A 57,671-nucleotide genomic window follows, 5' to 3' on the forward strand; every position below is an offset into this window, starting at 1 on the left:
GCACCGCCGCACGCCAAGGGCGGCTGATACAGCTATGTCGCTGTCGTTAGTCGCTGCGCTGCTGGTCATGTGATCTGCGGCGTTGCTGCAATGGGGCCCCTTGCCCGCCCACCATTGCGGCGGGGGCACCGCAAGGCGGAGCAACTGGCGGACGACTTTTTTGGATGGATCAGCCATGGAGCGGTCGATCTGGTACTTGGCTGCAAGCCCTTGCCCGCCCACCGTCGCGGAACACGCCGCAAGTACGTCCTTGTAGGCTCTTACGCGGCTTCCCGACGTTAGGACTTCCTAAGTCCATCTGGTGATCCCGGCCACACCTATAGCGCGGTCATCATCACGCAACGCAAGCGCGGCAGTCTTCCCAGACCCCCTCCCCCGCTGTGGATTTCAATGGATTCGATGTCCTCCTTGCGCGTGCGCCATCCTGCCACGCTCGCGTTATTGCTGGTTCCGCTCACCCTGCCCGCATACGCACAGCAGGTTCCCGACGGCGCAACCCCCGACCCGGCCGCAACCGTACCGGCCAGCGCTGACGAGCAAGTATCGACGCTGGATCAGGTGCAGGTGGTCGGCCAAGCGATGACCTATTCCAAGACCAACGTCAGCAAGGAAATGCTGGACCGCCAGTTCGTGCTCGGCAGCGTCAACGATGCGCTCAACGAACTGCCCGGCGTGGTGGTCACCGAAGCCGATGCCTTCGGCTCGTCGGATTGGGGCACGCAGATCAGCATGCGCGGCTTCGTCAGCAATCGCGATACGCAGCAGATCGGCACCACCATCGACGGCGTGCCCAATGGTGGCTCTGCGTACGGCGGTGGCTCCAAGGCCAACCGCTTCATCGACATGCCGGATCTGGAAACGGTGGAAGTGAGCCAGGGCACCGCCGACATCGCCTCGCGCTCCAACGAAGCCCTGGGCGGCACCTTGAATTACCTCACCAGCGAACCGCTGGAAACGCAGCGTGTGCGCATGATCGGCGGCATTGGCGATAACCAGGCGCGCAAATACTACGCGCGCTACGACACCGGCCTGATCGGCGGCAGCACACGCGCCTGGGTCAGCGGCTCGTCGGCACGCAACGACGACTGGATCGACGGCAGCGGCCACACCAGCCGCGATCACCTGGCCGGCAAGTTCGTCAGCGTGTTGAATCAGTGGACGCTCAGCGGCTACGCCTCTTACGACGATGCCGACGAATCCGAATACGCCAGCGTGACCCCGGAGCAATTCGCGCGCGCCCCCGAGCACGACCTGTTGACCGGCACGCTCACCGGCATTCCGTACCTGGACCAGAACTACCGCTCCGGCTCGCGTGCGCTGCGCAAGAACACCTTTGGCTACCTGCGCGGCGCCTTCGATGGCGGCAACGGCTTCAAGACCACGCTGACCGGCTATGCCCACCGCATGCAGGGGCGCGGCGACTGGATTCCGCCGTATCTGGTGGATGTCAGCAACGATGGCGCCGGCATGGCGGAATCCGAGGCGCGTGGCGGCAATACCGTGTATGGCGGCAGCGATCTGGGCAAGCTGTATTACCTCACCCCCGGCGGCGCAGCTGCCACCATGCTGGCCGGTTGTGCCGGCAGCGATGCGGTACCGGCCGAATCCAATCCGGCCTGCTATCCGGCCGGTTCGGTGCCGGTGCAGTCGTATCGACATAGCCACTACGACAATCACCGCGCCGGCGCGATCGCCGATGTGGAATGGCGGACCGATCTCGGCGCCATCGACAACACCGCGCGTGCCGGTGCCTGGCTGGAGCGCGTTGAGCGCAGCGTCACCCGCGACTGGCACCGCCTGCTCAACGTCGGCACCAACATCAGCTTCGATCATCAGCCGTATTGGGTGCAGTTCAAGGACAACTACCAGACCGACGAGCAGATGTATTACCTGGAAGACGTGATGCGCTATGGCGCATTCGCCTGGCGCGTGGGCGTCAAGCAATTCTTCGTCGACCAGACCCGCGACCGCCGCATCGGCGATGCGCAGCACGTGCAATCGGATTCGCATTCGGACCCGTTGCTGTCGGCCGGCCTGACCTGGACGACACCGGTGCAGGGCCTGGAAGCCTTTGCCGGCTACTCGCAAAACTTCGCCGCGATTCCGTCCGGCGTGCTGGGCGAAACCGACCCGGTCGCGCTGAGCCGGGTGAAACCGGAAACCGCCGACAACATCGAACTCGGCCTGCGTGTCAGCCGCTGGCCGTTGACCGGCAGCGTCACGCTGTACGACATCCGCTTCGACAACCGCATCGTGTATGTGCCGGCCAACTTCGTCACCGGTATCGATTACCTGGGCGAAACCGATGGCGTGTACGAAAACTTCGGCGGCGTGCATGCGCGCGGCGTGGAAGCAGCGCTGGGCTACGGCTGGGACAACGGCTGGCGCATCAATGGCGCCTACACCTACAACAAGGCCGATTACCTGGGCAGCGGCGACGCCGCACGCGATACCGCGCTGGAAATCACCCCCGGCGCGCAGGTGATCGGCCAACCGCGCAACACCCTGGTGGTGTCGGCGGACTGGCGCGGCCAGGCGTGGCGCTTCGGTATGTCCGGACGCTATCTGGGCAAGCGCTACCTGGATGCCTCCAACCGCGCCGCACTCGATGGCGTGACAACCTTCGATGCGAACCTCGGGGTGGAACTATCGCAGCTGTCGTCGCAGCTCAAGGGCCTGCAGCTGGCGCTCAACGTCAGCAACCTCACCGACAAACGCTATCTGGAGGGCGTGGACGGCAGCGACAGCGCCTTTATCGCCGCGCCGCGCACGGTCGGGCTGACGTTGACGCTGGATCTCTAGCGTCGGCGGCGCATTGCCGACCTGCGGGATGGCCATTGCGACATGCGTGCGAGCGGATCGGGCTGAAGACACGCCACCCGATCCGCTCCCTGCATCGCCTGCCACGCAGGTGCAAACGGACAGGGTCGGCGGTGTTGCAAGCACGCAAGAGAACTCACGCGCTGACGCGTCGGGTACGCTCGACGCGCTCAGCGCTGACCGGATGGGAGCGCCAACCAGGTGACACGATGATCGACCTTCCCCGCCGCCGCGTTCTGCAGACCGGGCTTGCCGGTGCCGCCGCCGCGTTGCTGCCCTCCAGCATCGCGCGGGCCGCCGCCATCGCGCCGGACCGCCGCAGCGGCACGCTGGAGGATCTTCAGCATGTGGTGATTCTGATGCAGGAAAACCGCGCGTTCGATCATTACTTCGGCGCGCTGCCCGGGGTGCGCGGGTTCGGCGACCGTTTCCCGATTCCTGCGCCGCCGTTACCGGGCGCACCGGCGCGCACGGTGTGGCTGCAACCCAGCGAGGACGGCCGCCAGTGGCTGACGCCGTTTGCGCTGGATACGGCAGCGCAATTCGGCTTCATGCGCGTGCAAGGCCGCCGCATAGTTGGGTGGATGCGCAACGCGCCTGGGATCACGGCCGGCTCGGCCACTGGGCCGCCGCCAAGCACAACCATGCGCTGGGCTATTACCGGCGCGCGGATATCCCGTTCCAGTACGCGCTCGCCGACGCCTTCACCATCTGCGATGCGTACCACGCCGCGATCCAGACCGGCACCAATTCCAATCGCGTGTTCCTGTGGACCGGCGGCAACGATCCGCAGGCGCGCGCAGGCGGCCCGGTGATCGGCAATTCGCACGACAACTTTGCGGAACTGGGCGGTTTTGCCGAGCCGTATCACTGGGGCACCTACGTCCAAGCGCTGCAGCACGCCGGTGTGTCCTGGCAGATCTATCAGGACATGGCAGACAACTTCACCGACAACCCATTGGCCGGCTTTGCGGCATTTCGACAGGCGTACAGCGCCGCGCCCGGACATGATCCGCAACTTCGCGCGCGTGGCGTGAGCACGCGCGGTCTTGCGCTGCTGCGCGAGGACGTGCTGGGCGGGCGCCTGCCTGCGGTGAGCTACATCATTGCCGATGCGGCCGGCAGCGAGCATCCGGATCCGTCCAGCCCCGCCCAGGGCGCGGCCTACACCGCACGCGTGCTGGATGCGCTCACAGCCGATCCGGCGGTGTGGAGTCGCACCGCCTTGCTGGTGATGTTCGACGAGAACGACGGCTTCTTCGACCATATGCCCCCGCCCGCACCGCCGTCGCCGGATGCACGCGCAACTGGCGGATTTGCCGGCGCATCGACGGTTGCCACCGACGACGACTATCACCGCCACCCGGCCCCGGGCGAACAGAAAGTGGATCTTCCCGAACTGCGCGGGCGGCCCTATGGGCTTGGCCCGCGCGTGCCGATGTATGTGGTCTCGCCATGGAGCCGCGGCGGCTGGGTGGATTCGCAGGTGTACGACCACACCTCGGTACTGCGTCTGCTCGAACGCCGCTTCGGCGTGCCTGCGCCGGAGATCACGCCCTGGCGGCGTGCAGTGTGCGGCGACTTGACCAACGCCTTCGATTTCCGCCAGACCGATGCGCGCCCCTTCGCCGCGGCGCTGCCCGATGTCGGCGCAACCGCAGCGCGCGCAGCAGCCTTGCGCGAGCATGCACTGCCGCCGTTGCCGGCCACGTTGCAGCCGCCCGAGCAACCGTTCGGCGTGCGCCGCTCGCGCGGGCTGCCGTATCGTCCCAGCGTGGAGCTGACCTACCTGCCCGAGCGCGGCGAAGTGAACCTCCGCATGGCCAACGCGGGCGCAGCGGCGGTGCTGCATGTCTACGACCGCTTCGATCTGGCCGCAATTCCGCGCCGCTATACGGTGGGAAATGACGCCACCGTGGACGGCACGTGGACCACCTACGACGGCCGCTACGATCTGTGGCTGCCCGGTCCCAACGGCTTCCATCGTCACTATCGGGGCGATGTGGGTGCACCGCTGCTGGTGGCCGAGATCGCGCGGGATCCGAACGATTGCACCTGCATGCTGCTATCGCTACGTCACGGCGGCAGCACTGCCGTGCAGCTTGAGCTGCAGCCAGGTGCATATGCAGCCGCACAGCCGCGCGAGCGCCTGCGCCTTGCACCCGGCATCACCGAGCAGCGGCGCTGGAAGGCGGCAGCAACCGGCGGCTGGTACGACCTATGGGTGCACCACGACGGCGCGGCCCAGCGTCTGGCCGGGCGCATCGAAACCGGCGCAGACAGCGTCAGCGACCCGGCCATGGGTGGGCCGGCGCGATTGCAGCAAGAGTTGCCTATCTTGATAGGCGCACTCGATTAAGAGCGGCTTACACAACGACTGCGCTCTCCGCCACGCGTGCGCGGTCGACGCCAGGTGCCGCATGTCCCACGCGTACACGGCGGTTCCGAGCGCAACGTTCACATCCGCCGGACGACTACTCGCTACGTTTTGGCAGCCGCTCCAAGCCTTTGCGGCTCTGCATGCGCTGAGCGTGCAGATGGCTGCGCGATCGGCGGGCTTGCGCACGGTTGCACTCAGCGCGCGCCAGGCGCGTCCGGCAGGGCAACCATCGCTGACCAGGTTTCCACCAGCGGCGGCCCATGTGCGATCGGCAGCGTGGCCGCGCGCAGGCCGAACGCAGCAGATCTCCGTCCCTTCCAGAACCATGGTCAGGACTTGATCGCCACCGCCGGGGAACACCTGCACCGCCGCACCGGTGTTGCGACCCTTGGGCGCATAGACCGTCATCGTCGGGCGACTGACATCGCTTACCTTGGCCCATGGGAAGCGCCCCTCGCCGATGCCCACCGATTCGGGCTTCGGATGGCGCACCGCATCAGGCACCGCTTGCGACCAGAGCGGCATTTCTCACTGACCAGAGGCTGGTGGCCAGGCACGCGCTGGTGCGAGTCCATGCACAAGCAGCGCAACCGCCGCACACCGATGACATAGCCTGATTTGTACTGTGAACTTCGAAAAAGCTGAGAGGAAACAGCAAGCACGTCGTGGATTCACACGCGAATGGAACGTGGAAAACAGTCGGCGGTTGCACTCAACCCAGGATGCTCTTGCGAACCGCCACTGCCACCGCCTTCAACGCCGCATCGCGTGCAGCGTCGTCGACCTTGGCGCCGTTCAAGTACGTGGTCAGCAGCATTGGCGCCCTGCCCTTGGGTGGCCAGAGGATGGCGATGTCGTTACGGGTATCGGTGCCGTTGCTGCCGGTCTTGTCGCCGATCTTCCAGCCGGCCGTGAGCCCCGCACGCAGGCAATCGTCGCCGGTGCGGTTGTCGATCATCCAGTCGGTCAGCTGCTTGCGCGAGGCTGGCTGCAGCGCGTCGCCAAGCAGCAGCGTGCGCAGCGTGGCGGCCATTGCCGCAGGCGTGGTGGTGTCGCGGGGGTCGCCGGCGACAAACCGGTTCATCTGCGGCTCGTAGCGGTCGGTGCGGGTCTGGGCATCGCCGATGCCGCGCAGGAATGCAGTCACGCCGGCCGGGTCGCCGACCAACGGGAACAACAGATTGGCGGCCGGGTTGTCGCTGTAAATCATCGTGGCCCGGCACAGTTCGCCGACACTCAGCGAACCGCCGACATGGCGTTCGGTCACCGGGGCATGCTCGAGCATGTCGGAAGCGTGGATCTCGACCTGCTGTGCCAGCGTCAGCTTGCCCTGGTCCACCTGCTGCAGCACCGCGGCAGCCAATACAAATTTGAAGGTGCTGCACATCGGAAAGCGCTCGTGCTCGCGCTGCCCGAGGCGCTTGCCGGTGGCGCTGTCGAGCAGGCAGATGCCCAGGCGGCCGCCGGTGCCATGTTCGATCTGCGCCCACTGTGCCCGCAGCATGTCGTCCACGTTCACCGCAGGGGTGAGCGCCCATGCGGGTCTGGACGCTGCAAGCAGCACGCCCGCGCCGGTTGCGTGCAGGAACTGTCGCCGATTCAACATGCGGTTGCCTCCTTGAGAGAGCCCGCAGTATCGATGCGCACGAGGCAGCCGACCATCGCGATGTTTCGATCTCAGGCATGAATTGAACTAATCTCTGCCCATGCCCCGCCCCCGCCTGCCGCTCAATGCCCTGCGCGCGTTCGAAGCCGCCGCGCGCCATCAGAATCTGACCCGTGCGGCCAACGAGCTGTGCGTCAGCCAGGCCGCGCTGAGTCACCAGATCAAGGCGCTGGAGCAGCAGTTGGGCGCCAGCCTGTTCCACCGCCTGCCGCGCGGGGTGGCACTGACCGACGAAGGCGCCGCACTGGCTCCGGTGCTCGGCGAGGCCTTCGACCGCATCGCCGCCACCCTGGAACGCTTTGCCGAGGGCCGTTACCGCGAGGTGCTCAGCGTGGGCGTGGTGGGCACCTTCGCCACTGGCTGGCTATTGCCGCGGCTGGCGGCGTTCCATGCGGCGCATGCGGATATCGAGCTGCGCCTGTCCACCCACAACAACCGCGTCGACCTGGCCGGAGAAGGCCTGGATCTGGCCATCCGCTTCGGCGATGGCGATTGGCAGGGCCAGGTTGCCGAAGCCGTGATGGAAGCGCCCTTTGCGCCGGCGTGTGCGCCGGCAATGGCGCGCGGCTTGCGCGTGCCGGAGGATCTGGCGCGCGTGCCGTTACTGCGCTCGTATCGTCTGGATGAGTGGCCGCAGTGGTTCCGCGCGGCGCGTGTGACGGAGGTGCCCGCGCGCGGCACCATGTTCGATTCGTCGCTCACCCTGGCCAGCGCAGCGGCAGCCGGCGGCGGCGTGGCGTTGTTGCCGCTGCCGATGTTTCGCCAGGACCTGGATGCCGGACGCCTGGTCTGCCCGTTCCCGATCGCCATCGATGCCGGGCGCTACTGGCTGACGCGGCTACGGTCGCGGCCGCAAAGCGACGCCGGGCGCCGGTTGCGCGATTGGCTACTGGCAGAACAGCACATCAGCAGCTGAGCAGCACTGCCGCGCTTAGGGCGCTTTGGACGTCTTTCCCACCTGCACGGCCAACTGACGAAACGCCTCGTACTGCGCCCTGTCGGCGAACCAATGCGGGCAGAACAGCTCGAACAGCCGGTCGTTGTGGTACAGCAGCAGCACCCGCTCGTTTTCGCGGATGCGCATGTAATCGGACCAGGGGCGACGCAGATGGCCGTCCGCCCAGGTGATTTCCAGTCCGTTCTCGTCCCATGCATAGGTGTAGGTATGCCGCAGCGAGGCCTGCTGCGCGTGCAGGCGTTTGATCCGCCGTGGCAGGCCCCACACGTGCAACAGCGCCAGGCCGATCAACCCGCCGCCACCGCTGCCGATCAGCACCGGGCCGATGATCTCGCTCGCGTCACTCAGTTGCAGCACCACCACCCCGACCAGCAGCAGAACAGCCAGAAACACGATCACACGTTTGGACCAATGACGCGCACGCAAGCGCTGTGCGGCCAGATGGTCTTCCAGGCTGATGGTGGCGGTGATCATGGGCAACCTCCTTGCTGGGCTCCAGGCGCAGCGTAACCCAGCGGTTTTTGTCGTGACTAACGACAGGTAGCGCAATCGGCAGGCGGGTACGAACCGTGCGCAGAACCGCAACGTAAGCGTGTTACCTGCCGCACCGAGCACCGGCCGCAGCCACCCGTTGGCTGCGCAGTCGTGTTGTCAGCCGCTCTTACGCACCGTCGATCAATTCCATCCACGCCGTCTCGGCTTCAGCCAGCTGCTGCGCGGTTGCTTCGCGGTCGCGTCCGAGCACGGCCATCTTCTCGCTGTCGGCGTAGTTGCCGGGATTGGCCAGCTCGCGATCCAGCGCAGCAAGCGCCGCTTCCAGCTCGCCGACGCGCTTTTCGGCGCTGGCCAGCTTGTGCGGGTTGACGGCCTTTTTCGGCGGCAGCGGCTTGGTCGGCGGTGGCGGGGTCGGCGCCACTTCGGCCATCTTCTGCTTGGTGCCCTGCGCAGCCGGGCGACTACGCAACCAGGCCGCATATTCGTCCAGGTCGCCGGCGAACGGCTCGACCACGCCATCGGCCACGCGCCAGAAACTGTCGCAGACCAGGCCGATCAGATGGCGATCGTGGGAGACCATCACGATGGCCCCCTCGAAATCGCTCAGCGCCTCGGCCAGCGCTTCACGCATTTCCAGGTCCAAGTGGTTGGTCGGTTCGTCGAGCAACAGCACGTTCGGCTGCTGCCAGGCGATCAACGCCAGCGCCAGACGCGCGCGCTCGCCGCCGGAGAAGCCATCCACCACTTCGAAGGCGCGGTCGCCGGCAAAATTCCATTTACCCAAAAAGTCGCGGAACGCCTGATTGGCGCCATCCGGCGACAGCTCGCGGAAGTGGTCCATCGGCGACTGGCCTTCGTGCAGCGATTCCACCGTGTGCTGGGCGAAGTAACCGATGCGCAAATCCGGATGTGCGCTGCGCTCGCCTGCCAGCGGTGCCAGTTCGCCCACCAAGGTCTTGACCAGGGTGGACTTACCCGCGCCATTGGGCCCCAACAACCCGATCCGATCACCCGCTTCCAGGCCGAAACCGACATCGTGCAGGATGACCGTGGCGGCGTCACCCCCATCCGCCCTTCGGGCACCTTCCCCCGCACGCGGGGGAAGGGTTGCGGGCGCGGGATAGCCGGCTTCCACGTGATTGAGCCGGATCAGCGAAAACGGCAGCCGATTGGGCTGCGCGAACTGGATGCGAAACTCGCGCTCGGCGCGCACCGCCTCGGTGCCGGCCATCTTGGCCAGGCGCTTCATGCGGCTCTGCGCCTGGGTCGCCTTGCTGGCCTGCGCCTTGAAGCGGTCGATGAAGCTCTGCAGATGCGCGCGCTCGGCCTGTTCCTTGTCATGCGCGATCTGCTGCTGCCGCAAATGTTCGATGCGCTGGCGTTCGAAATCGGTGTAGCCACCGACATACAGCTTGGCGGTGCCACCATGCAGGTGCAGGGTGTGGGTGGCCACGTTGTCGAGAAATTCGCGGTCATGCGAAATCAGCAGCAGCGTGCCCGGGTACTTGAGCAGCCACTGCTCCAGCCACAGCACCGCATCCATGTCCAAGTGGTTGGTTGGTTCGTCGAGCAGCAGCAGGTCGCTGGGCATCATCAGCGCGCGCGCCAGATTCAGCCGCACGCGCCAGCCGCCGGAGAACGACGACACCGCGCGATGGTGCGTGTCTGCCGGAAATCCCAGACCGTGCAGCAACTTGCCGGCGCGCGCTTCGGCGTCGTAGGCGCCGATCTCGGCCATCTTCTGGTGTGCGTTGGCCACCGCCTCCCAGTCTTCGCGCGCAGTGGCTGCGGCTTCTTCCTGCAGCACCGCGGAGACCTCGATGTCCCCACCCAGTACGAACGACAGCGCCGGGTCGGGCAAGGACGGGGTTTCCTGCGAAACGCTGGCCGTGCGCACCTTGCCGGGCAGATCGACATCGCCCTTGTCGGCCTCCAGCTCGCCCTTCACCGCAGCGAACAGGCTCGACTTGCCGGTGCCGTTACGGCCGACCACACCGACGCGGTAGCCGGCGTGCATGGTCAGGTCGACGTTGGAGAGCAGCAGACGCTCGCCGCGTCGCATGGAGAAGTTACGCAGGGAAATCATTGATGGACAGTCCGATAGAACGAAAAGGAATGAGCAGATGAGCAGCATTCCTGCGACGCCATTCTAGCGTTAACGAATAATTAGCGCCTTCAGCGTGGCCGCCATCTTCTTCGCCCTCCCGCGACCGCCGCCTGCCTAGCCTTGCCTGGTCCTGCCTGGACCCACGTTTTTTGGAGTTGTCATGAACACCCCCGTTTCCGCGCTTGCGACCGCCGTGGTCGCTGCACTGCTTGCCTCCCCCGCCCTGGCCCAGACCGCCGCGCCGGCGACTGCCCCGGCCAACACCCTGGATACGGTCATCGTCACCGGCACCCGCGTGTCGGACCGCACCGTGGCCGAGTCGCAGTCGCCGATCGACATCATCAGCGCCGAATCGCTGCAGGCCACCGGCACCCCGGAACTGGCCACCGCGCTGGCGCGCGCCTTGCCCTCGTTGAACTTCCCGCGCCCGGCGCTGAGCGATGGCACCAGCGCGATCCGTCCCGCGCAGCTGCGCGGCCTGTCGCCCGATCAGGTGCTGGTGCTGGTCAATGGCAAGCGCCGCCACACCTCCTCGCTGCTCAACCTCAACGGCACCATCGGTCGCGGCGCGGCGGCGGTGGATCTGAACACCATCCCGGTCGCGGCCATCGCACGGGTGGAAGTGCTGCGCGACGGCGCCTCGGCGCAATACGGCTCCGACGCCATTGCCGGTGTGGTCAACATCGTGCTCAAGGGCGCAGAAAAGGGCGGCAGCCTGCAAGCCGGCTTCGGCCAGTATTCGGCGGGCGACGGCAACAACTACGAGCTCTCCGGCGACACCGGCGTGGCCTACGGCGGCGACCGCGGCTGGCTGCACGTCGCCGCCCAGCTCAACCAGCAGGATCCCACCGACCGCGCGCGCGCCTATGCCGGCGCGCCCAGCGTCTCGCAGCCGGCAGTCGGCCGGAAGGCGTTCAAGATTGGCGACCCGGAGGTCAATGCGCAGGCGGTCTCGGCCAATACCGAATTCGCCTTCACCGACAGCATCACCGGCTATGCGTTTGCCACCGCCAGTAACCGCGACATCACCTCGTTCGCGTTTTTTCGCGCGCCGGGCAGCACCACGCAGAACATCTTGTCGATCTATCCGCAGGGCTTCCTGCCGGAGATCCAGACCTACGCCAAGGATCGCTCGCTGGTGGCCGGCGTGCGCGGCTCCACCGCCAGCGGTTGGGACTGGGACGCCAGCTACAACTACGGCTACAACCGCATCGATTTCCATACCCGCAATACGCTCAACGTCAGCCTGGGCCCGACCTCGCCCACCTCGTTCTACGACGGCGCGCTGGAAACCACGCAGAACATCGTCAACCTGGACGTCAAGCGCGGTTTCGACTGGGGCCTGGCCTATCCGGTGACGGTGGCCTTCGGCGCCGAGTACCGCAACGAAAAGTGGAACCAGTCGCCGGGCGAAGCGGGCTCGTATTTCCAGGCCGGCACGCTGGCCGGTGGCGCGCAAGGGTTCGGCGGCTTCGCTCCGAGCGTGTCGGGCCAGTACGCGCGCGACAGCTACGCGCTGTATGCGGATCTGGAAGCCGACTTCACCGACACGTTCTCTGCCGGCCTGGCCGGGCGTTACGAGGACTACAGCGATTTCGGCAGCCAGGCCTCGGGCAAATTTTCCGCGCGCTATGCGTTCACCGACAAGATCGCGTTGCGCGGCACGGTGTCGTCGGGCTTCCGCGCGCCATCGCTGGCGCAGCAATATTTCCAGTCCACCAGCACCACGTTCCTGGCCGGCAACCCGAACCCATTCGAGATCCGCACCTTCCCCGCCGACAGCAACGTAGCGCGCGCGCTCGGCGCCGAACCGCTGGATGCGGAAACCTCGCTGTCCTACAGCCTGGGCCTGGTGCTGCAGCCGACCGATGCGCTCTACCTCACCGTGGATGCGTACCAGATCGATGTGGACGACCGCATTGTGCTGTCGTCCAACCTCACCGGCACCGGCGTGCGCAGCCTGCTGGAATCGCAGGGCATCTTCGGCATCAACGGCGGGCGTTACTTCACTAATGCAGTGGACACGCGCACGCGCGGCGTGGACGTGGTGGGCAGCTACCGCTGGCAGCTGGCCGCCAGCAGCGTGGACCTGACCGCCGGCTATAACTACTCGGAAACCGAGGTGCGCAGCGTGGCCGCCAACCCGGCAGCGTTGTCGGCCAACGGGCTGAGCCTGGAGCGCATCGACCGCACCGAGCGGGGCCGCATCGAAGAAGGCTTCCCGCGCGACAAGTTCCTGATCAACGGCAGCTGGAACCTGGAGCACTGGACGCTGGCCCTCGGGGCCACGCGCTACGGCAAGTACAGCACCCGCCCGGCAGACGCGAGCAACGACCAGACCTTCGGTGCCAAGTGGGTGGTGGATGCATCGGCCAGCTACAAGGTCGACCGTTGGACGCTGACGCTGGGCGCAGACAATGTGCTGGATGAATATCCGGACGAAAACAACTTCGCCAATTCCACCAGCGGGCAATTCCCCTACAGCAACCTGTCGCCGTTCGGCTTCAACGGTGCGTATGTGTATGGGCGCATCAACTACCGCTGGTAAGCGCTGCGCTTGAGCAGCCGGTGTCGTCCTCGTGATCGTGAGGCGGGCGATGCGATCGGCCAGCTCGCGATCAGCACGGGACATCCGCAGCCTGCGCCGTGATCGAGAACGCGGCGTCGATGCACGCATGGCATGTCGCATTGCATCTTCGACATCGAGAGTCGACCACACGCCCCGGCCAGCCCGGGGCGTGTGCGTATCGGCCAGGCGTTACCTACGGCCTCTTTGGAGCGGCAAACAAACTCACTGCCAGCGCCAGGCGGACGCGGCCGGTGCTCGGTGCAGCCTCGACCATGCGTGCACCGCGGTTGGTGTGCGCCGTCTGCGCGCTGCGCTTTGGCAGCCGCTCTGCGCACCGCATCGCTGCGAGGTGAAGAACAGCCGGCAGCTGCGGTGGTATCAACGGTGCTTCCGTCATTGCCGGAGCACGCTCCATGCAAACATCGCAGCTGTCGCGCGGACGCTTGATCGACCATCTGCACCTGGTGGTGCAGGACCTACCGGCCAGCCGGCGCTTCTACCAGGCCGTGCTGGACGTTCTCGGCATTCCGGTCGGTGGCGAAGGCGACGGCTTCTTCTGGGCCGACGAACTGTTCGTCTCCGACCGCGCCACGGTGGCACAAGGTGTGCTGACCGGCCGCCACCACCTGGCGTTTCAGGCACGCGATGTGGCGATGGTGCAGGCCTTCCATCAGGCTGCGCTCGTCCATGGGGGTCGCGACAATGGTGCGCCCGGCCTGCGCCCCTATCACCGGCACTACTACGCCGCGTTCGTGCTCGATCCGGACGGCAACAACATCGAAGCGGTCTTCCATGGTGTTGCGCAACGCAGTGCAGATGCGGTGCACATCACATTCTGATGCACAAGTTTCATAACTGGTATTGCCGTCCACTATGGTGCAAGCGAGCGCCCGCCGCAGCAGGTCTGGTGCAGGCGTCGCATCACTTTGGTGCACGATGACAACGTTGCCAGTAGCACGGCAGAGATGACAGTCGCTTGCGCAACGTAACCAAAATTTGACATGCGGTTACACGTGGTTAATGGTTGAGAACGCACCGCAGCTGCCGCGATGGACGCGGCCCGGGAGGGGGCCCCTGCGATGCATCCGTTCCCCACTCGGAGTTGTTACCGCATGAATTGCAAGACCAGTCCACTCGCAGTCGCCGTTGTTCTTGCACTGTCGTTTTCCGCTTCAACCGCGTCTGCACAGTCGCAGGCGCCGGCCCAGAAAACACTGGACACCCTGATCGTGACCGGCACGCGCGTGGCCGATCGCACGGTCGCCGAATCGGCATCGCCGATCGACATCATCTCGCCGCAGGCACTGGAATCGACCGGCACCACCGAGTTGGCGACCGCGCTCTCACGCGCGATTCCCTCGCTCAATTTTCCGCGCCCGGCCATCTCCGACGGCTCTGACGCGGTACGCCCGGCACAGCTGCGTGGCCTGTCGCCCGACCAGGTGCTGGTGCTGGTCAACGGCAAGCGCTATCACAGCACGGCGTTGATCAATCTCAACGATACGCAAGGGCGTGGCTCTTCGCCTGCAGACCTCAACACCATTCCGATCGCCGCGGTGGAGCGCATCGAAGTGCTGCGCGATGGCGCGTCTGCGCAATACGGCTCGGACGCCATCGCCGGCGTGATCAATGTCGTGCTCAAAGGCAGCGGCGAAGGCGGCAGCATCAATGGTCGCTATGGCAAGTACAGTGCTGGCGACGGCGAGCAGTATCAATTGTCCGGCGATGCCGGTTTCAGCTTCGCCGGCACCGGCAAGGTGCACCTGGCCGCACAGGCCGGGCACTCGGATCAGACCAACCGCGCATTGCCCTTCCAGGGCCGTGTGGAGCAACGTTACGGCGACCCCGACATCGACCAGGGCGCGCTTTCGTTCAACGGCGAATACAGCCCCACCGATTACCTCACCTTCTATTCGTTCGGCATGGTCAGCCGGCGCGAAGTATTGTCCAACGGCTATTTCCGTTTTTCCGGCGACAATCGCAACCGCCCGGAAATCTATCCGGACGGCTTCCTCCCGCAGATCTACAACGTCAGCAAAGACGTCTCGTGGGTAGGCGGTTTGAAGACCTCCACCGAAGGTGGCCTGAACATCGATCTGAGCTACAACTATGGCCAGAACAATCTCACCTTCGATGTGCGCAACAGCTTGAACAACAGCCTCGGCGTGACGAGCCCGACCGACTTCCACGCCGGTACGCTGGAAGTGACGCAGAACGTGCTCAATGCCGATTTCACCAAGACGCTGGATTGGGGCCTGGCCTATCCGGTGACGCTGGCCTTCGGTGCCGAATGGCGCGGCGAGAAGTTCAACCAGTCGCCCGGCGATGCGGCCTCCTCGGCCAACGGCGGTATTCCCTCGGCCAACGGATCGTTGATTCCCGGCGCGCAGGTGTTCCCGGGCTTCAAGCTCTCCGACGCCGGTTACTACAACCGCAACAGTCATTCGGTCTACGCCGATCTGGAAGCGGATCTGACCGAAAAATTGTCGGCCGGGCTGGCCGGGCGCTACGAGAAGTACAGCGACTTCGGCGACACCGCCACCGGCAAGCTGTCGCTGCGCTATGCCTTTACCGACAAGGTGGCGGTGCGTGCGACTGCGTCCACCGGCTTCCGCGCGCCGTCGCTGCAGCAGCAGAACTTCCAGTCGATCGCCACCCAGTTCCTCAACGTGGCCCAGCCCAACGGCACGGTGACCGCGATTCCGTTCGAGATCGGCACCTTCCGTACCGATAACCCTGCCGCGATCGCGCTCGGTGCCGAACCGCTCAAGGCCGAAGAGTCCAAGAATTACGGCCTGGGCGTGGTGTTGCAGCCGGTGGAGAATCTGTACATCACGGTGGATGCATATCGCATCGATATCGACGACCGCATCGTGCTGTCTGAAAACCTCACCTCCAATGCGGTCCGCAACTACCTGCAGGCCAATGGCTTCCCGGGCATCGGTGGCGGGCGCTACTTCACCAATGCGGTAGACACCAAGACGCAAGGCGTCGATGCGGTGGGCACCTATCGCTGGAACCTGGATGGCGGCAGCGTGGAGCTGACCTCCGGCTACAACTACAACAAGACCGAAATCAAACGCATCGCCGACAACCCGGCAGCGCTGATGGCGATCGACCCGAGTGCGGTGCGCATCGGCCGCGCCGAAATCGGCCGTATCACCGAAGGCACGCCGCTCGACAAGTTCTTCCTCGGCGGTACCTGGTCGCCGGGCAACTGGTCGTTCACCGGCACCGCCACGCGCTGGGGCGAGTTCAGCACGTTCGGCACCAACGCCGGCAGCGACCAGACCTACGCGGCCAAGTGGACGCTGGATCTGGCCGCGTCCTACAAGTTGGGCGCGTGGAACTTCACCGTTGGTGGCGACAACGTGCTCAACGAGTATCCAGACCGCCAGCAAGCCGGTTTGGGCACACGCACCTACCTGCCCTACAGCAGCGCATCGCCGTTCGGTTTCAACGGCGCGCTGGTCTATGCAAACGTGAATTACAAGTGGTAACTCCCTAGTGCCGGTCGGCCACGACCGGCAATTGAGTCGCGCGGCACTGCACGTCCGACGTGTCGCCGACGTCACCGTCCCTGGCCAGCCTCGCACACGTGAGGTGGCCAGGTTAGACGCTCTCCGCTGCACGCTGCACCGCTTCAGCAAGGACGCGCGCAGCAAAGTGCGCAAGGCGCCACACCGCGCGTTGCCGATTGCTGCCCTCTTCGCGCGCACTGCTCCGTACTGCGGAAGCAAGCGGCGCGCAGGCATGGCCGATTACCCGTACGCAGTTGCATTCCCCCGGTATTGACGGTGCTTCGTCGCTACGTCCATCACTCCTTTTGAGCCTTGACTCCCATGCACAACTCCAACGCACTCTCGCTGGCGATTTCAGTCGCACTCACCGTCTGCTCCTTCGCTGCCAGTGCGCAGTCGCAATCGACCCAGCCGCAGAAAACCCTCGACACCCTGATCGTCACCGGTACGCGCGTCAGCGACCGGACGGTGGCCGAATCCGAATCGCCGATCGACATCATCTCCGAGGAGTCGTTGCAGGCCACCGGCGCCACCGATGTCGCCACCGCGCTCGGCAAGCTGTTGCCGTCGCTGAACTTTCCGCGCCCGGCCATCGCCGACGGCAACGACGCCGCCCGTCCGGCCACGCTGCGTGGGCTGTCGCCGGACAACGTGCTGGTCCTGGTCGACGGCAAGCGGTATCACACCTCCTCGCTGGTGAACTACAACCCCTATGTCGGCCGCGGCTCGGCACCGGCCGATCTCAACTCGTTGCCGATGTCGGCGATCGCCCGCATCGAGGTGCTGCGCGACGGCGCGTCGGCGCAATACGGGTCCGATGCGATCGCCGGCGTGGTCAACATCGTGCTCAAGCACGGCGCCGCTGCCGGCAGCAACAGCATTTCGGTCAATGGCGGCATCATGGACAAGGGCGACGGCGCACAGAACGGTATCGACGGCTCGGTCGGCCTGCCGTTCGGCGCCACCAGCGGCGATAGCGCGCCTGGCTGGGTGCGGCTGTCGTGGAATTACCAGAATTCGATGGACACCAATCGCAGCGAGAACACCAATCGCGCTACCACGCTTGCCGGCGCCGCCAATCCCAGCGGCGTGCCCTACCAGCGTCATGGCGATCCGGATGCCAGGTTCTACCAGGGCCTGGTCGCGTTCGGCTATAACTTCACGCCCAGCGTCGAACTGTATGGCCATCTGAGCGTCAGCCGCCGCGAAGTGACCTCCAACGGCTACTACCGTGCCTACGACAACAGTGACCGCAATGTGCAGGCGGTGTATCCCAATGGCTTCCTGCCGCAGATCTACAACCCGATCAACGACCGCTCGGCGGTGCTCGGCGTCAAGGGCACCACGGAAAGCGATTGGCATTGGGACGTGTCTGCCACCTACGGCAAGAACGACATGACCTTCAACATCCTCAACAGCATCAACACCAATCTGTACTGGAGCACGGGCAGTTCGCCGACGAACTTCAATTCCGGCGGTTTCGAAACCGAACAAGGCACGCTCAACGCCGACTTCAACAAGTCCTTCGACTGGGGTCTGGCCTATCCGGTCAATCTGGCCTTCGGTGTCGAACACCGCCAGGACCGCTACGAGATCGTCGCCGGCTCGCCGGCGTCGTATTTCTTCGACCCCGACACCATCAACCCGGAGACCGGAAGCCCCTACCCCGGCGGTGCGCAGGTGTTCTCCGGCCTGGAACCCTCGGTGGCCGGCAAGTTCGGCCGCCACAGCAACGCGGCATACGCAGCGCTGGAAGCGGACCTGACCGACAAGCTGTCCGGCGGTATCGCCGGACGTTACGAGAACTACAGCGACGCAGGTTCCACCCGCTCGGGCAAGCTGTCGGCCCGCTATGCGTTCACCGATACGTTCTCCATGCGCGCAACGATTTCCAACGGCTTTCGTGCGCCTTCGCTGGCGCAACAGAACTACGCCTCGGTGGTGACCTTGCCGCAGGACGGTCAGCTGATCCAGGTCGGCACGTATCGCACCTCCGACCCGATCGCCGTGCAACTGGGCGCGCGTCCGCTGAGCCCGGAAAAGTCCACCAACTACGGGATCGGCAGCGTCTGGCAGCCGACCACCAACTTCACCTCGACGCTGGACGTGTACCAGATCCGCATCTGGGACCAGATCCTGTATTCGGACCAGATCCAGCTCGCCCAGCCGATCGGCCAGGTCGGTGCAGTGCAGTTCTTCGTCAACGGCGCTACCAGCCGCACGCGCGGCGTCGACTGGGTCAACAGCTATCGGGCCGATCTCGGTGCCGGCGGTAGCCTCGACCTGAGCGCCAGCGCCAACTACAATAAGACCAAGATCCTGGAGCTGTCCAATCCGAACTTCGGACGCGCCAGCCAGGGCTTGTTGACCGAATCCACGCCACGCACCAAGTACATGCTGGCAGCGGACTGGACCTTGGACGGCTTCTCGCTCAATGGCAATGCCACCCGCTACGGCGCGATCAAGCGCATCAGCGATCCGGCCGACGGCAGCCAGGACCAGACCTACTCGGCGCGCTGGATCCTCAATCTGGCGGCCAACTACACCTGGCAGGCGCTGACCTTCACCGTGGGTGCCGACAATGTCACCAACCAGTATCCGACCAAGGCACAGCTGACCACCGGCTACGATGATCGCGCCAGCGGCCTGCAGTACTCCTCGTTGTCGCCGTTCGGCTTCAACGGTCGCTACTGGTACGGCCGGGTGACCTACCGCTTCTGATCGGCCGGCTCGCGCGAACCTGCCGATCCGCACATGCGTGAACGCAGACACCGCCGAGTGATCGGCGGTGTTTGTCGTTGTGGGCATCTCGATTCGGGTGCCGCGGCCGTGCCTCATCTGCCACGGCGATTGCCGGCGCGGTGATTGCCGCTGCGATTCCATCCCGGCACGTCACGTCGCTGCACCGCCTGGCCGCAGCTCACCAGGAGGCCAGCAGCGCGTCGACACCGCGCAGGTTGGCGCGGTCGTTCCAGCTCAGCGTGTCCAGCTGCTCCAGCCGAAGCGCCGGCAGACGCGCAAGCAGGCAGGCCAGCGCGGCTTCCACTTCGATCAGGGCCAGCCGGTTGCCCAGGCAGTGGTGGATGCCGCCACCGAGCGACAGCGCGCGGCCCTGCTGGCGGCGGATATCCAGCACCTGCGGGTCGGTGAACTGCAGCGTGTCGTGATTGGCCGCGCCCAGCATCAGATACAGCATGGTGCCCCGGGGAACCGCCACGCCCTCGATCTCGAAATCCTGCAAGGCGGTGCGCGTGGCCATCTGCACCGAGCTGTCGTAGCGCATGCATTCGAGCACTGCATTGGGCAGCAGGCCCGGGGTTTCCTGCAGCAGGCGCAATTGCTGCGGATGCCGATGCAGCGCGACCAGCGCATTGCAGATCATGTTGGAGGTGGTTTCGTGACCGGCAAAGAACAGCAGGATCACGTTGGAGACGATCTCCTCCTCGCTCAGGCGGCGGCCGTTATCCTCGGCCTGGATGAAGCGCGCGATCAGATCATCGCCACCAGCGCTGCGACGTTGCGCGATCACGCCGTGGAAATATGTTGCCAGCTGGTCGTACGCAACGCTGGTGGCCTGCAGTTCTTCCGCCGTCATCATCGGATCGAAGACTTTCGCCAGCGCGCTGGTCGCGTGACTCAGCGCGGTGACATCGGCTGCAGCGATATCCAGCATCCGGCAGATGATGGCGATCGGCAGCGGGAACGCGAACTCGGTCAGCAGATCGCAGTGGCCGTTGGCCTGGAAAGCGTCGATCAACCCGGCGGCGATATCGCTGGCTACCTCACGCATGGACTCCATCTGCCGCGCACCGAAGGCCTGCGTCATCAGTCCGCGCAACTGCGTGTGCAGCGGCGGATTGAGCAGCAGGAACATGCGGCTCATGCCCTGGAACAGCGGCAGGTGCACCGCCGCCTCGCCGTAGCGCAGACGAACGCTCTGCAGATAGTCGCGGCCGACCCGTCGGTCGCTGAGCAGGCGATCGACCACGGCGTAGCGGCCGGACATCAGCCGCCCGTCCGCCACCTGCACCAGTGGGCCTTCTTCGCGCAGGCGTGCGTAGGTCGGATAGGGATCGTGGCGGAACTGGGGTGTTGCCAAATCGCTGAGAAGCATGGCCTGGCTCATGTGGCATCACCGCCGAAATGGGGGCGATGCATGCGTGCACCTGCCGAAGGACGCAGGTGCTCTACGGGATGCCCGGATTATCTGCACGCGTCGCTCCCCGGCCTTGCGCAAGCGCGAAGCGGTGTCGTCAATGTTGAGTCGGCGTGCCGGACTTGCGCCGTGCGTCTCGGCTCGCAGACGTAGGCATGGGCCACGGCGGTTTACGCGCGGCGCCTGATGCATGTCTCTGTTTGCGCGCATGCGCCACGTGTCGCATCGCGTTAATCATGCGCTGTGTACTATGGGCATCCGGCCAACCGGACCTGTCTTGCGGTCCAGTTCCCCCTGCCGGACTCCAGCCATGACCACGCAATGCCCGCAGGCGACGCCCGGCGCAGTGCCGTTGGCTGGTCGACTTCGACGATCTCCCGGACACTCTCACAACGGATTGGAATGCATCACGACACCAGCCTCATCGACATCATCGCCGTCGGCCTCGCGGTCGCCTTCATTCTTGGCACGCTCGCGCAGAAGGTGAAGCTCTCGCCGCTGGTCGGCTATCTGCTGGCCGGCGTGTGCGTGGGGCCGTTTACGCCGGGATTCGTGGCCGACCAGACCATCGCCAACCAGCTGTCCGAACTGGGTGTGATGTTGCTGATGTTCGGCGTGGGGCTGCATTTTTCGCTCGACGATTTGATGGAAGTGAAGTGGATCGCGGTGCCCGGCGCATTGGCGCAAATCGTGGTGGCCACTTTGCTCGGCTGGGCGCTGGCGTGGAGCATGGGCTGGTCGCTGATTCACGGCTTGGTGTTCGGCCTGGCGTTGTCGGTGGCCAGTACGGTGGTGCTGTTGCGCGCCCTGGAAGAACGCCGTTTGCTGGACACCCAGCGCGGCCGCATCGCGGTGGGCTGGCTGATCGTCGAAGACCTGGTGATGGTGCTGGCATTGGTGTTGCTTCCGGCGCTGGCGGATGTGCTCGGTACCGGCGCACCAGCGGCGGCGCACGATGCGCAATCGCCCTCGCTGCTGGCCGCGCTGGGCGTGACCTTGCTCAAGATGGTGGCGTTCGTCGCGGCGATGCTGGTCATCGGCCGGCGCGTGATTCCCTGGTCGTTGGAAAAAGTGGCGGCAACCGGCTCGCGCGAACTGTTCACCCTGGCCGTGCTCGGCATCGCGCTGGGCGTGGCATTCGTGTCGGCCACGTTGTTTGGCGTGTCGTTCGCGCTCGGCGCGTTCTTCGCCGGCATGCTGCTCAAGGAATCGGAACTCAGCCATAAGGCCGCCAACGATTCGCTGCCACTGCGCGATGCATTTGCGGTGTTGTTCTTCGTATCGGTGGGCATGTTGTTCGACCCGATGATCCTGATCGCGCACCCGTGGCAGGTCCTGGCGACCTTCCTGACCATCACCGTGGGCAAGTCGCTGGCGGCATTTCTGATCGTGCGCGCGTTCGGCCACCCCACCGGCACGGCGCTCACCATTTCCACCAGCCTGGCGCAGATTGGCGAGTTTTCCTTCATCCTGGCCGGCCTGGGCGTGCAACTGGCGATCCTGCCGGAAACCGGCCGCGACCTGATCCTGGCCGGCGCGCTGCTGTCGATCGTGGCCAACCCGTTCCTGTTCTCGTGGCTGGACCGCTGGCAGGCCAAGCAGGCGCAGGACGCGCCCGCCGCCGTGGAACCGGAACTGCCGCCCGGCCCAGCGTTGCCGGCCGATGGGCATGCCATCGTGATCGGCTACGGCCGCGTCGGAAGTTCGCTGGCGCAATTGCTGCGCAGCCGTGGCGTGCCGGTGCTGGTGATCGACGACAACGGCGACCACGTCGCCAAGGCGCATGCGGCCGGTATTCCCGGCATCCGGGGCAGCGCGGCAGCGGACCGCGTGCTGGCCGAGGCGCGCCCGGAGCACGCCAAGATCGCGATCCTGGCCATTCCGCAGCCGCTGGAAGCCGGCGAAGCACTGGCCAAGCTGCGCGTCATCAACCCCTCGCTGACACTGCTGGCGCGCGCCCACAGCGACGCCGAGGTCAAGCATCTGCTCGAACATGGCGCCGACGGCGCGGTACTGGCCGAGCGCGAACTGGCTTATTCGCTGGCCGAAATGGTCATGTCCACCCCGCCGTACCGCGCATTGAACGTGCCGGCGTCGTGATGCCGGTGACCGTCCACGCCACCACCGCCCGGTGGCAAGACGCATACGCATGCCGCTCTACGCATTTCAGGGTGATTTTCCCCGGATCGTAGCCGCATCGTGGTTGTCACGGGCGATGCAACCGAGTTGCCGCCGACCTCAGCGTGGCTTGACGAACCGATACTGGCGACGATCGCCATAGGCCGCGCCCTTGGTGTCCACATTGGCGCATAACTGCCCGCCACACAACGTCACGTCCGCAGCGTTGTAGGCGCGCAGCAACTCCGCACGCAACTGAGTGTCGCGGATCTGCTGGCGGTACTGGCCCAACAACCATCCACCACCGCCCAGCAACAGCAGCAAGCTTCCCAGGACAACCGCAGCGCCTTTCCATAGCAGCAGGCGCTGCCCACGTTCGATACGCTTGAGTTGATCAGCCAGCGACTGCGCGCCCTCGCCGATCAAACCGCCGGCTTGCTGTAGCCGCTTCTCGAAGCCGGCGACGGGTTGGTCCATTCCCTGCTGGATGCTTCGAATCAAGGTGTCGGGCACGCGCTGCAGTGTCTGCTCGGCCGAACGGGTGACCACGGTTGGCAGCGACTGGGCCACTTGCTCCAACTGCTGCGCAAGCCGGCGTTGCAGTTGTTCCAATTCGGCGCAGCGACGCTCGAACTGCTCCATCAAGGCAGCGGCCTTGCTGACCAGCTCCATCGGGTCTTGTGTGTGCATCGTGCGTCCTGCCCTGCTGGTGATAACACTACAGACTGCGCGCGCCGATGCGCATGGTTTCTTGCTGTTGCAGCTCGGCCTGTTGCCGCTGCGCTTGCATCGCCTGCTGGGCCGCCTGCTGTTCCTGCTGATTCACCGCCTCGACAGCCTCGGCGCGCAAGGCGCGGCCAGGCGGCTCGTTGGCCAGGGCCTGTGTCATCTGACGGAACTGATCACGATCACCGTTCTGCGCGGCGGCCAACATGCGGTCCAGAAATGCGCTGTGGTCCTCCTGCAATGAGGACGGCTTGCCGCCGTGTGTCGGCGACGCCGCACGCACTTCCTGCGCATCCTGCTTGAGCGGCACCTGCCAGGTCTGTGGCGCATGGCTGCGCTCGCGGTCTTGCTGAAGTTGCTGCATCTGCTGCTGCCAGGTCGGCGCATCCATCTCCCGACGCCCTGCTCCCGGTTCCAACGGACCGCGCAGGTGATCGAACCCATCGCGGGCCAGCCCAGGGATTCCACGCGAGTACACCGTCAAGCCGGACCGTAGCGTCTCGATGTCGCCGCGATACTTCTCGATCATCGGCGCGTACTGCCGAGCGAGCTGCTGCGTTGAAGGGTCTTCCAAGACGGAGGTATCCGCTTTGCCGGCCCCATCGACTGGCAGGAAGTTATGCATGCGATGCGATTCACCCAGCTTGACAGCCGCAGACACCGGATCACGCGCATCCAAGGCATCGGGGTCGTTGGCGTAATCAGCGGCCTTTAAGACAGCAATTTCCTGCGGTGTGGCATAGACCTTGACTTGACCATAATGCCGGCTTGCGGCGCTGACTGCATCGCCGGCCACGACGTGATTGATCACATCGCTGCCGCCTTCCGGTATCCGCCGATCCAGACTGACCGCGCCGTAGGCGTCGAAGGTCTGCCCCTTAAGGCCGAAGTGATGCGCAGTAACTTGTGCCAAATTGCCACCGAGCGAGTGGCCTGAAACCGTCACATCGGGGATTGGTAGACCGGTACTGAGATGCTTCTGCTCTGCATATTTCAAGGCGCGCTGCGTAAACGTGATGGCGTCTGCTACCTGCGCATTGTGGCGAGTCGCGACCATCCCACCATCGGCCAGTACACCGTCCAGTAAGGGCTGGCGATCAAACTCGCTTCCTCGGTGGACAACTACCATTTCACCTGTGTCGGCCCTCTCATAGATTACACCCTGATAACCTGAAGGCCTGTCTATATAGTCCAGGTGCCTGCAAGGAACACCACCAATATCTACGATGGGGCTTCTCGGTCCCACCCGATCTGGCTTCTGGTATGCGTCATACGCAAGCGCTGCGTATTGCTGACTGGTTAGGCTCATGGAGAAACCTTCTCTGCTTTGAGAGTCACAACAAACAGATTTCTTCGGTTTGGCTCAGCGTAATTCTCGGCAGATGGTTTCCCTGTATCCGGGAAGTCCTCGATGCCACTTTTTGGATACCCGCCTCTCCAAAAGTAAGTTTTCTTTGAGGCCGACTGCAGAACCTGCTCTTTCTCCAAACTAGGCGCAAAGTCAGTCTCCTCATGTTTTCCAGTCGCTTTTAGCGACATGCCGACACCAGTCAACTCCCAGTGGCAAACTCCCTTTCCGTAATAATCCGCATCAATCATGCCATCTGCAAAAATTGTCGCTACGTAGGTCGTCTCGTCGATTTTTTTGAAGACTGCGGGAACACTGTCTTCTTTCTGCTTGGACCAAACCCCGGCAATCGGCTCGATCGGAGTGCATTGCTGATGATCAGACATCTGATAAAAAGTAGCGCCGTCCACGAAACCAAACGGCCCTGGCGCATTCTCAATCGTCATCGTGATCCGATAGGCTTGCTTCGGATGCGGGTTCTTCCGATAGATCGGATCGCCGTCTTCGTCGCGCGCCTGCGCGTCCCTGGATTGCATCGTGGTCTCCTTTGCTCCGCATGCGCACAGCGAAATCGTCAGAGAGATGTATAGCAGCGCGGCTGAAGTGCGGTACATAGTGGTTGGCCGATAAACGCCTTGTTTCTCAAGGCTACGGCGTTTCCTGGGCAGCAACAACATTGGGTTCGGCGTAAGACACGTGCTGTTGAACGGTTCCAAAGTGCGCAGCAACGCTCCGGGTGTGTGGGATGACTGTCTACAGGCTCCAAGCTAACCCATCGGAATCAAGCCGCAGTGGTTACCCAAAAAGACCGCCAGACACACTTGATAATCATTCCCATTAAGCGCAGGATGAGCGCCCGTTTCCTTGGCGGCCTCTTCCATGGCGGTTGCAGTCGGCATCCTCAATGCAGTGCCAAGCGTGCAGCTCTGCGAATTGCTGGGTCGCATCGGCTATGGCTTTGTGGTGCTCGATCTGGAGCATGTGTTGCGTGCGCCCGACACGCTGGAACATGCGATCCGCGCCTGCGAGTTGTCGGGTTGCGAGGCCTGGGTGCGCGTGCCGGAAGTGGACGAAAAACTGATTGGCCGGGTGCTGGATGCCGGCGCGCGCGGGATCGTGATTCCGCGTACCGAGTCTGCGGCGCAGATCGGCGACGCCATCGCCGCGGCGCGCTTCCCGCCGCTGGGCCGGCGCGGCATCACCGGCGGCCGTGTCACCGGCTTCGGCACTGTCGATCTGCCCACCTACATCGCGCAGGCCAATGCGAACATCCGTCTCGTGCCGATGATCGAAAGCGCCGCCGGCGTGGCTGCCCTGCCGGAGATTCTTGCCACCCCCGGCGTGGCCCTGGTGATGGAAGGTGCGCTGGATCTGGCGCTGGATCTTGGTCTGGGCCCGCAGCCCACCCACCCGCAGGTGTGGGAATTGCTGCTGCAATTGCACGCGCAGTGCCTTGCTGCAAACGTCCCGTTCTGCCCCAACCCGCGCACCGACGCGCAACGTGCGCACTGGCTGCAACAGCCGGAGCTGCGCTGGCTGCTGGCCGGCGAAGACCGCGCGCTGATCCAACGCGCCTTGCGCGGCCATTTGGCCAGCCTTGCCGTCCCCCATTCACCTCCCGCCTGCAGGAGCACGCCGTAGATGTCGACGTTCCGTTTCCACGCCCTGGCCATCGCGATCGCGGCGAGCACGCTGACGCTGCCGCAGCTGACGCGCGCAAGCGATACGCCGACGACCGATGCGCTCGATGCGAGCGTTGGCGGTACGCCGATTCGCGCGCTGGATGCGATCCAGGTGCAGGGCAGCCTGCTCGGGCGCTCCAAACCCGACGATGTGCAGCGTTACGCCGGCAGCCGCCAGGTGATCGACCGCGAGCAGTTGCGCAATGGCGGCAACCGTTCGCTGGACGATGCTCTGCAACGCGTGCCGGGCATCAAGATCTTCGACGAAACCGGCACCGGCGCGCTGCCGCAGCTGATGCTGCGCGGCCTGTACGAAAGCCGCAGCGGTCGCGTGCAGGTGCTCGAAGACGGCATTCCATTGGCGTTGGCCCCGTATGGGCAAACCAGCCTGTCGTTGTTCCCGGTGGGGTTGAACCAGATCGACCGCATCGACATCGTGCGTGGCGGTGCGGCCGTGCAATACGGACCGAACAACGTGGGCGGGGTGATCAACCTGGTCAGCAAGGAGATCCCGAGCGCGTGGAGCACCACGCTGGCGCACAAGGTCACCGCCGGCGGCGAGGGCCAGTTCCTGCAGGACAGTGCGCTCAGCAGCGGTGGATATCTCACCGATCATTTCGGGATGCAGATCGATGCCAATCGCACCTATGGCGAGTACTGGCGCGCGCATAGCGACACCGACATCAGCAATCTGCGCGTACGTGCCGAATGGTGGCTGGACGACACCAAGCTGCTCAAGGCCAGCGTGCAGCGGTATCTGGTCGACATGGATCTGGCCGGCGCGCTGAGCCCGGATGATTATCGGCGCGACCCGCGCCAGTCCACCCGCCCGCTGGACAGCTTCAACGGCCGCACCACACGTGCGTCGCTGAGCTACGAACAGCTGCTGGGCGATTGGGGACCGATGCAGGACGTGCGCCTGGATTGGAGCAACTTCAGTGCACGCAGCAGTCGCAATTTCATTGTCGGCATGCGCCAGGCCTCCACCGAGACGTGGCGCTCGGACTTGCCGCCGCAACTGCGCCAGACCGCACCGCGCGACTTCCGCGTGGTCGGCAGCGAGCCACGGCTGAGCTGGAGCATGGGCGATGCCGGTGGCGTGCGTCAGCAATGGACTGCCGGGGTGCGCGCAGTGCGCGAGGACATCGATTTTCTGGTGGGCAATCTGCGTCTGCGCGACGGGCTATTCACCACCGTGCGCGATTGGCAGTTCGAAGACCGTGCGTTGGCCGCATACATCAGCAACGCCATCACCCTACCGGACGAGCGCGTGACGATCACGCCAGGCCTACGCTACGAGCGGCTGGATTCGCGTTATTTCAATCGCGCCACTGGCGTCAGCACGCTCAACCAAACGCGCGATGTCTTGCCCGGGCTGACGTTGGGCTTCCAGGCAACTGAGCAGTGGTTCTTCTACGCCGACGGGCAGCGCTCGATGCGCGCGCCGCAGGTCACACAGATCATCTTCGGCAACAACCTGGATGCCGAGCTGGCATGGAATTACGAGGCCGGCGCGCGCTATCAACCCAACGAGCGCACACGCATCCAGTTGGGTGGGTATCTCATCGATTTCGACCAACAGATTCAACTCGACAACACCACGCGCGTGTTTCGCAACCTGGGCAGGACCCGCCATCAAGGTGGCGAGCTGGAACTGCAGTGGAGCCCTGAGCAACTGCGTGCGCTCACCCTCAACGCCAGTTATGCCTATCTGGATGCCAGCCAGGAATCGGGCGCATTCCGTGGCTTGCGCGTGCCTTACACCTCGCGCAACCAGATCACGCTGGGCGGCACGTACGCGCTCGGTCACACCACTGTCGCGCTTTCCGGCTATTACTTCAGCAAGGCCTTCAGCGACGCGGCCAACACCGTGCAAGAGAACGCCATCGCGTCGGTGGGTCAGTTGCCGGCCTACATGGTCTGGAACACGCAAGTGAGCCATACCTTGTTCGAACGCGATGGACAGAAGTTCAGTGCATCGTTGGCGATCAACAACCTGTTCGACCGGCACTACTGGTTCCGTGGCGTGGACACCAGCCCCTGGGGGCGTCAGGCCGCGCCTGCGCGCACCGTCACTGCCGGACTGGAGTACACGTTTTAAACCTGCATCACGTAGCTAGCGCTGCACACGACCAATGCACAGGCGTAGGTTGCGCGTGAAGCGACGGCGGTCGTACTGACGAGCGCCAAGACAACACGGCGTGCATGAGGCACGCATCATTGCCGCAGCACGCGGCATGCGATCGACGTATCGCAGGCCACCCACCGCCGCCATGGCGCCAGGCAGCCCGTTTCAGTACCGGTTTTCCCCACCGTCCTGTCGAACGAGAGCTGCCATGATTGCGACATCCGCTGCACCGTTGGTGATCCTCACCCATGTCTGCCATACGGCCATCACCGAAGGTTTCCTGCCGGCCGCGCACGCGCTGGACCTGCCGGTGTGGTTGCTGACCGACCACCGGCTCGACCACCTGGCTTATTTCCGCGAGCATCCGAGCCATGCACCGCAGCGGGTGATCGAATGCGACGTGTTCAATCCGCTTGGCGTCCTCGACGTATTGCACGATGCAGACATCGCCCCGCGCGCGGTGTTCAGCAATAGCGACCACCTGCAGACCAGCACCGCGCTGGTGGCCGCAGCGCTTGGCCTGCCGGGCAAGGACTGGCAGGTGTGCTACGCCGCCAAGAACAAGGCCGCGATGCGCCAACGCTTGCGTGCGCATGGGCTGCCCTGCCCATGGTTTTGCACGCTGGCGCCGGGTGCGGCGTTGCCGGCACAGATTCCATGGCCTGTGGTGGCCAAACCTCGCGAAGGCGTGGCGAGCCTGGATGTGCGCTATTGCGCCGATGCGGCGCAATTGCAGGCCTACCTGGACGATGTATGGCAGCGCCATCCGCAGCGCACCGTGCTGCTGGAAAGCATGCTGGAAGGTGCGCTGTTTACGCTGGAAACGCTGGGCGACGGCAAGCGCCTGCAAGCCGTCGGCGGCTTCAAGGTGCGGTTGTCGCCGCCACCGCATTTCGTCGAATGCGAAGCGCAGTGGGATGCCGACGTGGACACACCGGTGATCGCGCAGGCGCTGCAACAACTGCGCGCGTTCGGTGTCGGCTTCGGGCTGTGCCATAGCGAATTCATTCTCACCGGCGACGGGCCGGTGCTGGTGGAGATCAATTACCGCAGCATCGGCGACCGCCGCGAATTCCTGCTTGACGAGATGTTTGCCAAACAATGGTTCAACGCGGCGCTGGCCCCGCATCTGGGCCTGCCGTTGCCACAGCTACGCAGTGCCCATGCACATGCCTTGCTGCGCTACTACGTGGCCGAACACGACGGCGAACTGGTCGCCGCCAGCGAAGACCACCGCCGGCACGATGCGCACAGCGACGTGCAGTACCGGCGGATGCGCACACCGGGCGAGCGCATCCGCCTGAGCCATTCCAACAAGGATTATCTGGGCGTGCTGAGCGCGTTGGCACGCGATGCGCAGACACTGCAACACGCAGTGGTGCAGGCCGAAGCGGGGCTGAAGTGGCGCATCGATGGCGCGGAATTGCGCGCATGAGCAGCATGGCCGACCAACGCTACATCGCCACCCGCATCATCGATGCCTGCCTGCGCGAAGACCTGCGCGGGATTGCGACCCGCGGCAGTGCGGCGGTACCGGAGGCCGAGGTGCTGGCGCAGTGGACCGACCCCATCCCCGTGCAGGGCTGGTGGCGCATCGCCCACCTGCCCGGCGGCACGATCTGGCTGCCGATCCATCGTCAAGGCGCGCTGCAGGACGTCGGGGCCTGCGGCGACAGCTGGATTGTGCGCAACAGCGACGGCGTGCACGTCGAACGTGGTGCACATGCCTGGTTGCAACGCCTGAGTGCAGAGCTCGATAGCGAAACGCAACAGCTGCATCGTGCCTACGCCGACGAAGCCGACTGCGCCGCTGCGCACCGCGGGCTGGCGCGGCAGGCCTACCACGCGCAGGCACCGGCGTTGCGTAATGCGCTGCATCACCCCGATGCCGCCGAGCGTGCCTACCGCTGCGATCAGCTGGCCAGCTACCGCGACCATCCGTTCTATCCCACCGCGCGTGCCAAGTCCGGGCTGGATGCGGCCGAACTGCGCCATTACGCGCCGGAATTCGCGCCGACCTTTGCGTTGCGTTGGCTGGCGATTCCACAGGCGTTGGCGCAATGCACCAGCGCCCCGCCGGCCGCGCTATGGCCGCAGTTCGAAAACCTGGGTCTACCGCCGGAACTGACCGCCACGCATCTCGCCTGGCCGGTGCATCCAATGGTCTGGGAGCGCTTGGAGCAGGAAGGCTTCGCGCTGCCCGAGGGCGTGCATCGAGCGCCGAGCGCCTGGCTGGACGTGCGCCCAACGCTATCGGTGCGCACGCTGGTGCCGCTGCAGCATCCGCACCTGCATCTCAAATTGCCCATTCCGATGCGCACGCTGGGCGCGCTCAACCTGCGTCTGATCAAGCCGTCCACGTTGTATGACGGGCACTGGATGGAGCGCGCATTGCGGCACATCGATGCGGTCGACCCTGCACTGCAAGACCGTTGCGTGTTCGTCGACGAGTCGCACGGGGGGCATGTCGGGCAGACGCGGCATCTTGCCTATCTGGTGCGGCGTTACCCAGCGCTGGACGATGCCACATTGGTCCCGGTGGCTGCGTTATGCGCGCCCATGCCCGATGGCCGCCCGATGGCGATCCATCTTGCCGAACGTTTTGCGCATGGCGACGTGCTGCGCTGGTGGCGCGACTACACCGAGCTGCTGCTTGCCGTGCATCTGCGCCTGTGGCTGCGTTATGGCGTTGCACTGGAAGCCAATCAGCAGAACAGCGTGATGGTGTATGCCGATGGCCAAGCCACGCGCCTGTTGATGAAGGACAACGACGCTGCGCGGATTGCGCTGCCGCAATTGCGGGAAGCACTGCCGGAGGTGGATGCACTGGGCTCGCTGCAGGATGCGCGTATTGCGGTAGACGATCCACAGGCGTTGGCGCAGATGTTCTGCACGATCGTGCTGCAGCTGGATCTGCAGGCGGTGCTGGAAGGCCTGGCCGAATGGCAGCCCGCGCTCCGCGCGCCGCTGTACGCGCAGTTGCAGGCCCAGGTCGCTGCAACGCTGGCGCAACTGGAAGGCGACGGCATCGATATCGGCCCCGCACGCCGCCTGTTGGCCACGCCACGGCTGCCGGTGAAGTACCTGCTCAGCGCCGGCAGCCTGCTCAGCAAGCAGCTCACCGGCGCCACCGACATCAACAAGTTCTACGGCGACAGCGCGCCCAATCCGTTCGGCGATGCGTTCGCCGATGCGCGACATCCGCCGCGCAGGCAAGCGGGCGCGCCGCGATGAGGCGCATCCTGGGTCCGGTACTGGCTGCGCATTATCTGGCGGCATTCACGGCGCTGGGCATGCCGCTGTTTCTGCCGCAGGTCTTGGCCGAACTCGCACCGTCGGCCGCCGTGGGCTGGAGCGGCGTGCTGTATGTATTGCCCACGCTTTGCACCGCGCTGACGGCAAGCACCTGGGGGCGTTGGGCGGACCGCAATGGACGCAAGCGTTCGCTGCTGCGCGCACAACTGGGCCTGGCGCTGGGCTTTGCGATTGCCGGCTTCGCGCCGTCGCTGACCTGGCTGGTGATCGGCCTGATCGTACAGGGCACCTGTGGCGGTTCGCTGGCGGCGGCAAATGCGTATCTGGCCAGCCAGCCGCAGGCCGGCCCGTTGGCGCGTGCGTTGGACTGGACACAGTATTCGGCCCGGCTTGCCATGGTGAGTGCACCTGCACTGCTGGGCCTGGCACTGGCGCTGGGCCCTGCGCAATCGCTGTATCGCGCACTGGCGTTGCTGCCATTGATTGCGTTTGCGTTGACGTGGCGCCTGCCGGCCGATCAGCCTGCTGCGCGAGAACCCGCTGCCGGCACACCTGCTACGTCCTTGAAGCACGCCGCTTCATCGCCTGCATCGCCGCGCACCGTTGCCGCGACCTCGTGGCCAGCCCTGCTGCTCGCCCAGTTCTTGTTCTGCTTCGCGATGGTGGTGACGTTCCCGTATTTCATCCCGTACGCGCTCGCGCGCGGCGCCGGCCACGATGCGCTTGCCGGCCTGCTCTACAGCCTGCCGCATCTGGTGTATCTGGTGGTGCTGCCGTGGTGGCGACGCGGCGATGGCGAGGCGTGGCTGGTACCGGGCCTGGCGTTGTTCGCGGCGGCCTGCGTGTGGCAGGCGCTGTTGCACGATGCGCTCGCACTGGCAGCAGCGCGGCTGTTGTTCGGCTTCGGCATGCTGTTCGGGCTGCGTGGGCTCAACCGCAGCTTGGCGCACATCGCCAGCGGGCATAGCGCCGGGCGCCTGTTCGGCCGCTTCGATGCCTGCGGCAAATGGGCCGGTGTGTTCGCCGGTGCCGCTGCCGGCGCATTGGCACAGGCGTCCGGCCCCGCCACCCCTTTCCTGGCTGCCGCGCTGGCCGCGGCCGCTGCTGCACTCACCGTCCTGGTGCGCTTCCCTTCGAGGAGAACTGCCGATGTCGCCGCACACGATGCATGACCCCTGGTACGACAGCATGGCCGACGCGCAGGCCTGCAGCTGCTGGTTGAACTGCTATCTGCGCGAATTCGCGATTCCGCAGCATGCGGTGCAGTTCGACTATCGCGGACTGGATCGGCCCGGCCCACGCGTGGCAGAACAACGCTGGCTGCGCATCGACCTGGGCGAGAGCGGTGCGCTGTGCGTGCGTATCGCCTATGCCGATCGCCTGGGCCGCTGCCGTTTCGCCTCCGCGCCGTTTCTCAAGAGCGCCGGCAAACCGTGGCATAGCCTGGATGCGCAAGCGCTGGCGCGCTGCCTGCTGCAGGCCTTGGGCAGCGCGCAGGCCATCAACCCGGAGCTGCTGGCGCAAAGCGCCAACAGCGTGGCCGTCACCGCTGCGTTATTGCGCCAGGCGCAGGTCACCGCCGCCACCGGCGAGGCGATGATCGACGCCGAACAATCGATGCTCTGGGGGCATGCGTTGCACCCCACGCCCAAGAGCCGCGAGGGCGTGGATCTGGATCAGGTGCTGGCCTGCGCACCGGAAGCGCGCGCGGCGTTCCAGCTGTTCTGGTTCCGCATCGACCCGCGCCTGCTACGCACACAGGGACGCGACGTGCGCGCGACACTGAGGCAGCTCTGCGGCAGCGACGATCTTTACCCCTGCCACCCCTGGGAAGCGCAGCGGCTGCTCGACGCCCCCTTGCTGCGCAGCTTGCAGGCGCGCGGCCTGATCGCGCCGGTCGGCCCGTTGGGCGATGCACTGCGGCCGACCTCGTCGGTCCGCACGCTGTATCACCCGGAACTCGCGTATTTCCTCAAGTGTTCGGTGCATGTGCGGCTCACCAACTGCGTGCGCAAGAACGCATGGTACGAACTGGAGAGTGCGGTTGCGCTCACCGAACTGCTGGCACCGAGCTGGCGTGCCTTGGCCACACAGGTGCCGGGTTTCGATGTGATGCTGGAGCCGGCGGCGACTTCATTGGATGTGGCCTCGGTCGATCCCGCATTGCATGCCGCCGACCCGCTGGCTGCGCGTGCCTTGTCGGAGAGCTTCGGCATTCTGTACCGGCAAGGCATTCCCGCCGCGCAACGTGCACGCTGGCAACCGCAGGTGGCTGCGGCCTTGTTCACCTGTGATGCGCAGGGCGATAGCGTGTGCGCCGCGCGCCTGCGGGCGCTTGGCAGTGCGCAGATGGACCACCGAACCGCAACGCTGCTGTGGTTCCGCGCCTATGCCGGACTACTGCTGGACGGAGTGTGGAGCGCGCTGTTCCAGCACGGCATCGCGCTGGAGCCGCATCTGCAAAACACCGTGATCGGTTTTGCCGACGGCTGGCCGACGCGGGTGTGGGTCCGCGACCTGGAAGGCACCAAGCTGCTCGCCCATCACTGGCCGGCCGCGCGCCTGCGCGGCGTCGGCGAACGCGCACGCCAATCGCTGTACTACACGCCAGAACAGGGCTGGAACCGGGTAGCGTATTGCGCGCTGGTCAACAATCTGGCCGAGGCGATCTTTCATCTCGGCGAAGGCGATGCCGCACTCCAAGCGCGGCTATGGCGATGCGTGGGCGAGATCGCACTGCGCTGGCAACAACGCCATGGCGCGCAAGCGGCGCTGCAAGGCCTGCTCGACGGCGCACCACTGCCGGGCAAGAACAATCTGGGTACCCGTCTATGGCAGCGTGCCGATCGCCAATCCGACTACACCGCGCTGCCCAATCCCATCCCTCGCACCGCGGCGCAGCGGCAGGTGGCGGCGTGAGCCTGCAGATCGATACCGCGGCAATGCTTGCTGCCTTGCCGCGGGTGCGCGAACGCTGCGATGGTCCGATCTGCGCGTATGTCTACGATCTGGCCGCATTGGACACGCACGCGGCCTGGATGCGTGCGCAGTTGCCGGCGCAGTGCGAACTGTTCTATGCGGCCAAGGCCAATGCAGAGCCACCGATCCTGCGCACGCTGGCACCCCATGTGGACGGCTTCGAGGCCGCCTCCGGTGGCGAGCTGGCCTGGCTGCATGCGCAGCAACCACAGGCGCCCTTGCTGTTTGGCGGACCGGGAAAACTCGACACCGAGCTCGCCCAGGCAGCCGCCCTGCCCGACTGCACCGTGCATGTGGAAAGCCTGAGCGAACTCGAACGGCTGGCGGAGGTCGCTTCGCACGCCGGCCGCTGCGTGCCGGTGTTTCTGCGCATGAATATCGCCGTGCCCGGCGCGCAAAGCACGCGCTTGATGATGGGCGGGCAACCCTCGCCGTTCGGTCTGGATCCGTGCGATCTGCATGCAGCGATGCAGCGACTGCAGGCGAGCCCATCGCTGCGCCTGGCAGGCTTTCATTTCCATCTGATGTCGCATCAACGCGACGCCACCGCGCAGCTGCATCTGGTCGCCGCCTACCTGCGCACCGTGCAGCAATGGCGGCAGGCCTATGCGCTTGGCCCACTGCGGGTAAACGCCGGTGGCGGCTTCGGTGTGGATTATCTGGCACCGGAAGCGTCGTTCGACTGGGCTGGCTTCTGCGCCGGGCTGCCTGCCTTGCTGCGCGAACACGCTACGGACCTGCGCCTGCGGCTGGAGCCGGGCCGTTACGTCAGCGCCAGCTGCGGCTGGTACCTGATGGAGGTGCTCGATCTCAAACGCAGCCACGGCGCCTGGTTTGCGATCGCCCGCGGTGGCACGCATCACTTTCGTACGCCGGCCGCGCAAGGCCACGATCATCCGTTCCGTGTATTGCGCGGTGAGCGTGCTCCAGTGTTGCGCGATACCCCGGTGACCCTGGTCGGCCAGTTATGCACGCCCAAGGATGTGCTGGCACGCGACCAGCATGTCGCCGCGCTGGCGCCTGGCGATTGCCTGGCCTTCCCGCTAGCGGGCGCCTATGCGTGGAATATTTCGCACCAGCGCTTTCTGATGCATCCGGCACCGCAGATGGTGTTTCTAACGGAGGGGCATTGACTTACCGATTGCGGACGAACAACGCTTGGGCCTACGTCAGCAGGCTCACAGGCAGATGTGCTGTTGCCGCAATTTCCTGCGTTGACTCGAAGTAGCTGTGCAGAAATTTCGTGGAAGTTAGCCAAGCGGATCGTTGCCCAGTGGCAATTCTCCTAGGGATGGTCTGAATGACCCACCAGACCTCTCAAATTCCAGCTTCTTGCATGTCAATGACGAGCAACATGTCGCGTTTGGTGCGATTTCTGCAACTTCTAGCGGTTTTAGCTGCCGCCAGGCAGCATTACCCCCGGGCCGGCAGCAATTGCCGGCGCACCATCCATCAGTTGGCTTCTGGCCCGGCTATTGCCTGCGCCCTCGGACCCCGGCCAAGGATGAGATCGCGGCATGATTGAGTTCGACTCGAGATCTGACCGGCGCTCGGTCCGGTCCTAATTCCTCGGTGATCGCCTGATCACTCCCGGAAGGTCGCGAGCTGCTCCCGGAAGATTTGGCCTGGCTGTCGCTCACCGCCTGCCAAGCGTAGGGAATGGCACCGAATGCTGGAAGCTGCGCGCTCGGAACCGTTGCTCAACCGCACCGCGCTTGAACTCGGTACTGAACTTCCTAGGCTTTGACATGCATACGCATCATGGTCTGGATCGACCTTCTTGTCAGTGTCCGTGAAAACGGGGTAGAACCCCCACTGCAATCCTGGAAGGCTAAGCTATGGCCCGTAGCCGCTTGCATAGGGTCACGACGAGAATTGCAAGAAACCGTATGTCAAGGACCAACGAATGGAGAACGATTTTAGATGAAGAATTGGCTGATCGGCTTAGTAGTCACCATGGCATGGACTAGCCCCTGCGTTGCTCAAGTCGCCCCTGAGTTGCTCGGGGGCGCGGATCCAGACAAGCCGATGTTTAGCGAATCCTTCTACAAAGGGATTGAGGGCAATTGGGTGCTGGTACGCGAACCCGTCAACACCGGTTACCACTGCTCGGTTAATTTCATCACGCCAGATTCCACCTTGTCGTTTCGCGGTCCCGCCGACGCTGGGATGGCGAGAAAGGGTCATGGCAGTCTTTGGTTCATCAGCAAGGCAATCCCCCCGGTGACAAAGCCCGAGATCGCTCCGATCACGTTGTCATCTACCAACCACCCTACGCAGAATGTTCAGGCCGCCCATGTGAGCATGCCTGGCCAGAGCAGTGGGGCGTTGTTGCTGACCATCGACGTGCAGAAATCGCTGGAGGAAAAGCCGGACAGTAATGAGCTCGCCATCCAGCTTCAGGGGAAAGAGGTGTTCCGGTCAAAAGTTGTCCAGTTGCAGCTGGCGTATCGCCAGCTTTCGGCTTGCATGAGCGCGGCTCGAAAATAGACCATGATTTCAGCCGTTTGGCACGTTCAAGATGTCGGTGCAGGCGCGACCCATCCCGCTTGTGTCGCCACTTGTGTCAACGAAGATATTCACATCGGCAACCCTCAGCATCCCGGCGCTGTCCGGGATCAGCACATAGCGGACGTTGCAACTTTTATAACCGCCGCCAGTGTAAGTCGCGCCGGTCACAAGATTCTGCCACATGACGCGATTGTCAAAGGCCTGCCCATAAGAGAGCGTCCGCGCGATCCCGGCCTGACGGACAGCGGGGTTGCCGTTCGCGGCGACGACCTCTTGCTCGGTCTTACCCGCCCACACCTGGATCAGGAGCGATTCACTACGCGATAAACGCCTTTTTCCACGGTATTCAGCGGCGGCCCGAATAAAATCCAGATTGGCGTCCATCGTCGCCACCTTGCCCTGCAACTTTCCCTGCGCTTCGGTTACTTGTTGCTGCATTTGGGTCAATTTTGCCGTGAGCGCTGCCGATTCTGCTGGCGTCAGCTTGCGGCCGCGATTGATCGCGGGCTTCGGCACGTCAGACCACAGCGTTTCCCAGGTAAAATCGGCAAGCGAACTCATCGACAGTCCGGCGGGGACCAGTTCCAGTCCATTCAAGCCAATGGCTGCCAGTTTCGCTCGCAATGCATCGGACTTAACCACACGATCGACCGCCGCAGCTTGTTTGGCATCGCCAATGCTGGCACTGTTGCAGGCTACATTCCATGCCTGTCGCATCGTGTAGCTGGTCGTGCTTTGCCAAACGGTGGGCTGGAGATCAATGATCGCCGGATCCTGTTTCATGGTCTTTGCGCCACTGGCCACCCGGAATTCCACGGAATCCGGCGTGTCCAACATGCCGGTTGAATCAGCCTTGTGCTTGGGTGCGCCACGGCCGCGCCGAATCGACTTGGGGCATTTGAACTGAAGTTGATATTCCAACCATAGGGGTTGGTCGACCGCTTCATAGACCATCGTCAAATCAATCTGAATGACCCGGTTTGAGTCAGGATTTGCGAGATCATCATTGATCGGTGTGTGGTCCATAATTGCGTCACTGGCGTAGACGTTGACACGATTTCCGGCTGCACCTTGCATATCGATCAGAAACTCGCTGGCCCCGACTTGCGTTGCGATGACCATCATGCCCGCACCGATTACGAGTTTTGTGATTTGTCGTGTCATGAGCGCTTCCTCACCCGTTCTACAAACTCGCGCTCTACCGCGCACGTATGTTACTGATATCAAGACGTTCTCAAAATTTGAGTACGCAATTTTGAAGCTTCTGCCGTAACCTGGCGCTTCCAGGTCGATTGTGCTGCAGCGACGTCAGAAATGCTAAGCCTTGTTGCGGAACGCCCTCGTTAGGCTTGTAGACCAAGCGAGGGACTTCTCTGAGTGCCGGGAAGCCACGAGCGACGCTGGCGTTGCACCTGCGCCGGAGAACTCAGCAGATGACGCACGCTGACGGATGCCGTTGGTCGCAGCGCCCACGGGCGCTACGCAGGCACAGACGATGCGCGGGCTGGGGTCATCAGTCGGGAGGACGATTGCGTCAGCTGCAGCGCCTGCCTGGTCAAGCCGACCACAGCGCCAGCGTCACCAGCACGGCCGTTTCGGTCAGTTCTACCAATGCGCCGCAGGTATCGCCGGTCATGCCGCCCAGGCGCTGCAGGCAGGCGCGGCGCCAGAGTGCGAACACCAGTGCGGCGATGCCGACGCACAACGCCGCGGTCGCCAGCCCGGCAACGCTGCACACCGCGATGCCGGCGCTCAGCGCCAGCCACAGGCCTGCCCGCGGGGCGCCCGACAGCGCGCTGCCCAGCCCGACAGCGCGCACATACGAGGTGCTCAGGAACGCGGCAACCAGCGCGCTGCGCGCCAGTAGCGGCGCCAGCCATAGCGTGGTCGGCGCCTGCGCCAGCAGGCTGGCCAATGCGGCGCATTTGAGCAGCAACACTAGCACCACTGCGGTGACTGCCATCGGGCCGCTGGTGGGGTCCTTCATGATCGCCAGTGTGCGTGCGCGCTCGCCCGTGCCGCCAACCCAGGCATCGGTCGTGTCGGCCAGGCCGTCCAGATGCAACGCGCCAGTCAGCCACACCCAGGCGCTCAACAGCAGCGCTGCGCCGAGCAACGGCGCTACCTCGCGCAGGCACCAGGCCAACCCGCACACCACCCCACCGAGCAACACGCCCACCAGCGGGTACCAGCAAAGCGAGCGCGCCTGCGCGCCTGCGCGCGTGAACACCCGGGCGGGCACCGGAATACGGGTCAGAAACCCGATCGCCGCCAGCAACCCGTCGATCATTCTGTGTCGTGCGCCGGTGGCAATGCAGTGGATGAAACCGGCGACCCAAAGGCGCCAGCCGCGTCGGTTGGCGGCCAGGCCAGCGGATGCAGGGACGCATGCGGCACTGCCAGTTCGGTCATTCGGCCGAAACCATTACCGGCAACCAGGCACTGCAAGGCACGGATGGCGCCGCCGTGGGTGACCACCAGCACGCGTTGCGCCGGATAGCGCGCCACGATGTCGTCCAGTGCCGCAGACAAGCGTGCACAGAAGTCTGCGAACGGTTCGGCTTGCGGTGGCGGGTGGCCTACCGGGTCGGCCCAGAACCGGCCGAGCGCCTCGCCGTCGTCGCGGTCGATATCCGCCACCGGCACGCCCTGCCAGCGGCCAAAGTGATATTCGCGCAGGCGCGGGTCCAGCTGCAGCGGCATGGCACGCGCTTGGGCGAGCTCGGTGGCGAACAAAGCGCAGCGCTGCAACGTGGATGTCACGACTGCGTCCCACACGCCATCGGCAGTGGCCGCACGTAATTGCTGCCAGCCCAGCTCGGTGAGCGGGTCGTCGAGCTGGCCGCGATAACTGCGTTGCCCCGTGTCGCCATGCCGCAACAAGGTGATCTGCGCGCTCATGCGTCCGACACCCCGGCTTCGGCGAAGGTCGCCATGCCGTTGTGCAAGGCGCAGGCGCTGCGCAGTAGCGGAATCGCCACCGCCGCGCCGCTGGCTTCGCCCAGACGCAGATCCAGTTGCAGCAAGGGCTCGGCATCCAGCGCACGCAGCAGTGCCGCATGCCCACGCTCCTGCGAGCGATGCCCGAACAACAACCACTCGCGCACGCCGGGATTCAGGCGCGTGGCCACCAGTGCCGCCGCCGTGGTGATGAAGCCATCCACCAGCACCGGGATGCCGGCCTGCGCGGCGGCGATATAGGCGCCGACGAGGGCAGCGATTTCGAATCCGCCCAGCCGACGCAGACGCTCCAGCGGGCTCGATGCATCGGCATGCAAGGCCAGCGCACGCGTGATCACGGTGGCCTTGTGCGCGATGCCTTCGGCATCCAGGCCGGTGCCTGCACCGGCCATCGCCTGCGGGAACTGCGACAGCAAGGCGCAAGCCAGCGCCGCGGCAGAGGTGGTGTTGCCGATGCCCATCTCGCCGCCGACAAATAGCTGGGTATCGCAGCTCCTGGCCTGCGCGATGCTGTCGGCACCGGCGGCGATCGCATCGCGCAATTGGGTGGCCGTCATCGCCGGCTGTTCGCAGATATTGGCGCTGCTAGGCGCAATCCAGGCACGCCGCACCCGCGGCAGGTCGCCGGGGTCGTTGACCACGCCCAGATTCACCACTTCCAGCCGCGCGCCCAGCTCGCGCGCCAGTACCGCAATGGCGGCGCCACCGCGTGCGAAATTGCGCACCATCTCGCCGGTGACCGCCTGCGGAAATGCCGAGACCCCTTCGGCCGCTACGCCATGGTCGGCGGCATACACCGCGATCCAGACCCGCTGCGCTCCTGGCCGTTCGGTGCGTTGCCAGGCTGCCAGCTGCACCGCCAGGTGTTCCAGCCGGCCCAGCGCGCCGGGCGGCTTGGTCAGCTGTTCCTGCCGGGCAAGCGCGGCAGAGCGCATGCGCGCGTCCGGCACTGCGCAGGCACCAAAGATCCAATCGCTCCTCACACGCGCTCTCCTTTCAACACCATCGGCAACCCTGCCACCACCAACACCACACGCTCGCACTGTAGCGCCAATGCCTGATGCAGCCAGCCAGCCTCGTCCACAAACCGACGCGTGAGTTCACCCAACGGCACGATGCCCTGCCCCACTTCGTTGCTGACCAGCAGGATCTGCCCCGGCAACTGCGGCAGCGTTGCCAGCAGTGCGTCGCGCTCGCGCGCGAATACGTCCGCATCCGGGTGACCAAGCAGGTTGCTCAGCCACAGGGTCAGGCAATCCACCAGCACGCAGCGATCCGGCGCGGCATGCGCCTGCAGGCTTGCCGCCAGCGCGATGGGCTCTTCCACGCACTGCCAATGCGCTGGGCGTTGGCTGCGGTGATGGGCAATGCGCCGGTGCATTTCCTCATCGAAGGCTTGCGCTGTAGCCAGGTAGGTCACTGCGCGCCCGGACGCTGCCGCGATGCGCTCGGCCAGTGCGCTCTTGCCCGAACGGGCGCCGCCAAGAATCAGGTGCTGCATGCCGCCTCCCTGCTGATGAGGCGTGTCAGTGCGGCGGTATCCAGATGCGTGTGCACCGCATCGGCCAGACGTTCCAGGCTGGCTTCGCGTAGCGCGGCAAGATCCAGTGGCGCGGCCTGCGCCAGACCGGCCCATGCCAGCAATGCAGCCAGTGCCTGCGGGTGGTCGAACACACCATGCACATAGGTGCCGAGCACCTGGCCATCGTCGGAGATGGCGCCATCGGTACGCCCATCGTCCAGCTGCAGCAATGGCCGTGCCAGCGCAGCTCCGCTGCTGATGCCGCAGTGAATTTCATAGCCGCTGACACCGGCATCGCCCAGCAGCAGGCGCCCGTGCACGCGATGCAATTGCTTGTGCGGCTGCAGCGTGGTTTGCAGCGGTAGCCACCCAAGACCGGGGCTGCTGCCCGCTGCGCCTTCGATCCCATCCGGGTCGTGGAGATGGGTGCCCAGCATCTGCAGTCCGCCGCAGATGCCAAGCAGTTTTCCGCCATAGCGCAGGTGACGGGCGATGGCGGCGTCCCACCCATGCGTGCGCAGCCACTGCAGATCGTGCCGGGTGGATTTGCTGCCCGGCAGCAGGATCAGATCGCACGGCGGTGGCGTCTGCCCAGGACCGATCAAGCGCACATCCACTTGCGGATGCGCCAGCAACGCGTCGATGTCGGTGTGATTGCTGATGCGCGGCAGCACCGGCACCACCACGCGCAATTGCGACTGCGGTTTCTGCGGCGCGTTGCGCGGCACCGCATCTTCGGCATCCAGCTGCAGGCCGTGCAGATACGGCAAGACGCCGAGCACCGGCTTGCCCGTTTCGCGCTCCAGCCATTCCAGGCCGGGCTGAAGCAGCGCAAGATCGCCGCGAAACCGATTGATCACAACACCTGCAACGCGTGCGCGCTCGCTGGCCGAAAGCAACGCCAGCGTGCCGACCAGATGGGCGAACACGCCGCCGCGGTCGATGTCGGCCACCAGAATGACGGCGCAATCCACCGCTTCGGCATACCCCATGTTGGCGATGTCGTTGGCGCGCAGATTGATCTCGGCCGGGCTGCCGGCACCTTCCACCAGCACCACATCGAAGCGCTCGACCAGGCGCTCATGCGAGGCCAATACCGCCTTGAATGCGGTTGCCTTGTAGGCGTGATAGCCCACCGCATCCAGCGTGGCGACCGGCTGCCCGTGCACGATCACCTGCGCACCAGTATCGCTGTTGGGCTTGAGCAATACCGGATTGAAATCGGTCTGCGGATCCAGCCCGCATGCCTGTGCCTGCAATGCCTGCGCGCGGCCGATTTCGCCACCGTCCACCGTCACTGCCGAATTCAACGCCATGTTCTGCGGCTTGAATGGCGCCACCGCAATGCCCTGGCGATGCAGCCACCGGCACAGCGCGGCCACCAGCGTGCTCTTGCCCGCATCGGAGGTGCAGCCCTGCACCATCAGCACGCGTGCGCTCATGCCAGCACCTGCCGCAGGGCCGCATCCAGACGCGCTTCGCCCGCGGCATCGGGGGGAAGGCCGAAGCGCAGACTGGACGGTGTGTCGAACAGCCGCGTCAAAATGCCGCGTTGCGCCAACGCGACGTGCAAGGTGGCGGCGTCCTCGCGCCGACACCACTGAAAGAATGCAGTGCTTGCGGTAAGTACGATCGAATGCGCATGCAACAGCTGCGCAAGCCGCTGCGATGCCGCGTGCAGGCGCGCACATGCCTGCAACTGCCACGGCGTATCGGCCAATACCTGTTGCACGGCCCAGCGTGCCGGGCCGCCGAGCGTCCACGGCCCCAAGCGTTCGCGCACTGCATCCAGCAATGCGCGATCTGCGCAGACAAATCCCGCACGTGCGCCTGCCATGCCGAAGAACTTGCCCACCGAGCGCAGCACGACCAGACCGGGCCGTTGGGTGAAGGCGCATACGCTATGTTGCGGTGTCGCATCCATGAAGGCCTCGTCGATCACCAGCCACCCACCGCGTGCTGCAAGCCGCGCATGCAGCTGCAGCAGCGTGTCGGGATCGAAGCGGTCGGCGCATGGGTTATTGGGGTGGATCAGCACGATCACATCCAACGTCTCACCGGCTTGCAGCAACTGCGCAGCGCTCATCGGCACGACCTGATGTCCGGCACGCTGCCATGCCTGCGCATGCTCGGCGTAGCCAGGCGTGAGCACGCCGACGCGGCTGGGTGCGCGCAGCAGCGGCAAGGCCTGAATCGCCGCCTGCGAGCCGGCCACCGGCAGTACCCGCGGCGCGCCGTAATATGCAGCCGCGCGTTCGGCCAGGCCATCGTCGTCTTCGGGCAAGCGCTGCCACACATGCTCCGGGATGGCGGGCACTGGCCATGCAAACGGGCTCACGCCAGTGGACAGGTCCAGCCACTGCGCGAGCGGAATGTTGTAGGCCTGCGCAGCGCGGCGTAGACGTCCGCCGTGTTCAAGCATTGCGCACTCCCGGTGGCGGCGCGGCGCTACCTGCGCCGTCGTGCACGGTGCGCCGGTGCATGTTGGTGAAGCACCAGACCATCCGCGTGCCGATCATCGCATCGCCAGCGCAGTTGCCAGCACGCCCAGCAGCAGCCAGAACGCGACACCGGCGCGCACCAGCCGCAACGCACGTTGCACGCTATTTGCGCTTGCCGCCGCGCCCTCGCCCAGCGCGGGGCGTGCCTGCCAATGGCTGTGGTACGGCGCAGGCCCGCCCAGTTGGACATGCAGCGCGCCTGCACCCGCTGCCATCACGGGACCGGCATTGGGGCTTTTCCAGCCACGTCCCTGCCGCCAGGCGCAGCGCATGCCCGCGCAGGTGCGACCCAGCACCGCATAGGTCGCTGCGGTCAGCCGCGCCGGCAGCCAGTTCAACGCATCGTCGATGCGCGCCGCAGCCCAGCCGAAGTTGACATAGCGCGGCGTGCGATAGCCCCACATCGCATCCAGCGTATTGGATAGCCGATACAACACCGCTCCCGGCGCGCCCAGCACGACGCCCCAGACCAGCGCGGCGAAGACGGCATCGCTGCCGTTCTCCAGTACCGACTCGGTCGCTGCGGCAGCGACCTGGGTCGCGTCCAGTGCGGCCGTATCGCGACTGACGATACGGCCCACTGCAGCGCGGGCGGCAGGCAGATCAGTGACTTGCAGCGCATCGATCACCGCTTGCGCGTGTTCACCCAGGCTACGCAGGCCCAGCGCCGAATACAGCGTGATCGCGGCAAACCCTGCCGCCGCCCAGGGCGACACGCACCACAGCCCCCATTGCACCACTGCAGCGACACAGGTCAACGGCAACACGCTCACGCACCACGCCAGGATGCCGGCGCTGCGACGGTCGCGGTGCAGGCGCGCTTCGACACGTTGGGCCCAGTTGCCGAACAGCACCAGCGGATGTCCGCGCCGCGGCTCGCCGAGCATCAGATCCAGGAGCACGGCAGAGGTGGCAATCACCAGCAGCATGGCGTGCAGTCCCGGCGCATGCCAGCCAGCATGCCGAGCCATACGAGGCGTTGCGCGCGCACGCTCACGGCTACAGCTCGATGCCGAGTTGCGCCTTGATGCCGGCATTGAAGGCGTGCTTGACCAGGCGCATCTCGGTCACGGTGTCGGCGACTTCGATCAACCCGTCCGGCGCGCCGCGCCCGGTGATCACCACGTGCTGGCCGGGCGGTCGCGCGGCCACGGCAGCAAGCACCTCATCCAGCGCGATGTAGTCTTTCACCAGCGCGATGTTGAGTTCGTCCAGCAGCACGAAGTCGTAGCGCGCATCGGCCAGCATGCCGCGCGCGAGCTGCCAGGCGGCCTGCGCGGCGGCGATGTCGCGTGCGCGGTCCTGGGTTTCCCAGGTGAAGCCTTCGCCCATGACGTGATAATCGAGCAGATCCGGAAAGCGACGGAAAAACGCTTCTTCGCCGGTCGAAAACGTGCCCTTGATGAATTGCACGACGCCGCAATACAGGCCATGCCCAAGCGAACGCGCCAGCATGCCGAAGCCGGACGAGCTCTTGCCCTTGCCATTGCCGGTATTGACCAGCAGCACACCGCGGTCGATCACCGCACGTGCGATGCGCCGGTCGACCAATTCCTTCTTGCGCTGCGCACGTTCGCGATAATGCGTTTGATCGTGCTCGGGGCTGGTCATGCGCGTGCTCCAAGGGGTGGACGTGCGCCAGCGGAGCGTCGTGCAGCCAACAGCGCGAAGGCCAGGCCGACATAGCCGGCCAGGGTTGCAAGGGCGTGTGGATAGTCCGCCGGCACGCGCGCAATGAACCCGCCCGGCGTGGCATGCGGGTAGCGACCAGACAGGAAATAGAAGCCGGCTTTGGAGAGCAGATAGGCGGCGCTGCCGCTGATCAGCAAGGCCAACAGCGGCCCGACGACACGACGCCAGCCCTGGCGCTGCAGTTGCAACGCAGACAGCAGGCCGCCCCACCACAACGCGGCGTACGCCAACTCCAACGCCCAGTACGCCGGCGACAGGCACCAGTCGCTGCTGCTGCCCGAGGCCAGGCCGATCAGATCCAGCAGCGATACGATCCCGAACAGCAGCGGCAACATCCACAGCGGGCGTAACAACGCGCCGGCCAGAAAAAACGCCGCCCATGAGGCCGTGGGCAAGGCATCCACATTCGCAAAATGCTCGCCGCGCGCACAGACCATCAAGACGGCAAGTGCGATGCCGCACGCTCTGGCCGCTGTGCCGTGCAACGGCAACGGCGTCGCAGCTGCGCGCGGCGCCACCATCATGACACTTCCGATGGCGTGGAGAACGACGTTGCGGCGCGCCAGCGCAGCGCGCACCATGCGGCTGCCAGCACCACCGCCAGATACAGCGCTGTCGTGCGCACGAACAGCGGTCCCCACTGCCAGGCGCGCTGCAGATACTGCGCCCAGTGCGGGTCGGTGTAGCGCCCGCCCCACCAGTAGAACGCGCCATTGGAGATCAAGAACGACAGCACAGCGGCCAAGGTGCCCAGACCCCAGGCGATGCTCAGCGACGCAGCGCTTGGCCGCAGACGTGCGTGAGTCGCGCGCCCGGCGTACCAGAGCACGCCATAGGCCACCGGCAATGCCGCGTAGGCCGCCGTGATGCAGAAGTCGCTGACGCCGGCAAGGCGCACCGCAGTCCAATCGATCGCCACCGACAACCCCAGCAAGGCGATGAAGTAGCCGTGCCGCCGCAAGGCCAGGCCGCCGAGAAAGAACACGGCCATGGATGCATCCGGTAGGTGCAGCCAGTCACTGACATGATGGAAGCGGGTCGCGGTCATCAGCAGCATCGAAGCGATGAACAACAGGCGTTCGGAAGAGCGGGATAACGGCGGCATCGATGGTCTCCTTCAGATTTTCGATCGCCACCCGGATGGCGCAACAGACATCAGGCAAATGATCGCCCCCTGCAAACCGTAACGATCCTTGCATCCAGCAGCAAGCGCCGACTACGCGGCTTAGAGCGGCTAACAAAATGTCGCGGGCAATCGCCAGGTGAAACGCGGACAGCGCGAGCAACCGCGGTGTCCGCCTGGTCCATGCGGATCCGGGCACCGCGCGCGCCCATCCGTTGGCTGCGCAGTCGTGTCGTCGGCTGCTCTCAGTGCGCCGGTTGGTAGCGCAAGGTCAGCAGATAATTGCGGCCTGGCTGGGCGTACCAACGTGCGGTTTCGTAGTGGCGGTCGAACACATTGTTGGCGGCCAGTTGCACCTTCCAGTCCGCGTTCACTGCATAACTCACGCGCAGATCCAGCAAGCCGTAGCCGGCCAGGCGATCGGTATTGGCCAGATCGTCGTAGCGTGCACCCGATCCGAACAGGCTTGCGCCGATGCCGAATGCACCGATGTTGCGGTCGGCATCGATGCGCCCACTCTGACGCGCACGCCGCGGCAACCAGTTGCCATGATTGACCTCGCCATCGGCCTGCGGGGCAAGCCAGGTCAACGCGCTGCGCACGGTCCAGCCGGCCAGTTCGGTGTCGTAGCCCGCTTCCACGCCGCGAATGCGCGCCCGATCGATATTGTTCGGCTGCCCGAACGGATGCGTCGCATCCACCAACGAGGCGTCGTAGGCGATGAGGTCGTCGATACGGGTCTGGAACGCGCTGAGCGTCCAGGTGCCCCAGTCGTAGCGACCGCGCAGGCCGAGCTCGGCACTCTTGGAGGTTTCCGGGCCGAGCAGCGGGTTTCCGTATTCGGGGTAATACAACTCATTGAAGGTGGGCGCCTTGAACGCAGTGCCGTAGCTGGCGGTCAGGCGCAGATGCTCGGCGACATCCCAACCCCACAGCAGGCTGCCGGTGGTCTTGCCGCCGAACTGGCTGTTGTCGTTGCGACGCAGGCTGGCCTGCAGCGATTGGCTGCCAAACGTCTGCTGCCATTGCGCAAATGCGGCGCGGTCGATGCGGCTGTCGGCATCGTAGGTATCGCTGCTGGCGATGGCGTCGCGCTGCCAATCGAAGCCGACCGTGAGCAGACCGGGGCCGGTGTCGAGATCGGCCTGCAACGCACCCTGCTTGCGGCGGGTGTCGTAGGTCGACAGATAGGCGCCTTGGTAGTAAGCATCGCTCAGATCGGCGCTGCTGCCCACGCTGGCAGTGAGCTTGAGCGCATCGCTCGGCGCGTAACGCACGCGGCCGCCGATGGCCTGCTGCACGCCCTTGCTCAGATTGCCGCCGAATGCCGAACCGTCGTATTCGTTACGGCTCTGCGCGCGCAATACATGCACATCGGCATCCCACTGGCGATTGAAACGCCAGCCGCCCTGCGCGCTCAACGAATCGTTGCGATAGCCGTCGCGGTCCGGGTCGTAGGCGCTGGAGCCGGTATCCAGATACGCGTTGATACCGTCGGTTTCGTCGTGCACGGCGTTCACCGAATACCAACCACCGGCGTCGCTCAGATCGCCCGGGCTGCGCCCCGCAATGCCCGCGCCGTAGCGTCGCGCGTTGTCGCTGCCGGCCGCCACGCTCAAGGTCGGCACCAAACCGCCTTGCGGACGCCGGGTAAAGATCTGGACCACCCCGCCCAGCGCTTCGGAGCCATACAGGCTGGAAAACGGGCCACGCACGATTTCGATGCGTTCGATCTGCTCGATCGGCAGATCCTGCAACGCCGCGCCGCCAGCGGTGGCCGAGCCGATGCGCACGCCATCGATCAGCACCACCACATGGTCTGCCTCGGTGCCGCGCAGGAACAGCGAGGTCGCCTTGCCAGGCCCGCCATTGTTGGCCAGCGACACGCCCGCTTCGCCACGCAACAGGTCCTGCAGCGAATTGACCTGACGACGCTCGATCTGCGCGCGGTCGATCACCGTGACCGGCGCCAGCGTCTGGTCCTGGGTCTGTGCGGTACGCGAGGCGGTGACCACGACTTGGTCCAGATCGATGGCGGCCTCGGCCTGGGCCACAGTGGCAATGCACAGCGACAGCCCCACGGCGAGCACGGCACGACGCGGCGAAACGGAAGAAAGGGACATCAACTGCTGCTCCTGGAACCGCGCCAACCCGCGCGTGGGCAATCGGGCGGCAGGCAGCAACGGGCCAAGCGTCCGGCGCGCAGCGTCAGACGAGCAAGGCCACGCCCACCGCGTGCCGGGTCAATCCCTCAGGCCGGTCTCCGGGCTTGCGAGTGGAAGCTGGCGCTTCCGATGCCGCGCCTTCCCATGCGACTGCACAGTGGCGTAGTGCGGCATCTGACCTCGCCCACCGTTGCGGGGGCAGCTCCGGAATTGCAGCTCGCCAAGGCGATCCGCGCACCGGATTCCCGTTTAAACCACCGGCCAACCGGCAGTCACCTCAGGGGCGCGCATGGTAGCAGGATTGGCGGACCGCGCCGCCGAGATCTGCGGCGGCCGGCCAGCCGCACGTTCCAGCTCGACGTAGGAGCGCACCTGGGCGCGATGGGCGTTCCCGGTAAAGCCATCGCGCCCAGTGCACTCCTACGCCGTGCGGGCCTCGCGCTCAGTCCTTGGTAAACACCAGCCGTCCGCCGTCGGCACGCACGCGCACGCTATCGCCGCTGAGATACTGGCCCGACAGGATCTGCTGCGCCAGCGGGTTCTCCACCTGCGATTGGATCGCGCGTTTGAGCGGACGCGCGCCGTACACCGGGTCGAAGCCGACACTGCCCAGCACCTCCAGCGCCGCATCGTCCAGGTCCAGCTTGAGGCCGCGCTCGGCCAGGCGTTTTTCCAGGCCTTGCAACTGGATGCGCGCAATCGACTTGATCTGCGCCTTGTCCAGCGGATGGAACACCACGATGTCGTCCAGCCGGTTGATGAACTCCGGGCGGAAGTGGGCCTGCACCACCCCCATCACCGCGGCCTTCATCTGCGTGTACGCCTCGGCGCTATCGTCGCCGGACAGCTCCTGGATCTGGTGCGAGCCCAGGTTGGAGGTCATCACGATGACGGTATTGCGGAAGTCCACGGTGCGGCCCTGGCCATCGGTCAGGCGGCCATCGTCGAGCACCTGCAGCAGGATGTTGAAGACATCCGGATGCGCCTTTTCCACTTCGTCCAGCAGGATCAGCGAATACGGACGACGACGCACGGCCTCGGTGAGATAACCGCCTTCTTCATAACCCACATAGCCAGGAGGTGCACCGATCAGGCGCGCGACCGAATGCTTCTCCATGAACTCGCTCATGTCGATGCGAATCATCGCTTCGGTGCTGTCGAACAGGAAATCCGCCAGCGCCTTGCACAGCTCGGTCTTACCCACGCCGGTGGGACCTAAGAACAGGAACGAGCCACTGGGGCGGTTCGGGTCGGACAGGCCGGCGCGCGAGCGGCGCACCGCATCGGACACCACCTTGATCGCCTCGTTCTGCCCGACCACGCGATGATGCAGTTCGTCTTCCATGCGCAACAGCTTGTCGCGCTCGCCTTCGAGCATCTTGTTGACCGGAATGCCGGTCCAGCGCGACACCACTTCGGCGATTTCCTCGGCGGTCACGCGGTCCTGCACCAGCTTGAAATCGTGGTGTTCGACTTCGTTGGCCAACGCCATCTGCTTTTCCAGCTGCGGCAGCACGCCGTACTGGATCTCGCTCATCTTGGCGTAGTCCTGGCGGCGCTGCGCGGCCTCCAGTTCCAGCTTGGCGTGTTCGATCTGCTCCTTGACCTTGGTGGTGCCCTGCAGCGCAGCCTTCTCGGATTTCCACAGCTCGTTGAGGTCATAGAACTCGCGCTCGAGCTTGTCGATATCGGTTTCCAGATCGGCCAGCCGTTGCCGCGAGGCATCGTCCTTTTCCTTCTTGAGCATCTCGCGCTGGATCTTGAGCTGGATCAGGCGGCGCTCCAGGCGATCGAGCTCCTCCGGCTTGGAGTCGATCTCCATGCGGATGCGCGATGCCGCTTCGTCCATCAAATCGATGGCCTTGTCCGGCAACTGGCGGTCGGTGATGTAGCGGTTGGACAACGTCGCGGCGGCCACGATGGCCGGGTCGGTGATCTCCACGCCGTGATGCACGGCGTAGCGCTCCTTCAGCCCACGCAGGATCGCAATGGTGTCTTCCACCGTCGGCTCGCCCACGAACACTTTCTGGAAGCGGCGCTCCAATGCCGCATCTTTTTCGATGTACTTGCGGTATTCGTCCAGCGTGGTGGCGCCGATGCAATGCAGCTCACCGCGCGCCAGCGCCGGCTTGAGCATGTTGCCGGCATCCATCGCGCCGTCGGCCTTGCCGGCGCCGACCATGGTGTGCAGCTCATCGATGAACAGGATGATCTGGCCTTCGTTCTTGGACAGGTCGCTGAGCACCGCCTTCAGGCGTTCTTCGAACTCGCCGCGAAACTTGGCACCGGCAATCAGCGCGCCCATGTCCAGCGACAGCACGCGCTTGCCGCGCAGGCCTTCGGGCACTTCGCCGTTGATGATGCGCTGGGCCAGGCCCTCGACGATGGCGGTCTTGCCCACGCCCGGTTCGCCGATCAGCACCGGGTTGTTCTTGGTGCGGCGCTGCAGCACCTGGATGGTGCGGCGGATTTCTTCGTCGCGGCCGATCACCGGATCGAGCTTGCCGCTCTCGGCGCGTGCGGTCAGATCGATGGTGTATTTCTCCAGCGCCTGGCGCTGTTCTTCGGCGTTTTCCGACTGCACGGTTTCGCCACCACGCAGCTTGTCGATGGCCGCTTCGATCTTCTTCTTGTCACCGCCGGCAGCGCGCAACGCCACGCCCAGCGGGCTGGCATCGTCGGCGGCGGCCAGCACGAACCATTCGCTGGCGATGAACGCGTCGCCATGTTGCTGGGCAAGCTTGTCGGTCTGGTTGAGCAGGCGATTGAGATCGTTGCCGATCGACAGATTGCCTTCCTGCCCGGACACCTTGGGCAGCGTGTCCAGCGCCTCGCCGAGGCGCTCGCGCAGCAGCGGCACGTTGACGCCGGCCTGCGACAGCAGCGGTCGGGTGCTGCCGCCGCTCTGGTCGAGCAGCGCGGCCAGCACGTGCACCGGCTCGATGATGTTGTGGTCGCGGCCCACAGCCAACGACTGCGCGTCGGCCAGCGCCTGCTGGAACCGCGAGGTGAGCTTGTCCATCCGCATGGGAAGATCCTCTGAACAGGTGGCCGGCACCGCCGGCGATACCGTGCAGATGCGGTTGCCGAGCGGGGTTTCAAGGTTTGCCGGTGCTGGAGATGGAAGCGGCCAGGCCGACGCTACCCAAGCGGGCGTGGCGAAGCGGGACGTGCAGGTGGGGCTCCCGCCGGGTGACGCACCAGCCAGTGACCCAGCGTGTCGCCGTGGGCGTTAGTGAAGCGGTGCGCAGGCGCCGGTATGGTCTCGGGAGCCGAGCCCGACACGCACGGGGCTAGAGACGGGGCTAGAGGATGCGTTGCAACGGCGAGGTGTCCTGTGCCGTCGCCCCGCGGGGCGGACCATGGCGCGTCTGCGCCTTCGGGGCAGCTGGCTCCGGCACCTGTGTCGTGCCCAGCAGACGCGACAGCACCTGTGCCTGGATCGACGCCAGCGCCGGCAGCCCGGGCGCACGCGGATGCGGCACCGGCACCGCCACATCCAGGCCAACCTTGCCGTGTTCGAGCACCACGATACGATCGGCCAGCGCGCTCGCCTCGGCCACGTCATGGGTGACCAACACCAGCGTAAACCCATGCTGCCGCCACAACTGCACGATCAGCTGCTGCATTTCGATACGGGTCAATGCATCCAGCGCCCCCAGCGGTTCGTCCAGCAGCAACAGCCGCGGCCGATGCACCAATGCACGCGCCAACGCCACCCGCTGACGTTGACCGCCCGACAACGCGGACGGCCACGCGTTGCCGCGCGTGCCCAGGCCCACCGCGTCCAGCGCCTGCTGCGCCTGCGCACGACCGGCCCGGCCCAACCCAAGCGCCACATTGTCGATCACCCGCTTCCACGGCAGCAGGCGGGCGTCCTGAAACATCAGCCGCACCGCATCGCGCTGCGCTGCCAATGGCGCGCGCCCGCTGTCGACCGTGCCGACATCGGCCGTTTCCAGCCCCGCGATCACGCGCAGCAATGTGCTCTTGCCGCAGCCGCTGCGCCCCACGATTGCCACGCACGCACTGGGCGCGATCTCCAGGTCGATGCCGCGCAACACGTCGCTGTCGCCATAACGTTTCGCGATGCCGCGTACGCGCAGCGGCAGCCCGGTGGTGGCAGCGCTCATCGGCGTAGCTCTGCACGCTGTTGTTGCGCCGGATGCCAGCCCAGCCACCAGGCTTCCAGCCCGCGCGCGGCCAGATCGGCCAGCTTGCCGAGCAGCGCGTACAGCACGATGGCGACCACCACGATATCGGTCTGCAAGAATTCGCGCGCGTTCGTTGCCAGATAGCCGATGCCGGAACTGGCAGAGATGGTCTCGGCCACGATCAGGGTCAGCCACATCAGGCCCAACGCGAACCGCAAGCCCACCAGAATCGACGGTAACGCACCTGGCAACAGCACGTCCCGGAACAGCTGCGGACCGCGCAGGCCATAGTTGCGCGCCATCTCGATCAAGGCCGGGTCCACGCTACGGATGCCGTGGTAGGTGTTGAGATAGATCGGAAAAAAGGTGCCCAAGGCGACCAGAAACAGTTTGGCGCCCTCATCGATACCGAACCACAGGATCACCAGCGGAATCAGCGCCAGATGCGGCACGTTGCGCAGCATCTGCAGGGCGCTGTCGAGCAGGCGCTCGGCCACGCGGCAGACGCCGGTCAATAGGCCGAGCGCAAATCCGATACTGCCGCCAATCGCCAGGCCGACCGCCGCGCGCCAGCTGCTGATGGCCAGGTGTTGCCACAACTCGCCGCTGCGCACCAGCGTGGCTGCCGCACGCAGCACCGCATCCGGCGCGGGCAGGATGCGCTGCGGCAACCAACCGCTGGAGGCTGCAATTTGCCAGCCCGCCAGCAAGCCCAGCGGCAGCAGCCAGGGCAACAATGCGTTGCCCAGGCGGCGCGAGGCGGCGCTCATCGCGACACCTCGGTCGTGGCGCGCTGCAGCGTGTCGCGTAGGATCGAAACGGCTGCACAGGCCCGGCCACGCGCAGCGCCATGGCCGCGGCTCCTGCATCTGCCTGCACTCCAACGCATCATTTGCTCACCGCCTGCGCTGTGCCAGCATCCGGCGCACGCCAGACCGCCGGTGCCACCAGCACGCGTTTGGGCAACAGGCGCTGCGCATAGAACAGATCGGCGGTGGCCTGCTGTGCCTTGATGACCTGCGCGCTGAGCGGTTGCACGCTGGCCGGTGGGCGATGCGCCAGCGTGCGCTCCACCACTGCGGGCGGCAGCCCACTCACCTGCGCCAATGTCTTGATGCTGCCGGCACGGTCGCGCTCCAGCAGGCCATCGGCCTGGTTGAGCGTGCCCATCACCTGCTGCACGAACGGCCCCCACGCCGTGGCATAGCGACGCGACGACAGGAAAAACCCACCGGTGAGCCCCAGGCCTTCGCCATTGGCGAGCAGGCGTGCGCTGCCATCCAGCGTCAACGCCGAATACCACGGGTCCCAGATCGCCCATGCGTCCACCTGCCCGGCTGCGAACGCCGCACGCGCATTGGCTGGCGACAGATACAGCGGCGTGATATCGCGCATGCTCAGACCTGATTTGGCCAACACCCGCAGCAGCAGATTGTGCGCACTCGAGCCTTTCTGAAAGGCGATACGCTTGCCCTTGAGGTCGGCCACCGTACGCAGCGCGCTTTTGCTCGGTACCAGAATGGTCTCGGCCTTGGGCGTGGGCGGCACCCAGCCCACGTAGAGCAGATCGGCACCGGCAGCCTGCGCAAACAGCGGTGGAATATCGCCGGCGCCACCCAGGTCGATGCTGCCCACATTCAATGCTTCCAGCAGTTGCGGGCCGGCCGGAAATTCCACCCAGGTGATCTTGGTCCGCGGAAAGCGCTGCTCCAGCAAACGATGCTGCTTGGCCAACACCAAACTGGAGACCGCCTTTTGATAACCGATCCGTAACTGCGCCGGCTCGGCCGCCAGCGCAGGCTGCGCCCACACGAGACTCGCCAACAGCAAGGCACTTGCCAACGCGGCGTACGCGGCCGCACGCGCGGCCATCAGCGAGCGGCACACCGTCTGCTGCCTGCCCGTTGCCCGCATCGCGGTTGCCGGTTGCACGCCACGGCCGCGCCAGCCCGATGGCTGCATCGCCGCTTCGATGGTGGTAGCTGTCACGCGGTAGCGCATCTGCGGCTTCCTCATTGCCAATCGGTGGACGGCTTTTCCCAGAGGTTGATGCCGCCTTCGACCGCATGGCGATCGATCTCGGCCAACTCTTCTGCACTGAATGGCGGCGCCTGCAATGCCGCCACGTTTTCGATCAGTTGCTCCGGACGGCTGGCGCCCAGCAACGCCGAGCTCACGCGCGCATCGCGCAATACCCACGCCAACGCCAGCTGCGCAAGGCTCTGCCCACGCCCGCGCGCAATCGCATCCAGCCCACGTGCACGTTGCAGGTTGTCATCGGACAGATGTTCCGGCCGCAGCGACTGACCGCCGGGCCGGTTGACCCGCGCGTCGGCCGGCACGCCGTCGAGATATTTGCCGGTCAACAGGCCTTGCGCCAGCGGTGTGAAGGCGATCACTCCAGCGCCGAGCTCCGCAGTGGCATCGAACAGCTCGTGCTCGGCCCAGCGGTTGAAGAGGTTGTACGCCGGCTGATGGATCAGCAGCGGCACCTTCCACGCGCGCAGCAGCGCAGCAATCTCACGTGTCCGCGCGGCCGAATACGACGATATGCCGACATACAGCGCCTTGCCCTGCTGCACCGCGCTGGCCAATGCACCGGCAGTCTCCTCCAGCGGGGTATCAGCATCGAAGCGGTGCGAGTAGAAGATGTCCACGTAGTCCACGCCCAGGCGTTGCAGGCTCTGATCCAGGCTGGACAGCAGGTATTTGCGCGAACTGCCGCCCTGCCCGTACGGGCCCGGCCACATGTCCCAGCCGGCCTTGGTGGAGAGGATCAACTCATCGCGATACGGCTTGAAATCTTCACGCAGCAGCCGGCCGAAATTGATTTCCGCGCTGCCATAGGGAGGGCCATAGTTGTTGGCTAGGTCGAAATGGGTGATGCCCAGATCGAACGCGGTACGCAGCAGTGCGCGTTGCGTGTCGATCGGCGTGCTGTCGCCGAAGTTGTGCCACAGGCCCAGCGATAACGCAGGCAACACAAGGCCGCTGCGGCCAACGCGGCGGTAGGCGATACGGTCGTAACGATCGGGATGTGCGAGATAGCGCATGGGGATGTCCGGTTGGTCAGCGTGCGCTGAAGCGATTGACGGTGCGTTGCAGCCCCAGATGATCGCGCAGCGTGCGCCCGGCATATTCACGCCGGAACACGCCACGTCGCTGCAGCTCCGGCACGACATGCGCGGCCACATCGGCCAGGCCACCGGGCAGATGCGGCACCAACACGTTGAAGCCATCGGCAGCGCCCTGTTCGAACCAGGCCTGCAGCTCGTCGGCGATCCGCGTGGGCGTGCCGATCAGGCTGTAATGGCCGCGCCCGCCCGCGATACGCCGGCCGAGCTGGGCGATGCTCAACTGCTCCTGTCCCGCCAGTTCGGTGAACAACTGCTGGCGGCTGCGCTGGCCGGTTTCGGTGAGCGGTAAATCCGGCAGCGGGCCATCCGGCGGATAGGCCGACAGATCGAAATTGCCCAACATGCGCGACAGCAATGCGATGCCCACCGCCGGTTCCACCAGGTCCTGAAACTGCTCGAATTTTTCCTGCGCTTCGGCCTGGCTCTGGCCCACCACGATGAACACACCGGGCAACACCTTCAACGCATCGCGTGGGCGACCGAACTGGTCCAGCCGGCCCTTGAGGTCGGCATAGAACGCCTGTGCCTTGGCCAATGAGGACTGCGCGGTGAAGACCACCTCGGCGGTCTCGGCGGCCAGCGCACGCCCAGGCTCGGACGAACCGGCCTGCACCAGCACCGGATGCCCTTGTGGGGCGCGCGCAATATTGAGCGGGCCACGCACCTGGAAATGCGTGCCGCGGTGATCCAGCACATGCGCCCGCGCCGGGTCGTGATGCAGGCCGGCGGCCTTATCCGCAATGAACGCATCGTCGTCCCAACTGTCCCACAGCCCGGCCACCACCTGCTGGAATTCGCGCGCACGCGCATAGCGCTCGGCGTGCACGTAATGCGCATCGCGGTTGAAATTCAGCGCTTCATCGGCGGCGTCGGAGGTCACCAGATTCCAGCCGGCACGCCCGCCGGAGAGATGATCCAGCGAGGCGAACTTGCGCGCCACGTGATACGGCTCGTTATAGCTGGTGGTCACGGTGGCGATCAGACCGATGCGCTCGCT

41 protein-coding genes, 1 other RNA gene, 2 pseudogenes and 1 riboswitch (2 of these 45 cut by a window edge) are annotated in these 57,671 nt (G+C 65.2%); of the genes and pseudogenes, 18 read left to right on the forward strand and 26 right to left on the reverse strand.

Annotation, left to right across the window (positions count from 1 at the left end):
- The 4 genes and pseudogenes from AMD14_RS16410 to AMD14_RS23795 all read left to right on the forward strand — a co-directional run.
- Positions 1-27 carry the 3' portion of an MFS transporter gene (locus AMD14_RS16410; protein ID WP_003489572.1) on the forward strand. The gene continues 1,218 nt to the left of window position 1, outside the view, so the window shows 27 of its 1,245 coding nt (coding positions 1,219-1,245); the start codon falls outside the window, past its left edge; its stop codon occupies positions 25-27.
- A 303-nt stretch (positions 28-330) separates the two neighbouring features.
- A complete protein-coding gene (locus AMD14_RS16415; RefSeq protein WP_040107654.1) occupies positions 331-2,802 on the forward strand; it encodes a TonB-dependent receptor in 2,472 nt (823 codons plus the stop codon).
- Between the two features lie 227 nt (positions 2,803-3,029).
- A pseudogene (locus tag AMD14_RS16420) lies at positions 3,030-5,179 on the forward strand (phosphocholine-specific phospholipase C).
- A gap of 61 nt (positions 5,180-5,240) precedes the next feature.
- Positions 5,241-5,317, forward strand: a non-coding RNA gene (locus AMD14_RS23795) — sX9 sRNA.
- 162 nt (positions 5,318-5,479) lie between these two features.
- On the opposite strand, the pseudogene AMD14_RS16425 reads toward AMD14_RS23795, so the two are convergent.
- Both AMD14_RS16425 and bla read right to left on the reverse strand, forming a co-directional pair.
- A pseudogene (locus AMD14_RS16425) lies at positions 5,480-5,818 on the reverse strand (alpha/beta hydrolase); the annotation flags it as partial.
- A 94-nt stretch (positions 5,819-5,912) separates the two neighbouring features.
- Positions 5,913-6,806, reverse strand: a complete 894-nt coding sequence (bla, locus tag AMD14_RS16430) for a class A beta-lactamase (RefSeq protein ID WP_011052070.1) — start codon at positions 6,804-6,806, stop codon at positions 5,913-5,915.
- Positions 6,807-6,906: 100 nt separating this feature from the next.
- Here bla and ampR point away from each other — a divergent pair, with 100 nt between their 5' ends.
- On the forward strand, positions 6,907-7,782 hold the full coding sequence (gene ampR / locus AMD14_RS16435; RefSeq protein WP_003489568.1) for a LysR family transcriptional regulator AmpR: 876 nt from the start codon (positions 6,907-6,909) through the stop codon (positions 7,780-7,782).
- 15 nt (positions 7,783-7,797) lie between these two features.
- Here ampR and AMD14_RS16440 read toward each other — a convergent pair whose 3' ends face one another.
- Positions 7,798-8,298 (reverse strand): YcxB family protein, encoded by a 501-nt coding sequence (locus AMD14_RS16440; protein WP_011052071.1) that lies wholly within the window; start codon positions 8,296-8,298, stop codon positions 7,798-7,800.
- Between the two features lie 187 nt (positions 8,299-8,485).
- Positions 8,486-10,405 (reverse strand): ABC-F family ATP-binding cassette domain-containing protein, encoded by a 1,920-nt coding sequence (locus AMD14_RS16445; RefSeq protein ID WP_003489566.1) that lies wholly within the window; start codon positions 10,403-10,405, stop codon positions 8,486-8,488.
- Positions 10,406-10,586: 181 nt separating this feature from the next.
- On the opposite strand from AMD14_RS16445, the gene AMD14_RS16450 reads away from it, so the two are divergent.
- The 4 genes from AMD14_RS16450 (at position 10,587) to AMD14_RS16470 (ending at position 19,237) form a co-directional block, all read left to right on the forward strand.
- Positions 10,587-12,974: a TonB-dependent receptor plug domain-containing protein gene (locus AMD14_RS16450; RefSeq protein WP_011052072.1), complete on the forward strand. Its 2,388-nt coding sequence runs from the start codon at positions 10,587-10,589 to the stop codon at positions 12,972-12,974.
- A 434-nt stretch (positions 12,975-13,408) separates the two neighbouring features.
- On the forward strand, positions 13,409-13,834 hold the full coding sequence (locus tag AMD14_RS16460) for a VOC family protein (protein ID WP_005921436.1): 426 nt from the start codon (positions 13,409-13,411) through the stop codon (positions 13,832-13,834).
- 273 nt (positions 13,835-14,107) lie between these two features.
- Positions 14,108-16,495 carry a TonB-dependent receptor plug domain-containing protein gene (locus tag AMD14_RS16465; protein WP_011052074.1) on the forward strand — a complete coding sequence of 796 codons (2,388 nt, stop codon included), beginning with the start codon at positions 14,108-14,110 and terminating at the stop codon, positions 16,493-16,495.
- A 342-nt stretch (positions 16,496-16,837) separates the two neighbouring features.
- On the forward strand, positions 16,838-19,237 hold the full coding sequence (locus AMD14_RS16470) for a TonB-dependent receptor plug domain-containing protein (RefSeq protein ID WP_011052075.1): 2,400 nt from the start codon (positions 16,838-16,840) through the stop codon (positions 19,235-19,237).
- A gap of 199 nt (positions 19,238-19,436) precedes the next feature.
- Here AMD14_RS16470 and AMD14_RS16475 read toward each other — a convergent pair whose 3' ends face one another.
- Complete coding sequence (locus AMD14_RS16475) at positions 19,437-20,630, reverse strand: cytochrome P450 (protein WP_011052076.1); 1,194 nt, start codon at positions 20,628-20,630, stop codon at positions 19,437-19,439.
- A 444-nt stretch (positions 20,631-21,074) separates the two neighbouring features.
- On the opposite strand from AMD14_RS16475, the gene ybaL reads away from it, so the two are divergent.
- Positions 21,075-22,772 carry a YbaL family putative K(+) efflux transporter gene (ybaL, locus tag AMD14_RS16480; protein ID WP_005913620.1) on the forward strand — a complete coding sequence of 566 codons (1,698 nt, stop codon included), beginning with the start codon at positions 21,075-21,077 and terminating at the stop codon, positions 22,770-22,772.
- Between the two features lie 138 nt (positions 22,773-22,910).
- Here the strand turns inward: ybaL and AMD14_RS16485 are convergent, their stop codons facing one another.
- Genes AMD14_RS16485 through AMD14_RS16495 form a run of 3 tightly spaced genes read right to left on the reverse strand, consistent with a single transcriptional unit; the run spans position 22,911 to position 25,400 of the window.
- The gene (locus tag AMD14_RS16485) at positions 22,911-23,480 is read right to left on the reverse strand and encodes a hypothetical protein (protein ID WP_015463499.1); all 570 of its coding nucleotides are present in this window, start codon (positions 23,478-23,480) and stop codon (positions 22,911-22,913) included.
- 28 nt (positions 23,481-23,508) lie between these two features.
- Positions 23,509-24,825 (reverse strand): DUF6792 domain-containing protein, encoded by a 1,317-nt coding sequence (locus AMD14_RS16490; protein WP_011052078.1) that lies wholly within the window; start codon positions 24,823-24,825, stop codon positions 23,509-23,511.
- Positions 24,822-25,400, reverse strand: coding sequence for a hypothetical protein (locus tag AMD14_RS16495; RefSeq protein WP_011052079.1), 579 nt, complete (start codon positions 25,398-25,400; stop codon positions 24,822-24,824). The genes AMD14_RS16490 and AMD14_RS16495 overlap by 4 nt, the downstream gene beginning before the upstream one ends.
- 343 nt (positions 25,401-25,743) lie before the next feature.
- On the opposite strand from AMD14_RS16495, the gene AMD14_RS16500 reads away from it, so the two are divergent.
- The 8 genes from AMD14_RS16500 (at position 25,744) to AMD14_RS16535 (ending at position 37,398) form a co-directional block, all read left to right on the forward strand.
- Positions 25,744-26,505 carry an HpcH/HpaI aldolase family protein gene (locus AMD14_RS16500; protein ID WP_005913611.1) on the forward strand — a complete coding sequence of 254 codons (762 nt, stop codon included), beginning with the start codon at positions 25,744-25,746 and terminating at the stop codon, positions 26,503-26,505.
- Positions 26,506-28,647 carry a TonB-dependent receptor family protein gene (locus AMD14_RS16505; RefSeq protein WP_011052081.1) on the forward strand — a complete coding sequence of 714 codons (2,142 nt, stop codon included), beginning with the start codon at positions 26,506-26,508 and terminating at the stop codon, positions 28,645-28,647. It begins immediately after the preceding gene.
- A gap of 235 nt (positions 28,648-28,882) precedes the next feature.
- Entirely contained in the window at positions 28,883-30,109 is a 1,227-nt protein-coding gene (locus AMD14_RS16510; protein ID WP_015463500.1) for an ATP-grasp domain-containing protein, read from the forward strand.
- Complete coding sequence (locus tag AMD14_RS16515) at positions 30,106-31,908, forward strand: IucA/IucC family protein (protein WP_011052083.1); 1,803 nt, start codon at positions 30,106-30,108, stop codon at positions 31,906-31,908. The genes AMD14_RS16510 and AMD14_RS16515 overlap by 4 nt, the downstream gene beginning before the upstream one ends.
- Entirely contained in the window at positions 31,905-33,101 is a 1,197-nt protein-coding gene (locus tag AMD14_RS16520; protein ID WP_011052084.1) for an MFS transporter, read from the forward strand. The genes AMD14_RS16515 and AMD14_RS16520 overlap by 4 nt, the downstream gene beginning before the upstream one ends.
- The gene (locus AMD14_RS16525; protein ID WP_011052085.1) at positions 33,079-34,848 is read left to right on the forward strand and encodes an IucA/IucC family protein; all 1,770 of its coding nucleotides are present in this window, start codon (positions 33,079-33,081) and stop codon (positions 34,846-34,848) included. The genes AMD14_RS16520 and AMD14_RS16525 overlap by 23 nt, the downstream gene beginning before the upstream one ends.
- Positions 34,845-36,041 (forward strand): type III PLP-dependent enzyme, encoded by a 1,197-nt coding sequence (locus tag AMD14_RS16530; protein WP_011052086.1) that lies wholly within the window; start codon positions 34,845-34,847, stop codon positions 36,039-36,041. Before AMD14_RS16525 ends, AMD14_RS16530 begins: the two co-directional genes overlap by 4 nt.
- A 790-nt stretch (positions 36,042-36,831) precedes the next feature.
- Positions 36,832-37,398 carry a hypothetical protein gene (locus tag AMD14_RS16535; RefSeq protein ID WP_015463501.1) on the forward strand — a complete coding sequence of 189 codons (567 nt, stop codon included), beginning with the start codon at positions 36,832-36,834 and terminating at the stop codon, positions 37,396-37,398.
- 9 nt (positions 37,399-37,407) lie between these two features.
- Here the strand turns inward: AMD14_RS16535 and AMD14_RS16540 are convergent, their stop codons facing one another.
- The 18 genes from AMD14_RS16540 to AMD14_RS16625 form a co-directional block, all read right to left on the reverse strand.
- Entirely contained in the window at positions 37,408-38,544 is a 1,137-nt protein-coding gene (locus AMD14_RS16540; RefSeq protein WP_040107787.1) for a hypothetical protein, read from the reverse strand.
- A gap of 430 nt (positions 38,545-38,974) precedes the next feature.
- Positions 38,975-39,709 (reverse strand): adenosylcobinamide-GDP ribazoletransferase, encoded by a 735-nt coding sequence (locus tag AMD14_RS16545; protein ID WP_011052089.1) that lies wholly within the window; start codon positions 39,707-39,709, stop codon positions 38,975-38,977.
- The gene (locus AMD14_RS16550; RefSeq protein ID WP_011052090.1) at positions 39,706-40,320 is read right to left on the reverse strand and encodes a histidine phosphatase family protein; all 615 of its coding nucleotides are present in this window, start codon (positions 40,318-40,320) and stop codon (positions 39,706-39,708) included. Before AMD14_RS16550 ends, AMD14_RS16545 begins: the two co-directional genes overlap by 4 nt.
- The gene (cobT, locus tag AMD14_RS16555; RefSeq protein WP_011052091.1) at positions 40,317-41,363 is read right to left on the reverse strand and encodes a nicotinate-nucleotide--dimethylbenzimidazole phosphoribosyltransferase; all 1,047 of its coding nucleotides are present in this window, start codon (positions 41,361-41,363) and stop codon (positions 40,317-40,319) included. Before cobT ends, AMD14_RS16550 begins: the two co-directional genes overlap by 4 nt.
- On the reverse strand, positions 41,360-41,881 hold the full coding sequence (gene cobU, locus AMD14_RS16560) for a bifunctional adenosylcobinamide kinase/adenosylcobinamide-phosphate guanylyltransferase (RefSeq protein ID WP_005921413.1): 522 nt from the start codon (positions 41,879-41,881) through the stop codon (positions 41,360-41,362). Before cobU ends, cobT begins: the two co-directional genes overlap by 4 nt.
- Positions 41,869-43,344, reverse strand: coding sequence for a cobyric acid synthase (locus AMD14_RS16565; protein WP_011052092.1), 1,476 nt, complete (start codon positions 43,342-43,344; stop codon positions 41,869-41,871). Before AMD14_RS16565 ends, cobU begins: the two co-directional genes overlap by 13 nt.
- Complete coding sequence (cobD, locus tag AMD14_RS16570; protein ID WP_011052093.1) at positions 43,341-44,324, reverse strand: threonine-phosphate decarboxylase CobD; 984 nt, start codon at positions 44,322-44,324, stop codon at positions 43,341-43,343. The genes AMD14_RS16565 and cobD overlap by 4 nt, the downstream gene beginning before the upstream one ends.
- A 93-nt stretch (positions 44,325-44,417) precedes the next feature.
- Positions 44,418-45,332 (reverse strand): adenosylcobinamide-phosphate synthase CbiB, encoded by a 915-nt coding sequence (gene cbiB / locus AMD14_RS16575; protein ID WP_011052094.1) that lies wholly within the window; start codon positions 45,330-45,332, stop codon positions 44,418-44,420.
- 70 nt (positions 45,333-45,402) lie between these two features.
- Positions 45,403-46,014 (reverse strand): cob(I)yrinic acid a,c-diamide adenosyltransferase, encoded by a 612-nt coding sequence (gene cobO, locus AMD14_RS16580; RefSeq protein ID WP_003488891.1) that lies wholly within the window; start codon positions 46,012-46,014, stop codon positions 45,403-45,405.
- Positions 46,011-46,616, reverse strand: a complete 606-nt coding sequence (locus tag AMD14_RS16585; RefSeq protein WP_015463503.1) for a hypothetical protein — start codon at positions 46,614-46,616, stop codon at positions 46,011-46,013. The genes cobO and AMD14_RS16585 overlap by 4 nt, the downstream gene beginning before the upstream one ends.
- Positions 46,616-47,200: a hypothetical protein gene (locus AMD14_RS16590; protein WP_003488896.1), complete on the reverse strand. Its 585-nt coding sequence runs from the start codon at positions 47,198-47,200 to the stop codon at positions 46,616-46,618. The genes AMD14_RS16585 and AMD14_RS16590 overlap by 1 nt, the downstream gene beginning before the upstream one ends.
- A gap of 263 nt (positions 47,201-47,463) precedes the next feature.
- On the reverse strand, positions 47,464-49,341 hold the full coding sequence (gene btuB / locus AMD14_RS16595; protein WP_015463504.1) for a TonB-dependent vitamin B12 receptor: 1,878 nt from the start codon (positions 49,339-49,341) through the stop codon (positions 47,464-47,466).
- A 114-nt stretch (positions 49,342-49,455) separates the two neighbouring features.
- Positions 49,456-49,678: riboswitch (cobalamin riboswitch) on the reverse strand.
- Positions 49,679-49,825: 147 nt separating this feature from the next.
- A complete protein-coding gene (gene clpB / locus AMD14_RS16600; protein WP_015463505.1) occupies positions 49,826-52,411 on the reverse strand; it encodes an ATP-dependent chaperone ClpB in 2,586 nt (861 codons plus the stop codon).
- A gap of 277 nt (positions 52,412-52,688) precedes the next feature.
- Positions 52,689-53,516 carry an ATP-binding cassette domain-containing protein gene (locus AMD14_RS16605; protein WP_015463506.1) on the reverse strand — a complete coding sequence of 276 codons (828 nt, stop codon included), beginning with the start codon at positions 53,514-53,516 and terminating at the stop codon, positions 52,689-52,691.
- On the reverse strand, positions 53,513-54,307 hold the full coding sequence (gene ssuC, locus AMD14_RS16610; RefSeq protein ID WP_011052098.1) for an aliphatic sulfonate ABC transporter permease SsuC: 795 nt from the start codon (positions 54,305-54,307) through the stop codon (positions 53,513-53,515). The genes AMD14_RS16605 and ssuC overlap by 4 nt, the downstream gene beginning before the upstream one ends.
- 118 nt (positions 54,308-54,425) lie before the next feature.
- On the reverse strand, positions 54,426-55,538 hold the full coding sequence (locus tag AMD14_RS16615) for a sulfonate ABC transporter substrate-binding protein (protein WP_015463507.1): 1,113 nt from the start codon (positions 55,536-55,538) through the stop codon (positions 54,426-54,428).
- A gap of 11 nt (positions 55,539-55,549) precedes the next feature.
- Positions 55,550-56,590 carry an L-glyceraldehyde 3-phosphate reductase gene (mgrA, locus tag AMD14_RS16620; RefSeq protein ID WP_011052100.1) on the reverse strand — a complete coding sequence of 347 codons (1,041 nt, stop codon included), beginning with the start codon at positions 56,588-56,590 and terminating at the stop codon, positions 55,550-55,552.
- Between the two features lie 16 nt (positions 56,591-56,606).
- Positions 56,607-57,671 carry the 3' portion of an LLM class flavin-dependent oxidoreductase gene (locus AMD14_RS16625; RefSeq protein ID WP_011052101.1) on the reverse strand. It continues 264 nt past the right edge of the window, so only the last 1,065 of its 1,329 coding nucleotides appear in the window; the start codon falls outside the window, past its right edge; its stop codon occupies positions 56,607-56,609.

Source organism: Xanthomonas citri pv. citri (genome assembly GCF_000961215.1).
Lineage (GTDB): Bacteria > Pseudomonadota > Gammaproteobacteria > Xanthomonadales > Xanthomonadaceae > Xanthomonas > Xanthomonas cissicola.

Bases quoted from the DNA above. Each gene is read 5' to 3' on its own strand.
- bla (WP_011052070.1), bottom strand. From the start codon at position 6,806: ATGTTGAATCGGCGACAGTTCCTGCACGCAACCGGCGCGGGCGTGCTG.
- ampR (WP_003489568.1), top strand. From the start codon at position 6,907: ATGCCCCGCCCCCGCCTGCCGCTCAATGCCCTGCGCGCGTTCGAAGCC.
- AMD14_RS16440 (WP_011052071.1), bottom strand. From the start codon at position 8,298: ATGATCACCGCCACCATCAGCCTGGAAGACCATCTGGCCGCACAGCGC.
- AMD14_RS16445 (WP_003489566.1), bottom strand. From the start codon at position 10,405: ATGATTTCCCTGCGTAACTTCTCCATGCGACGCGGCGAGCGTCTGCTG.
- AMD14_RS16450 (WP_011052072.1), top strand. From the start codon at position 10,587: ATGAACACCCCCGTTTCCGCGCTTGCGACCGCCGTGGTCGCTGCACTG.
- AMD14_RS16460 (WP_005921436.1), top strand. From the start codon at position 13,409: ATGCAAACATCGCAGCTGTCGCGCGGACGCTTGATCGACCATCTGCAC.
- AMD14_RS16465 (WP_011052074.1), top strand. From the start codon at position 14,108: ATGAATTGCAAGACCAGTCCACTCGCAGTCGCCGTTGTTCTTGCACTG.
- AMD14_RS16470 (WP_011052075.1), top strand. From the start codon at position 16,838: ATGCACAACTCCAACGCACTCTCGCTGGCGATTTCAGTCGCACTCACC.
- AMD14_RS16475 (WP_011052076.1), bottom strand. From the start codon at position 20,630: ATGCTTCTCAGCGATTTGGCAACACCCCAGTTCCGCCACGATCCCTAT.
- ybaL (WP_005913620.1), top strand. From the start codon at position 21,075: ATGCATCACGACACCAGCCTCATCGACATCATCGCCGTCGGCCTCGCG.
- AMD14_RS16485 (WP_015463499.1), bottom strand. From the start codon at position 23,480: ATGCACACACAAGACCCGATGGAGCTGGTCAGCAAGGCCGCTGCCTTG.
- AMD14_RS16490 (WP_011052078.1), bottom strand. From the start codon at position 24,825: ATGAGCCTAACCAGTCAGCAATACGCAGCGCTTGCGTATGACGCATAC.
- AMD14_RS16495 (WP_011052079.1), bottom strand. From the start codon at position 25,400: ATGCAATCCAGGGACGCGCAGGCGCGCGACGAAGACGGCGATCCGATC.
- AMD14_RS16500 (WP_005913611.1), top strand. From the start codon at position 25,744: ATGGCGGTTGCAGTCGGCATCCTCAATGCAGTGCCAAGCGTGCAGCTC.
- AMD14_RS16505 (WP_011052081.1), top strand. From the start codon at position 26,506: ATGTCGACGTTCCGTTTCCACGCCCTGGCCATCGCGATCGCGGCGAGC.
- AMD14_RS16510 (WP_015463500.1), top strand. From the start codon at position 28,883: ATGATTGCGACATCCGCTGCACCGTTGGTGATCCTCACCCATGTCTGC.
- AMD14_RS16515 (WP_011052083.1), top strand. From the start codon at position 30,106: ATGAGCAGCATGGCCGACCAACGCTACATCGCCACCCGCATCATCGAT.
- AMD14_RS16520 (WP_011052084.1), top strand. From the start codon at position 31,905: ATGAGGCGCATCCTGGGTCCGGTACTGGCTGCGCATTATCTGGCGGCA.
- AMD14_RS16525 (WP_011052085.1), top strand. From the start codon at position 33,079: ATGTCGCCGCACACGATGCATGACCCCTGGTACGACAGCATGGCCGAC.
- AMD14_RS16535 (WP_015463501.1), top strand. From the start codon at position 36,832: ATGAAGAATTGGCTGATCGGCTTAGTAGTCACCATGGCATGGACTAGC.
- AMD14_RS16540 (WP_040107787.1), bottom strand. From the start codon at position 38,544: ATGATGGTCATCGCAACGCAAGTCGGGGCCAGCGAGTTTCTGATCGAT.
- AMD14_RS16545 (WP_011052089.1), bottom strand. From the start codon at position 39,709: ATGATCGACGGGTTGCTGGCGGCGATCGGGTTTCTGACCCGTATTCCG.
- AMD14_RS16550 (WP_011052090.1), bottom strand. From the start codon at position 40,320: ATGAGCGCGCAGATCACCTTGTTGCGGCATGGCGACACGGGGCAACGC.
- cobU (WP_005921413.1), bottom strand. From the start codon at position 41,881: ATGCAGCACCTGATTCTTGGCGGCGCCCGTTCGGGCAAGAGCGCACTG.
- AMD14_RS16565 (WP_011052092.1), bottom strand. From the start codon at position 43,344: ATGAGCGCACGCGTGCTGATGGTGCAGGGCTGCACCTCCGATGCGGGC.
- cobD (WP_011052093.1), bottom strand. From the start codon at position 44,324: ATGCTTGAACACGGCGGACGTCTACGCCGCGCTGCGCAGGCCTACAAC.
- cbiB (WP_011052094.1), bottom strand. From the start codon at position 45,332: ATGCTGCTGGTGATTGCCACCTCTGCCGTGCTCCTGGATCTGATGCTC.
- cobO (WP_003488891.1), bottom strand. From the start codon at position 46,014: ATGACCAGCCCCGAGCACGATCAAACGCATTATCGCGAACGTGCGCAG.
- AMD14_RS16585 (WP_015463503.1), bottom strand. From the start codon at position 46,616: ATGGTGGCGCCGCGCGCAGCTGCGACGCCGTTGCCGTTGCACGGCACA.
- AMD14_RS16590 (WP_003488896.1), bottom strand. From the start codon at position 47,200: ATGCCGCCGTTATCCCGCTCTTCCGAACGCCTGTTGTTCATCGCTTCG.
- btuB (WP_015463504.1), bottom strand. From the start codon at position 49,341: ATGTCCCTTTCTTCCGTTTCGCCGCGTCGTGCCGTGCTCGCCGTGGGG.
- clpB (WP_015463505.1), bottom strand. From the start codon at position 52,411: ATGCGGATGGACAAGCTCACCTCGCGGTTCCAGCAGGCGCTGGCCGAC.
- AMD14_RS16605 (WP_015463506.1), bottom strand. From the start codon at position 53,516: ATGAGCGCTGCCACCACCGGGCTGCCGCTGCGCGTACGCGGCATCGCG.
- ssuC (WP_011052098.1), bottom strand. From the start codon at position 54,307: ATGAGCGCCGCCTCGCGCCGCCTGGGCAACGCATTGTTGCCCTGGCTG.
- AMD14_RS16615 (WP_015463507.1), bottom strand. From the start codon at position 55,538: ATGCGCTACCGCGTGACAGCTACCACCATCGAAGCGGCGATGCAGCCA.
- mgrA (WP_011052100.1), bottom strand. From the start codon at position 56,590: ATGCGCTATCTCGCACATCCCGATCGTTACGACCGTATCGCCTACCGC.